We start from the raw sequence: 56,786 nt of genomic DNA, 5'->3' as shown, positions 1-56,786 counted from the left end.
GCATGAAAATGAACCGCCAAGTCGCCAAGAAGGCATGAAAATGAACCGCCAAGTCGCCAAGGACGCCAAGATTTTAATCTCTTCTTGGCGTCCTTGGCGTCCTTGGCGACTTGGCGGTTTATTTCTCCGATTTCCAAGCTGGGCGCCGCGCCGCCGGCGCTTCATCTCGGCTCGCCCGCCCCGATCGCCCCCACCACGACGGCCGCCAGCGTCCGCGCCGCGTCCCGGAGCGCGCTCTCCGAGTGCGCGCCGAACCCCAGGATGAGCCCGGGCGCGCGCGGCGCGCGGGCCGAAGCGCGCGCCGCCGTGCTGCGCGAGAGCGGCTGCGCGTCGACGCCACGCGCCGCGAGCGCCTGGACGATGGCGACGTCGTCCGCGCCCGCGGGCAGGTCGAGCGTCAGCACCGAGCCCCCCGCCGGCACCCGCGCCCGGACGGCGCTCGGCAAGAGCAGCCCGAGCTCCGCGAGCAGGAGGTCGCGCCGGCGCCGCGTCGCCTGCTTCAGCTTCCGGAGGTGGCGCGCGAAGTGGCCCTCGTCGATGAAGTCGGCGAGCGCGGCCTGCAGCAGGTAAGGCGGCGAGCGCGTCGACGCCGCGCGCACCGCGGCCACGGCGCGCACCAGCGCGGGCGGCACGATCATGAAGCCGAGCCGCAGACCCGGGAACAGCGAGCGGCTGAAGGTCCCCACGTGGAACACGCGATCCTTCACGCCCTCGAGGTCGAGGCTGAGGAGCGAGGGCAGCGGCGTGCCGTCGAACCGCAGCTCGCCCTCGTAGTCGATCTCGACGACGACGGCGCCCGCCCTGGCGGCCCAGGACAGGAGCTCGATGCGCCGCGGCAGCGTGAGCCGCGCGCCGGAGGGGAACGCGTAGGCCGGCGACACGAAGGCGGCCCGCGCGCGCGGCGCGCCCCGACGCCGATGCGCGCCGACGTGCACCCGGAGCCCGTCGTCGTCGACAGGGATCGGGATCGGCCGCGCGCCCGCCATGCGCACCGCCGCGCGGAGGGCGAGCGGCCCCGGGTCCTCGACCCAGGCGGCGTCGCCCGGGTCGAGCAGCGCGCGGCAGCACAGGTCCACCGCGGCCTGGGATCCCTCCGTGATGAACACCTGGTCGACCGTCGCGCGCACGCCGCGGGCCACCGCGATGTGGTGGAGCACGGCGCGCCGGAGCAGCGGCGCGCCCCGCGGATCGTGGTCGAGCGCGTCGGCCGCCGACATCGAGCGGACGCGGCGCGCGAGGCACCGCTCGAAGATGCGCCACGGGAGCAGATCGAGGTCCGGCAGGCCAACCCCGAACGGGCGCGAACGGGCGCGGCTCTCGAGGAGCGCGTCGAGCTTGTCGGGGGGCACCACCGCCGCGAGGCGCCGCGCGCTCTTCGACAGGCGCGGCGCGGAGGCCGCGGGCTGGGCGCGGGCGGCGCCCTGCCACCCCGCGCGCGCCGGCACGTGGGCGACGACAGGCGCCCGCCGGGGGCGGACCACGATGGTGCCGTCCGCGGCCAGCGCCTCGTACGCCGCCGCCGCCGTGTTGCGCGACACGCCGAGCTCCCGCGCGAGCTCGCGGGACGACGGGAGCAGGTGATCCGGCTGGAGGACACCGTCGAGCACGGCGCGGCGCAGCTGCTCCACGAGCTGGGCGGCCAGCGTCGCCGGCGCGCCGCGCTGCAGGTGGAGGAAGGCGTGGGCGGCCTGAGAGGTGGAGCGCGCTGGCACCATCGAAACCGGCTGTTCTGGACCTTTCCAGGGTGCCAGATCCGGGGCACGGTGTCGACGAGGAGCCAGCCATGCCCACCGCCCATGACGACCCCACGACGCCGTCAACCGCTCCCTCGCGGCGACCGCTCGAAGGCGACAAGACGGGCGAGCTCTCGTCGCGCATCGCCCGCCGCGCGGCCGAGGAGCACCCCGGCCAGCCGCTCGATCGGCTCCTCGCCGAGGAGCTCCCGGGCAACGAGCTGACCACGCTCCTGCTCCATTGCCTGCGCCGGCGCGCGCTGCGGCGGAGCTTCGCCGACGTCCTCGACCACGCGGAGCGCGCGCCCATGACGCACGCCTCGACGGCGGACGCCCGGCGGCTGCACGCCCTCGACGCGGCGGCGTACGCGGCGGCGGCGGGCTTCGAGGCGGTGGATCTCGCCCCGATCGGGCCCCTTGGCGCCACCGCGTGCGCGGGCGTCGAGCCGAACAACGTGCTCGCGACGGTCCGCTTCGCCGAGGTCGCCGCGGATCCCACGACGGGCCTCGCGCTGCACGCCGCGCGGCGCCGGCGCGGGACGCGGGGCGGCGAGCCGCTGCGGTTCTGCGCGAGCCAGCGCGTCCTGCGCATGCAGCCCACGACCCAGCCGGGCTTCACGCCGCACTTCCGCCTGTTCGCCCTCGCGACGGCGGCCCGCTCGCCGGCGCGGGGCGAGGACGACGCGTGCGAGCGGCGCGCCCTGCTGGAGCACCTCCTCGTCTGGGCCGACCTGGTCCGCGCGCTGCCGCACGCGGGCTTTCGCGCCGCGGGGCTGCGCGTCGTGCTCTCCGACACGTCGCTGGTCCGCGCGAGCCTCGGCGCGCGCGGCGTCGACGCGGACGCGATGACGCGGCGGGCGAAGGCGCACGAGCCCGGGTCGTCCGAGGCGGCCCTGCGCGAGGCCGCCGTCGATCTGCCGCGGCGCGCGGCGGATGTCGTGGAGGCCGCGCGGTCCCTCGGCCTCGGCCCCGAGCTCATCGCGCGCGCCGAGCGCTGGGTCGCCGAGGTGAGCGAGCCGCTCACCCGCGCGCGGCCGGAGGTCGAGGTCGCCTACGATCTCGCGCGGCTGCAGGGGCTCGGCTACTACGCCGGGCCGTTCATCCAGCTCATCATCCGGCGGGACGACGGCCTCGAGCTCCCGATCGGGGACGGCGGCGCCTTATCGTGGCTCGGCGCGCTGCTCTCGAACCGGCGCGAGCGGATGGTCGCGACCGGCGTCGGGAGCGAGATCCTCGTGAAGCTCTTCGATCGATCGGAGGCTCGGGCCGGCGAGGCTCGACCGGAAGGAGCGACCCCATGATCCTCGAGATGCCCGCGTTCACCCTGCGTCCCTGGGCTGCGGTCGACGTCGACGCGCTCGTGAAGAACGCGAACGACCGCCGCGTCTGGGCGAACCTCCGCGATCGCTTCCCGCACCCGTACACGCGCGAGGACGCCGAGGGCTGGATCGCGCACTGCGCGGCGAACGCGCGGCCCGGCGAGGGCCTGGCGATCGTCGTCGCCGGCGAGGCGGCCGGCGGCATCGGCCTCGAGCGCCTCGACGACGTGCACCGGCACAGCGCGGAGCTCGGCTACTGGCTCGGCGCGTCCTACTGGGGCCGCGGGCTGGCGACCGAGGCGGTGATCGCGCTGACGCGGTACGGCTTCGAGCAGCTGGGCCTCGAGCGCGTCCAGGCGGGGGTCTTCGACTGGAACGGGGCGTCCGCCCGCGTGCTCGAGAAGGCGGGCTACGCGTTCGAGGCGCGGATGCGCCGCCACGTCGTGAAGGACGGGCGGGTGGGTGACGTGCTGCTCTACGCGCGCGTCCGGGAGGGCGCGCTGGCCGGCGGGCAGCCGTGAAGCGGGGCGTCCCGGGAGGCGCCGCCGCGGGCCGCGGGCCACGTTGCCGCGTGCCGCGTGCCGCGTCGATCGACGCCTCACCCGCGCGGGCGGTCGTCGCCTTTCGCTGGCGGCGCCGGCGCCTCGGCCGCCTCGTGTCCCGCCGCCTCGGCGATCGGGAGCGTGAAGTAGAACCGGGCGCCCTGCCCGACCTCGCTCTCCACCCAGATGCGGCCGCCGTGCGCGTCGACGATCCCCTTGGCGATGTAGAGCCCCAGGCCGGTGCCCTTCTTCCCGGGCGTCTCGTCCTTCCAGAACCGCTCGAAGATGCTCGTGAGGTTCTGGGAGGGGATCCCTGGCCCCGAGTCGAGGACCGCGAAGCGGGCCATCGCCCCGTCCCGGTCCACCGAGAGGGTCACCTGGCCGCTCTGGGGCGTGAATTTCAGCGCGTTCCCGACGAGGTTCGACAGCACCTGGAGCACGCGCTCCCACTCCGCGCGGATCACGAGCCCGGGCTCCTTCAGGGACTGCTCGAACCGGACCTGCTTCGACTCGGAGAGCGGCCCGAACATCTCCATGGTCTCGTGCAGGAGGTCCTCCACCGCGCACGGCTTCGGCGTCACCGAGAACGTGGAGGCTTGCATCGTCGTCACGTCGAGCATGGTCCTGATGAGGTGCTCCATCCGCAGGGAGACGTGCTCGATCGACTCCGCTTGCTGCCGTGTCCGCTCGGAGTCGGCTCCCCTCCGCAGCAGCGCGGCCTTCAGCGCGATGGCGCCGAGCGGGTTGCGCAGATCGTGGGCCACGATGCCCATGAGCTCGTCGCGGGCCGCCAGCGCCAGGCGCGCGGCGTCGCGCGCCTCCCGCGCCTTGTGGTACGGGCCGCCGAGGAGCTTCGTGAAGTACCAGGCGATCCCCAGGCCGGCCACGACCAGCAAGCCCAGCAGGCCATCGAGCCACACCTCCAGCCGGGCTCGCTCCGCCTTCGCGTCGTCGTAGAGCTGCTTGAGGAGGGCTTGCTTGTGGTCGACGAGGCGGGCGAGGGAGCCCTCGAGATCGCGGTGAAGCGGCCTCAGCTCCTCATCGAACCGACGCACGAGCTCGCCCACTTCCTCGGTCCGCTGCCGGGCGGCGAGCAGCTCTTCCTGCGTCCGGACGAGGCGCCTGGCCGCCTGCTCGACCTCGGCCACCCGCTGGAGACCGGTCGGGCTGAGCGCATGGTCGCGGAGCGCCCTGACGTGCTCGCCGAAGCGCGCCCTGGCGATCTTCGCCTGCTCGAGGAGCTCCGGATCGCCGGAGATGAGGTAGCCCCTGCCCTCGGACACGATGAGCTCGCTGCTCCACCCGAGCCGCTCCACGAGCGTGATCTCGTGCTCTTTGGCGCGTAGCCGATCGATCTGAGCCTCGGCCACGGACGAGAAGCGCCGCACCGAGAACGCCATGCCGAGCGCCAGGAGCAGGGTGAGGATGGCGTAGCCCATCCTCGCCGTGGCCTCGAAGCTCGTCCGCGTCGGCATGACCGAAGTTCCGTCCTCTCGACGGGCGTCGGCGGATCCGTGGGGCTGAGCCACTCCGCGAAGGCTAGGCCGCGTTGCACGAAGAGCAAGGCGCCCCGGCGCCACACAGCACGGCAGGACGCGCTCCGGCGGCGAGCGGGAGCGTGGCAGGACAACGCGCGACGAGCAGGGCGGCTCGTCGTGTCAGGGCTCGACTTGTCGGGGGACGAGGAGCGCCTCGAGGCCGCCAGCGGATGACAAGCAAGCGTTCCTCGGTGTAAAGAGTGTGCGTCATGACGGAGCGAGCGGCGAACCGGGTTCGCGAGCGGCGCGAGGCGCGCGGGCTGTCCCAGGTGGCGCTCGCCGAGCGCGCCCGCCTCACGAGGCAGAGCGTGGGCGCCATCGAGGCGGGCCGCGCGACCCCGGCGGTCGACGTCGCGCTGCGCCTCGCGAGCGCCCTCGACTGCTCGGTCGAGGACCTCTTCGGGGAGCCGAGCGCGGCGGCGGATCTCGCGACCGAGACCGACGCTCCGGCGGCGCTGGGCCGCGCTGCGGTCGCGCGCATCGCGGATCGCTGGGTCTCCTACCCGCTCGAGCGGGACGCGGTGCGGATGGCGGCGGACGGCATCGTGACCGGCGAGCGGCGCGGGAGGGCCGTCGTCGAGCCTCTCCGGGCGCTCGCCGAGGTCGAGGAGAACGTCGTCGTGATGGGCTGCGCGGCCGGCCTCGGGCTGCTCGCCGACCGCCTCAACACGAGGCCCGGGCCGGGGCGGTTCCTCTGGTTCCCCCGCTCGAGCACCGCGGCCCTCCAGGCGCTGGCCCGGCAGCGGACCCACGTCGCGGGCGTGCACCTCGTCGACGCGCGCACCGGCGAGGCGAACGTCGCCGACGTCCGCCGGCTCGGGCACGCCGATCCGATCGTCCTCATCACGCTGGCGCGCTGGGAGGCGGGCCTCATCGTTCGCCGCGAGGACGCGGACCGCATCCGCGGCGCGGCCGACCTCGGCCTCCCCGGCCTGCGCCTCGCCGGCCGCGAGGCGGGCGCCGGCGCCCAGCGGCTCCTCGAGCGCGAGGTGCGCGGCCACGGGCTGCCGCTCGAGCTCGCCCGCAGGCCGCACCTGCGGGTCGCCGGCCACCTCGACGTCGCGCGCGCCGTGGCGATGGGCGCGGCGGACACCGGCGTCGCGACGCGCGACGCGGCGATGGCGTTCGGGCTCGGCTTCGTGCCCCTGGCCGAGGAGCGTTACGACCTCGCGGTCCCGCGCGAGGGGCTCGACGACGGCAGGGTGCAGCGCCTGCTCGACGTCCTCGTCTCAGGGGAGTTCCGCCGCGAGCTCTCGGCGCTCGCCTACGACGCTCGCCGGGCGGGCGAGCGGGTCGCCGAGGTGCGAGCGGCATGACCGCGCGACCCGAGCCATGGCACGACGGACCCCAGGAGTCTCCCGGATGAAGTACCCCCGACGACAGCTGTTGCGAGCCCTCCCCCTCCTGATCCTCGCGGCGTGCCTCGCCGTCCTCGGCGGCTGCGAGCGCTCGGAGCCGGCGTCCGCCCAGCGAGAGGACAAGCTCGTCGTCTTCGCCGCCGCCTCCCTCCGGGACGTGTTCACCGCGCTGGGAGAGGACTTCAAGCGCTCCTATCCGGGCGTCGAGGTCACGTTCAACTTCGCCGGCACGCAGGAGCTCCGCACGCAGCTCGAGCACGGCGCCGCGGCCGACGTGTTCGCCTCGGCGGATCAGCGCCACATGGACGAGCTCGTGAAATCCCAGCGCGCCGCGGGCCCCGTCGTCTTCGCGCGCAACGAGCCCGTCCTCGTCGTCGCGAGCGAGAGCGCCGCGACCGTCCGGGGGCTCGCCGACCTCCCCGCCGCGGCGCGCATCGTCATCGGCACGCCCGAGGTCCCGATCGGCCGTTATACGCAGCAGATCCTCGATCGCGCGTCGGCCTCCCTTGGCGCGGATTTCCGCGCGCGCGTGGAGTCCAAGGTCGCCTCGCGCGAGCCGAACGTGCGGCAGGTGCTCGCCAAGGTGCGCCTCGGTGAAGCGCAGGCGGGCGTGGTCTACCGGACGGACGCGCAGGCGGCGCAGGACGGCGTGGTCGTCGTGGCGATCCCGCCCGAGGTCAACGTCATCGCCGAGTACCCGATCGCCGTCGTGTCCGGCGCCGCGCACCCCGGGCTCGCGCGCGCGTGGGTCGACCTCGTGACCTCGGAGGCCGGCCGGACGGCGCTGTGGCGCGCCGGGTTCCTCGTGCCTTCCGGGAGCGGCGCGCCTCGGTGAGCGGGCGCCTTTGCGCGGAGCGGGTCGCCCTGGCCGCGGTCGGCGCGGTCCTCGTGGCCTTCCTGGCCGTCCCGATCCTGGCCTTGTTTGCGATGGCCACGGCGGGGGACGTCGAGCAGGGGCTCCGCCACCCCCTCGTGTGGCCCGCGCTGCGCCTGAGCCTCCTGACGACCTCCGCGAGCCTCGCCGTCGTGGTCGTCCTGGGGACGCCGCTCTCCTGGACGCTCGCGCGCTCGCGCGGGCGGCTCTCGCGCGCTGTCGAGGCGGTGGTGCAGCTGCCCATCGTCATCCCGCCCGCTGTCGCGGGCGTCGCGCTGCTGCTCGCGTTCGGCCGCCGCGGGCTCCTCGCCGGATGGCTCTACCCCGCGGGGTGGTCCGTTTCGTTCACGACGACGGCGGTCGTCGTCGCCGAGGTGTTCGTCTCGGCGCCGTTCTTCGTGCAGGCGGCGATCAGCGCGTTTCGGAGGGTCGATCCGAGGCTCCTCGTGGTCGCGCGGACCTTCGGCGCGTCGCCGCTCCGGGTGTTCTTCCGCGTGGCGCTGCCGCTCTCGGCCCCTGGGCTCGCCGCGGGGGCCGCGATGAGCTGGGCCCGCTCCCTCGGCGAGTTCGGCGCGACGCTCATGTTCGCCGGCAACCTGGAGGGGCGGACGCAGACGCTGCCGCTCGCCATCTACACGGCGCTCGAGTCCGAGCTGCGCGCCGCGCAGGCGCTGTCGATGGTCCTCGTCGTCGTGGCGTTCACGCTGCTCCTGTTCGTGCGGGCCGTGCTGCGGCGCTCCACCGAGCGCCCCGAGGCGGCGCCGTGATGGCCGCGGAGCGCCTCCGCGCCCGCGTGACCGCGCGCGTCGGGCGCCTGCGCATCGACGCCGATCTCGACACCGGCGACGGCTCGCTCGTCCTGGTGGGGCCGAACGGCGCCGGGAAGACGACCTTGCTCTCGCTCCTCCTCGGCGTCTTGCCCGTGGAGCGAGGGCGCGTGGAGGTCGGCGATGCCGTGCTCCTCGACACGGCGGCCGGGATCGACGTGCCCGTCGAGCAGCGCGGGATCGGCTATGTGCCCCAGGACTACGCGCTGTTCCCGCACCTCAGCGTCCGTGAGAACGTCGAGTTCGCGGTGAGGAGCGCTCCCTCACGGCGGAGGCGCGCGGCCGACGCCGAGGTCGTCGACGCCATGCTCGACGAGCTCGGCATCGCCGCGCACGCCCGCCGGCGGACGCAGGCGCTCTCCGGAGGCGAGAAGCAGCGCGTGGCGCTCGCGCGCGCGCTCTCCGTGGGCCCGCGGGCGCTGCTCCTCGACGAGCCGCTCGCCGCGCTCGACGTCCACTCGCGCCGCGAGGTCCGGGCGTTCCTCTCGGACTACCTGCGAACGCTCGCCCTGCCCACCGTCGTCGTCACGCACGACGCGACGGACGCGCGGCTCCTGGGAGATCGCATCGCCGTCCTCGAGGCAGGGCGCGTGACGCAGGCCGGCACCTGGGAGGAGCTCTCCGCCCGACCGGCGTCGCCCTTCGTCGAGGAGTTCGTCGCCGCGGCGCGCAGCAGCGGCGATTCGCCGCGCTCCAGGAGCGCGGATTCAGCCTGAGAATTCAGCAAGGAGCAGCGAAGACCCTCTTTCACGGCCGGATCCCCGTCGCGAGGCCATCCGCCAGTCGACCCCTGTGCGATTTTATTGAAAATGAGAATCATTCGCGTTACCGTCTCGCTCGGGAGGTCGACTTGTCAAACCCGAAGGACTGTCGTCACGAAACCCTCGCATACAACGGTGTCGCGCACGTCCAGCGGTGCCTGGACTGCGGGGGTATCTCGATTCACCTCGGCCCCGTCTCCGTGCGGCTCGACGATTCCAGCCTGGAGGCGCTGTGGGTCGTGCTCGGAGAGGCCGCCGCGGAGCTCCACGCGCGGAGGACGACCGAGGTGATGAACGTCGTGAGGCGAGGTGTCGCGTGAGGGCCCAGGCGCTCGCGCGCGCGTCCTCGACGGCTCGTCCGCTGGGCGGGCCCTGGGGGACGTTCAGCGCGCGGGTCCGGGCGCTCGCGTGCGCGGCCATGGGGCGTTTTGGCCGGTGGGTCGCCGTGGCCGGATGCGCGGCGATGTTCGGCTTCGTCGGCGCGTTCGTCGCCCTGAGCGCCGGCTGGATCGAGTGGCCTGGCTACCTGGTGGTGGTGTGCGGGTCGCTGCTCACGTACGCCGCCTGCCTCGCGGTCGGGCACGCCGCTGATCCGGTCGCGCTGCGGCGCCGGCACGGCGCCTCGCGCGCGTCAGCGCTCGACGCCGGCAGCGCTGCAGTCCTTGCAGATCCCGAGCAGCTCGTGGACGTGGCCCGTCAAGCGGAAGCCGAATCTCTCCGCGACATCGCGCTGAAGAACCTCGATCGCCTCGAACTCGAACTCCACGACCTTGCCGCAGCGTGTGCAGATCAGATGGTCGTGATGTTCACGCTCGAACGCTCGCTCGTACCGCGCGCCGTCCCCCTTCGACACGAGCGTCATCTGGAGGAGCCCCGCTTCGACCAGGAGCGGTAGGACCCGGTACACCGTGGCGGGGTGGGCATCGACGACGCCGCTCTCGCGGAGCTCCTTCAGCAGGTCGTCGACCGAGAAGTGGCCTCGCCGCAGGAGCGCAGCGCGCGCGATGGCGTCGCGGACCGACGACCCCTTCAGGCCGCGCTGCCGCACCGTGCGCCGCAGCCGCTCCAGCGCCCTTTCGAGGCCGGCCTCGTCGAGCGCGGGCGGCTGGGTCACATGACGCACGCGGGGAACTATACGAACCGTTCGCAAGATGGTCAACGCTGGCCCGGCACCTCGCGGAGCTTCGGTCAGGACTTCGCCGATAAGCCGCTCTCTTATAGCGTTTCCCGTTTCCGCGGCGGAGGCGACGGCTCCTCGACCATCCGACGCAGGCGCTCGAGCGCGCGATCCCAGCCTGCGGAGATCCCGTCGAGGAACACGCGGGCTTCCTCGATCCGCCGCGGCTCGAGCGCGTAGAGGACCTCGCGCCCGCGCCGCTCGTGCGTCACGAGGCCCGCGCCCTCGAGCACCCGGAGGTGCTTCACGATCGCCTGTCGCGTCACCTTCGCTCCGTCGGAGAGCGCGGTCGCCGACAGCGCTCCTCCGGCCCCGAGCCTGGTCACCACCGACAGCCGCGTCCCGTCGCCGAGGGCGAAGAAGACATCAGCGACCGCCGGTTCACACGCCTTCGACATACTTCGCGATGTTCTCGGCCTGAGCGGCCCATCCCCCCTCGTTCATGCGGAACGCGCGCTCGCGTCGATGCGCTGGCACACGGTCGAAGCCGGACTCCACGATGGTGAGCAGCGTGCCTTCAGCGACCCCCTCGAGGCGGAACTCGACGAGCGTCGTCGGCTCGTTGTCCAGGTCGGCCTCGGCGTCGATGCCATACGGGATCCAGCGAAAGCTGAAGTACCGCTCCGGTTCGATGCGCTCCACCGTGCAGAACACAGCGCCCTTCTCGGGGAGCTTCACCTTCGAAGGCCGGAGACCGCGGCTCTTCTGGTAGTCGATGATGGCGGCTTCATTGAGCTCCTCATCGAAGATGCCGGTGAGCGTCTTGCCGGCGGCGAACTCCCCCACCAGCTCGACGCCGAACCAGCGCCCGAACTCCCGGGCGTCGGCGATCGCTCGCCACACGCGTGACACGGGCGCGCGCAGCGTGACCCGCTTCTCGATCCTGTCCGTCGATGCCATGTGCAACCTCCTGGATGCACAATAAAGGGCCGCACCACGAAGTGCAACCAATTGATTGCACTTCGACCTTCACTTGACTTCCGGGCATCGATCCACAACCATACGGTTGTGGATTCGCTGAGCACGACGCTGGCCGCCCTGAGCGACGCCACCCGGCGCGCGATCCTCGTGCGGCTCAAGACGGGGCCTGCGTCGGTGCACGAGCTGGCGCAGCCGTTTCAGATCTCGCAACAGGCCATCTCCAAGCACCTGGCAACCCTGGAACGAGCGGGCCTGATCGAGAAGCGGCGCGACGGGCGGCAGCACGTTTGCCAGCTCAACCCCGCGCCGATGCGCGAGGTGGCGACCTGGGTCGAGCAGTACCGGCAGCACTGGGAGGACGCGTTCGACCGGCTGGACGACCTCCTGCACGAGCTGAATCCGCCGAAGAAAGGGTGATCACGTCAACATGCAATCTCCTCGAGTCCCTCATGAGCCCACGGTCCTCATCGAGCGCACGTTCGATTTTCCGCGGGACGTGGTGTTCGATGCGTGGACGAACCCCGACCTGCTCGCGCGCTGGTTCGCGCCGCGGGGGTGCACCATCCGCTTCGCGCGGATCGACATCCGGCCGGGAGGAGGCTTCCACTCGTGCATCCACAACCCGCAGTTCGGCGATTGCTGGACCATCGGTGTCTATCGCGAGGTCGCGCGGCCGGAGCGGCTCACGTTCACCATGCGCATCGCTGACGCGAACGGGAATCCCGCCTCGTCCGAGAGCCAGGGCCACGATCGGGACTGGCCGGAGGAGACGCTCGTGTCGATCACCTTCACCGAGCGAAACGGGCGGACGCTCGTGAGGCTCGAGCAGAACGTGAGCGAGGCGCTCGCTCGCCGGACCGGCGCGCACCCGAGCTGGCTCCAGATGCTGGACGCGCTCGGCGAAGAGCTGGCGAGGGGCGCGAAGAGACCCGGCCAGAACACCGTTCAGGTTGATCTTGCGGCAATTTCGGGCGCTCCGACGGAAGGCTCGACGGTGTCGCCGGACCATGATTGCTAGCAGACACGAACCGCTTGAAGACACGCGAAGCAGCGAGGCCGCCATGACGACGCCGATCCTCTACGCCCACCCCTTCTCATCCTACTCCCAGAAGGCCTTCATCGCCTTCTACGAAAAGGACGTCCCTTTCGAGCTGCGTGTGCTGGAGCCTTCCAATCCGCAGGCCGGCGCGGAGCTGGCGGCGATCTGGCCGCTCGGCAAGTTCCCCGTGCTCAGGGTCGGCGACCTCAGCCTGTGGGAGGCGACCATCGTGGTCGAGTGGCTCGACCAGGCTCATCCGGACCCTGCCCGCCTGATCCCGCCCGATCCGGCCGCCGCGCTCCAGGTGCGGAAATTCGACCGCATCTTCGACAACTACGTCATGAATACGATGCAGGTGATCGTGAACAACCGCATCCGCGAGATGCAGTCCAACCCGCGCGACGAGTACGGGGAGGTTCTGGCCCGCGCCACCCTGGACAAGGTCTACGCCTGGCTCGACGGTGAGCTCGCCGGCCGCACCTGGGCGACAGGCGAGGCCTTCACCCTCGCCGACTGCGCCGCCGCCCCGTCGCTGTTCTACGCCGACTGGGTCCACCCCTTCGACGGCCACCCGAACCTCCGCGCCTACTACCGCCGCCTGCGTGAGCGCCCGTCCGTCGATCGCGCTGTGGAGGGCGGCCGACCCTACCGCCACTACTTCCCGGGCGGCGCGCCGACCGATCGCGACTAGAATACCTATCACGTTGCTCAGGCGAGAAATGAACCGCCAAGGCGCCACAAGACGCCATAAGAATAACAAAATACCTTGGCGTCTCATGGCGCCTTGGCGTTCAAAATTCTGCGCTTTTCAGGCAGTTTCACCCCGTTTGTCCCTCTAGACGGCGCCTGGCGCTTCAGCCCGCGGAAGGGTCGTCGAGGTTCTCCACCACCCTTCGCAACGTCGCCATCAGCGCGGCGCGCTCCCGCTCGCTCACGCCCGACATCGCGCGCTCGACCACCCGCTGCATCGCGCTCATCACCGCGGGAAGGCGGGCCTTGGCCTTGGCCGTGAGCGACACCCGACGTGCGCGGCCGTCGACAGGGTCGGGCGCGCGCACGATCAGCCCGTCGCGCTCCATCCGGCCGAGGAGCGCCGCCATCGTCGGCTGCTCGACGTGGGCGCGCTCGAGGAGATCCCTTTGCAGGAGAGGACCGTTCTCCTCGAGGGCGATGATCACCGGGAGGTAGGCCATCCCGAACCCGAGAGGGCGGAGCTGCTCCTCGAAATGGCGCATGATCAACCGCGAGGCGTGGTTGATCCAGAAGGTGGGCACGGACTCGGGCGCCCACGCGGGGCCTCCCTTGACTTTCATAGCATGCGATATACATGGGTGGTGTCCCGAAGGCAACAGCAACCCGAACCCCGGAAGACCGCATGTCATCCACGACCAGCGCCTACTTCGACCGCGCCTATCGCCGCCCCCTCACCCTGTGGGGAGATATTCGGATCCCTCCTGAGATCGCCGCGCTCGTGCGCCGAGGAGCGCCGAACGGCGTGCTCGATCTCGGGTGCGGCGTCGGCCGCTTCTCGCGCTACGTCGCCCAGCAGGGGCTCCGCGTCACCGGCGTCGATTTCTCCCCGGTCGCCATCGCCAAGGCGCGCGCCCGCGTGGCCGCGGACGAGGTCCGGCCGGACTTCCTCGTCGGCGACGTGACGAAGCTGGACGCGCTCACCGGCCCCTTCGATCTGTCGTTCGACGTCGGCTGCTTCCATTGCCTCGACGCGACCCAGCAGGGCCTCTATGTATCGGAGATCTCCCGCCTCCTCGCGCCGGGCGGCACCCACCTGATCTGGGCGCTGGACGCGGCGCCGGCCGGCATCCCGCTCGACGCCGCCGCCGTGGAGACGACGTTCGCTCCTCGCTTCGAGCTGCGCGACGCCAAGGCGAGCCGCCGGCGCCTTCTCCGATCGCACTGGTACTGGCTGGTCCGTTCGGCGGAGTAGCTCGCGTCGCCCGGATACATAGCACGCTATTGATGGAAAGACTCCCGGGATCACCGTCATCACCAGCGCCCAGCGGCGTTCACGCGAGGGCGGGCGCAGCGACGCTTGACAGCCCAGGACGACCGTCCTACGAGATCGACTCTCCGCGGCTGCGACAGCGGCCATCCGGCGAGGCGACGCTGTGAGCAACCCGACGACGCGCGCTCAGATCGTTCGAGTCGACGAGCGGCTCGGGTTCCTGCGAGGCGACGCGCCATGAGCGCCGCGACGATCGTGGGGCCCGACGGCCGAGCGCGTTGCCGCTGGTCCGGCGCAGCGCCGGAGTTCATCGACTATCACGATCTCGAGTGGGGGTTTCCTGTCGGCGACGATCGCCGCCTGTTCGAGAAGCTGAGCCTCGAGGGCTTCCAGTCCGGGTTGAGCTGGCGCACCATCCTCGCCAAGCGTGAGAGCTTCCGCGCGGTGTTCCACGGCTTCGACTTCGACAAGGTCGCTCGCTTCACCGGGCGGGACGTCGAGCGGCTCCTCGGAGACGCGCGGATCATCCGCCACCGCGGCAAGATCGAGGCCGTCATCCACAACGCGCGATGCGCCAGAGAGCTCGTCGAGCGAGAGGGCTCGCTGGCGGCGTTCCTCTGGCGCTACGAGCCCCGAGCGGAGCAGCTCGCGCCCCCGCAGACCGTATCGACCTCGCCGGAGTCGGTCGCCCTCTCGAAGGACCTGAAGAAGCTCGGCTGGAAGTTCGTCGGCCCCACGACGGTGTACGCGTTCATGCAGGCGATGGGGCTGGTGAACGATCACGTCGAGGGCTGCGTCATCCGAGGAGAAGTCGAGCGGTCGCGCGAGCGATTCAAGCGTCCCCGCGCTGACGGCTCGAGCAGCGGCTAGCCCGCGCGCGCGTAGTGACTGGGAGGCTGGCCCACGTGTCGACTGAACGCCGTGCTGAAGGTGCTCGCCGAGCCGTAGCCGACGCGCGCGGCGACCTCGGCGATCCCGAGGTCGTGGCGGCGGAGCAGATCCCTCGCGACGGCCATGCGCAGGGCGAGCAGGTATTCCATCGGCGGCAGGCCGACGGTGCGGGTGAAGCGCTCGAAGAACGTCGAGCGCGAGAGCGCCGCCGTCTTCGCGAGCTCGGCCATCGTCCACGAGCGCGAGAGCTGGCCGTGCATGTGTCGTATCGCCGGCGCGAGCCGCGCATCGGCCAGCCCGCGCAGGAGCCCCGGAGGCGCGTCGTCACCTGAGGTCGACCGCAGCGCCTCGATGAGCATCACCTCCACGAGCCGTGTGAGCACGAGGTCGCGACCCGCCTTCTGCTCGTTCGACTCCTCGCCGACGAGCCGCACCAGCACCGAGAGCCGCTCGACGCCGCGCACGTGCACGAGCGCCGGCAGCAGCGACACCATGAGCGCCGCGTCCGGCGCGTCGAAGACGAAATAGCCGCCGAGCAGCCGCGCGTCGGGGCGTCCGCCGCGCGTGCCGTGGCGGACTTCGCCCGTCGGCGCGGGCGCGATCTTGGGGTCGATGCGCTCTGGCTTCACCGGATCGAAGCCCGACAGCGTGAAGCCCGGCGTCGCCGGCAGGAGCACGAAATCACCTGCCTCCAGCATGACGGCGCGCTGACCGTCGACAGCGAGACGGCAGCTGCCCTCGAGCACGGCAGAGAAGCTCGGTTGGCCGAAATCCGAGTAGCGAACCCCCCAGCGGCCGGCTCCGCTGATGACCTTCGAGAACACGGCGCGCGGCTGGAGCAGCGCGATGACTTCGGAGAGAGGGTCGCTCACGTCCGGACTCTAACAAACGAAATACGGACTGTACATCATAGATCGTCCGGCGTGCCGCGACTACTTTACCCCCATCAACGCCGCGCGCGCCGCGGCAGAGGGGTTTACATGAAGGCGACGGTTGGATTTCATGGCGAGTCTCGCGGGGAGGTGATGCGATGAAGACGGTGCTCATCACGGGTTGTTCTTCTGGCTATGGCCTCGAGACGGCGCGCCATTTCCACGCGCAGGGCTGGAACGTGGTCGCGACCATGCGCACGCCGCGCGAGGGCGTCCTGAGCCGCTCGGACCGGCTGCGCGTGGTCGCGCTCGATGTGACGAAGCCCGAGAGCATCGCGGCCGCGCTCGAGGAGAGCGGGCCCATCGACGTGCTCGTCAACAACGCGGGTATCGGGCTCATGGGCGCCTTCGAGGTCACGCCGATGACCACGGTGCGCGACGTGTTCGAGACCAACACCTTCGGCGTGATGGCGATGACGCAGGCCGTGCTGCCCCAGCTCCGCGCGCGCAGGTCGGGGGTGATCGTGAACGTGACCTCGAGCGCGACGCTGGCGCCCATGCCGCTGGTGGCCGTGTACACGGCGAGCAAGGTGGCCATCGAAGGGTTCACCGCGTCGCTCGCGTTCGAGCTCGAGGAGTTCAATGTGCGCGTGAAGCTCGTCGAGCCGGGCTATGGCCCGAGCACGAGCTTCACGAGCAACGGGGGGGCCCGCATGCAGGGGCTGATCCCCGAGGCGTACGCGCCCTTCGCACAGCGCATCTTCGCATCTCTCGGGCAACCGTCCGCGGTGACGAGGGAGTCCGACGTGGCCGAGGTCGTCTGGCGCGCCGCGAACGACGCGACGGGGAAGCTCCGTTTTCCGGCCGGCCCCGACGCGCTGGCGCTGGCTCGATCGACATAGGCACCGTCGACGGGACGCGGGGGATCGTCGCGCGCCGCGACCGGAGCGCCCTCGTCGCGCGCTCCTTCTCGCCCGCGGCGCCATCTGCTCGAGCGCTGTTCATGTGCCCATCCCCCCACCGTCATGGTCGCGGTGCGAGCCAGCGCGCAGCGTGCTGACGGTCCCGGCGCCCAGGGTCAGCAGGGCGCCGATACCGAGGCCGATGCGCGGCGCGGCCTCGAGCGGCGTGAGCGTGAAGAGCAAGGTCATGACGACGGCGCCTGCCGTCTGGCCGGCCAGCCGCGCGGTGCCCTGCATGCCGCCCGCGGCGGCGCTCCGCGCGCGCGGCGCCGCGAGGAACATGTTGCGGTTGTTCGGCACCTGGAACAGGCCAAAGCCTGCGCCGCACAGCGCCACGAACGGCACCAGCGAAAGCGCGCTGCCGTGCGCCGGCATCAGCGCGAGCGCAGCGAGCCCCAGCGCGAGACACACCGCGCCCGTCGCGCACAGCCAGGCCGTGGAGATGCGGTTGGCGAGGCGGCCCGCGACGGGCGCCACGATGGCCACGCTCAGCGGCCAGGGGGTGATCAGCAGTCCGGTGGTCAGGGCCTCTTGGCCGAAGCCGTGCCGCAGATAGAAGGGCAGCGCGACAAGCGCCGAGGCCTGTCCCGCGAAGCACGCGACCGACGCGATCACGGAGATGCGAAATGATCGGCTGCGCAGCAGGTCGAGCGGCACCAGGGGCGCCTCCTTCGGCAGCTCGCGGCGGAGCAACAGCGCCGCGCTCAGGACGGATGCGGCAAGCAAGCCTACCCCGAGCGCTGGCTTTGCCGGCAGCTGCTCCGCGCCCGCGATGAGCGCGCCGAAGGCCCCCGCGTTCAGCGCCATGCTTGTCGCGTCCAGCGCTCGCGCCGCGCCGGGGACGTCGGGGAGGCCGCGCGTGGCGAGCAGCACCGCCACGCCGAGCGGAAGATTGACGGCGAACAGCCAGGGCCAGCTTGCGCTGGAGAGCAGCACGGCGCCGACCGTGGGCGCTGCGGCAGAGGAAAGCGCCACGGCGAGCGCGTTCCAGCCGATGGCGGCTGCCAGCTGCGCCTGCGGAACCACGAAGCGCAGCAACGCCACCCCGAGCGCCATCACGGCGGCGCCCCCGAGCCCCTGCAAAAAGCGCGCAGCGACCAGCCAGTGGAGCGATGGCGCTAGGGCACACAGCAACGACGCGCCCGTGAACAGCCCGACGCCCGCCGTGAACACGGCGCGATAGCCCAGGCGCTCGCCCAGCGCGGCGCACGGCAACAGCGCCATCACCAGCCCGAGCTGGTAGGCGCTGACGACGCGCACCGACACGGCGGGCGTCACCTGGAATGCGTGCGCGAGCACGGGCAGCGCCACGTTGGCGATGCCTGCGGAGAGCACCACGAGCACCATGGCCGCGAGCACGCACGCAATCGCCTCCGTGCGCGCCGGGCCGCGCACGCTGGAAGCCGCCTGATCGGGCGCCTCGCGCGGCAGGGGCGCGCCCGCGATCGAGGTGCGCAGCGCCATCATGTTCCCACCGTCCAGACGCCGTTGCGCTCGACATAGCGGGTGACGCGCCGCGCGACCTGATCTTCCTGTTTGAGATCGCGCTCGGTGAAACGGAACAGCAGCGCCGGGCCGGAAACGCAGCGCGTGTCGTGGATGTCCCCCGGCAAGAACAGCTGCGCCTGCCCGGCGCGCAACAGCGTCTCGTCACGCTTGACCAGCTGGACGCCGGCTCCGGTCTCGACGCGAGCGTAGGTCGACATCGCGATCTCTCCGCGCTGAAGGGCGTAGATCACCCAGCTGCGACCGTGGTCGTGCGGCGGGCGGTAGAGCCCGGCCTGCTCGGTGTGGGCCTGAAGCACGAAGCCGTCCTTCGCATCCCGGTAGAGCTCCCTGGACGCGGGCGCCTCCTCGTGCAGCGCCGCGAGCCAGGGCTCGGCAGCGTGCGACTTCGCCAGCTGTTCCAGGTGATCGCGACAGCTGGCGACCAGATCGCTGCTGAGCGGTCCCCAGCTGGCGCGGGTGCGATGGATGAACAGTTCAAGGGCGTTCTCGGTCATGGGTGGCCTCCGGCTCGGCTCGAATCGACGTGATCCGCGCTTCGAGGTCCAAGCTAGGACGCCGGCACGGATTGCGGAACGTGCAACGGATGCAATCTACCTTTGCGTTTGACGCCATGGTTCGCCCCGGCCTCTGCTAGCCTGGCGGCATGGCGCTGCCCGACCTGAACCTGCTCGTGACGCTCGACGTGCTGCTCACGGAAGGCAGCGTCACCGGCGCGGCCCGACGCCTGCGCCTGAGCCCCTCGGCGATGAGCCGTGCGCTCGCGCGCCTGCGGGAGACCCTGGGAGACCCTCTGCTGGTGCGCGCTGGACGCGGCCTGGTGCCGACCCCGCGCGCGCTCGAGCTGCGCGAGCGCGTGAGCCACCTGGTGCAGGGCGTCGAGGCCGTCCTGCGCCCTGCCGAGAAGCTCGACCTGAAGCGCCTGGCGCGCACCTTCACGCTGCGCACCAGCGAGGGCTTCGTCGAGAGCTTCGGTCCAGCCCTGATCGAGCGCGCCGGCGCCCAGGCGCCAGGCGTCCGGCTGCGCTTCGTGGCCAAGCCCGACAAGGACAGCGCGCCGCTGCGCACTGGCGCCGTCGACCTCGAGACGGGCGTCGTCGACGAAGACACGAGCCCCGAGCTGCGCACCCAGGCGCTGTTCCGCGACCGCTTCATCGGCGTCGTGCGAAGCGACCACCCCCTCAGCCGCGCGAAGATCACGCCCGCGAGCTACGCCGCCGGACGCCACGTCGTGTTCTCACGGCGCGGCGTGGCCAAGGGGCGCATCGACGAGAACCTGGCGGCGCTCGGTCTTGCGCGCGAGGTGGTGACCATCGTCGGCGGGTTCGCGACTGCGATCGCCCTGGCGCGCGCGACCGATCTGATCGCCACCGTTCCGGAGCACCACACAAGGAGCCTGCGCGAAGGCCTGTTCAGCTTCGCGCTGCCCTTCGCCGCGCCGGAGATCACCGTCTCGTTGCTGTGGCACCCGAGGCTGGACGCAGACCCCGCTCACCGCTGGTTGCGCGACAGCGTGCGGGAGGTCGTGGCAGGCGGGGAAGAGACGGTGGCGCGGAACAGGCGTACTGGGCAGCGCCGCGAGCCACGGAAGAGGCGAAGGGGCTAGCGCCGCCCTTCAGCTTTGACGATGACCTAGTACTACAGCCGTACTTGGTCCGAGGTGCGGCTGTAGGCATCAAAATCGTCGAGAAATCCCTGTCCGTCCGCCCGCCTACAGCCGCAGATGGGCCGCAAGTACGGCTGTAGTACTAGGGCTTTACCCCTGTGGCCCGGCGGCCAGGCTGGCGGTGTCGATGACGAAGCGATACTTGACGTCGCTTTTGAGCATCCGCTCGTACGCCTGTTCGATCCGCTGGATCGGAATCACCTCGATGTCGGCGACGATCCCCTTCTCCGCGCAGAAATCGAGCATCTCCTGCGTCTCGGCGATGCCGCCGATCGTCGACCCGGCGATCGTCCTGCGCTTGAGCACGAGGTTGAAGACGGCGGGCGACGGGTGGGCGTCCTTCGGCACGCCCACGAGCACCAGGGCGCCGTCCCGCCTGAGCAGCCGCGTAAAGGCGTCGAGGTCGTGGCTCACCGCGACCGTGTCCAGGATCATGTCGAAGCTGTCGGCGTGAGCGTCCATCTCGCTCGCGTTGCGCGACACCACCACCTCGTCCGCGCCGAGGGCCTTGGCGTCCTGCCGCTTCGACTCCGACGTCGTGAACGCGACGGTGTGCGCGCCCATCGCGTGGGCGAGCTTGACGCCCATGTGGCCGAGCCCGCCGATGCCCACCACGCCGATCTTCTTGCCGGGCCCGGCGTTCCAGTGCCGGAGCGGCGAATAGGTGGTGATGCCGGCGCAGAGCAGCGGGGCGACGGCCGCCAGCTGATCCTCGCGATGGGTGATCTTCACCACGTACCTGTCGTTGACGACGATCCGCTGGGAGTAGCCGCCCAGCGTGTGCCCGGGGGCGTCCGGGGTCGGAGAGTTGTAGGTGAGCGTCATGCCCCTCTCGCAGTACTGCTCGAGGTGTTCGGCGCAGGACGCGCAGCGACCGCAGCTGTCGACGATGCAACCGACGCCGACCAGCTCGCCCTTCTTGAAGCGAGATACCTGGGCACCCACAGCGGACACCCGCCCCACGATCTCGTGCCCAGGAACGCACGGATAGAGCGTGCCCGCCCATTCACCTCGGACGGTGTGCAGGTCCGAGTGGCAGACGCCGCAGTAGGCGATGTCGATCTGCACATCGTGGTCGCCCGGGGCGCGACGAAAGATGTCGAGCGCCTCGAGCGGCTTGTCGGCGGCATGGGCACCAAAGGCTTTCACGGTCATCTTTTACTCCTGGAAGAGCTTGAGCTTCTGGAAGAGGAGGGTCGGCCCTGCTCGCTCGTTGGCTGCCGGGCCACGTGCGGCACTATAATGCGCCCGGCGTTGACGGTGAACCAGTGCGCCAAACGGGCCGAAGTCCCAACAAATCCGCCAATTTACGAGCCGGCGTGCACAGCAGCAGCATGCCTGTCGATCGACGCACCGGGGGCCCTGGGGCGCGGTGGGCCATGAAACCGGGCGGTTTCGCGGGGTTTTAACCCGTTCGGTGTTTCAGGCGACGCAGTACCAGGTCTGCTGGAGTACCTGCTCCCCTCCCCTCGGGCGTTCCACCCGGTCGACGAGGGCCGCCCCCCTCGTCCGAGCTGGATGGGATCGCATCGGGTCGAAGGGGGCCGCATCGGGTCGGAGGGGGCCTCGTCCCGGTCCGATTCTGTGACGGCCGCGGGAAACGCCCCGTAATTCTGAGCATGAGCCCTTCTCGTCCTCCGGCCGCCCCGGTCCAGCACGGCGCCTGGACATCCATGCACGCACCCGCCGTTCACGTCCTCCCGGGCATGCTCCGGTTCCTCGGCGTCACCGATACGACTCGACCTCAAGAAGCTGACGCTGGTTGCGGACACGCTCGACGGCGCGGTGCCGAGCGGCCGCATCGGGAGCGGACTGGAAGCGCGCAGACGAGTGAGCGACGCAGGCCCGCGGCGCTCTCTACGCGGACACTGTTCACGCGCGCATCGTGCTGGCCGAGCGCCGAACGCACGTGGAAACGAGACCTCGGCGGCGTCTCGTCCTCGAGCTCGAGGAGCGGCTCGCGAGGCGCCGGGCCGCGTCTCCTTGCGACGCCTGAATGCCCCTCATACGCGGTCGCTGGCGATGCGCCCGTCGACGATCTCGATCACGCGTTCGCACTGCTCCGCGATGCGCGGATCGTGCGTGACGACGAGGAACGTCGTGCCGAGCTCGCGGTTGAAGCGGCGCATCAACGCGAAGACCTCGGCCGACGACTCGGTGTCGAGGTTCCCTGTCGGCTCGTCGGCGAGGACGAGCGGCGGTCGGCGCGACAGCGCGCGCGCGATGGCCACGCGTTGCTGCTGGCCGCCCGAGAGGGCGGTCGCCCTGAAGTTCATCCGATCGGCGAGCCCCACCGCTCTAAGCAGCTCGGCCGCGCGCGCCTTCATGGTCGACGAAGGGAATCCCTCGTCGCCCCAGGCGGGCAGCATCACGTTCTCGAGCGCGGTGAACATCGGCAAGAGGTGATGGAACTGGAACACGAAGCCGAGCGTCCGCGCGCGAAGCCGGGTGAGGCTCGCCTCGTCGAGCCCCGTCGTGTCCTTGCCGTCGACCACCACGCGCCCGCGCGTCGGCCGGTCGAGCAGGCCGATGATGTTGAGCAGAGTGCTCTTGCCGGAGCCGGACGGACCGATCAGCGCGGCGAACTCGCCCCTCTCGAGCCGGAGATCGACTCCGTCGAGCGCGCGCGAGACGACGGCCTGGCCGTATTCCTTCACCACGCCTTCGACGACGAGCAGCGGATCAGCCATTGCGGATCGCCAACGCCGGATCGAGCCTCGAGGCGCGCCGGGCGGGGAGCACGGCGGCGAGGAGCCCCACGCCGACCGCGAGGGCGGTCGCGAGCACGAAGAGCTCGAGATCGAGCTGCACGGGAAACTTCGGGGCGCCGTCGGGCCCGCGCACGAGGCCCTCGAAGAGCTTCGACAGGAGCGCCCCGAGCGCCGATCCGACGAACGACCCGAGGAGCCCGAGGACCGCGCCCTGGATCAGGAAGATGCGCAGGACGCGGCCCCGCGGCGTGCCGACCGCGCGGAGGATGCCTATCTCGCGCGACTTCTGGACGACCGACACGATGAGCACACTCGCGATTCCCAGCGCGACCGCGAGGACGACGAAGAACTGGATCATGCTCTTCGAGCTGCTTTGCGCCGAGAGGCCGGTGAGCAGCTCGGCGTTGATCTTCATCCAGCTGTCCGCCTTCAGCCCCGTCCTCCCGCGCAGCTCGCCCGCGACGGCCTCGGCGGCGAACACGTCGGCGACCTTGAGCTCGATCGAGGTCGCGCCGCCGGGGAGCGCATAGAGCGTCTGCGCCCTGCGGAGCGACGTGATCACCCAGGTCTTGTCGACCGCCTCGTTGCCGAGCGAGAAGACGCCCGTGATCGCGACGACATCGTCGATCCCTTCGGTGGTCGTGATCCGGATCTTGTCGCCGACCCCGACGCCGAGCTCGTTCGCGAGCACGACACCGATGACCGCGTCGCCCCCGGCGACGTCGAACCGGCCCGCGCGCATGCGCTTCCGGACGTCGATGATCGCGAGGAAGCGCTCCGGATCGACGCCGCGCACGACGATGGCGTTCTTCGCCTCGGCGCGGACGGCAAAGCCGGCGCCCACGATCGCCGCCGACGCGGCGACGACGCCGGCGGTGCGCTCCGCGTCGGCCATGACGAGCGGCCACTGGTCGATGGAGCGAAGGCGCTGCGGCGCGGGCTGCACGGAGCGCGCGACGGCGAGATCGTTCGAGGGGTCGACGAGCGGGCGCGCCGCTTCGCGCTGCACCTGCAACGTGATGTGCGGCTGCGAGCCGAGCGTCTTGTCGATGAGCGACACCTGAAGGCCGTTGATCAGCGCGGAGAGGAAGACAATGACGCTCACGCCCACCGACACCGCCGCGAGGATCAGCGCGGTCTGCCCCTTCGCGTCGCGCAGGTAACGGAGCGCCACGAACCATTCGAACGGCATCTCAATCGAGCTCCGTGCGCACGCGCTGGCCCGGCGCATGGACCCGTCCGTCGGGCAACACAACGACGCTCCCCTCGCCGAGGCCCTCGACGACCTCGACGGCGCCCTCTCCGCGGATGCCCAGCTTCACGTCCTTGCGCACGAGGCGATCGCCCTCGACGGCGAACAGCCAAGGCGCCGACGTCGCCGCGTCGCGCACGGCGTCGCTCGGAACGACGAGCGCACTCTCGCGCCGAGCGACCGAGAGATCGATGGATACGGTCATGTCGGGCAAGAGAAAGGCTGGCGCGCTCGGCACCGCGAGGCGCACCTCGACACTGCCTCTCTGCGGATCGATGGAAGGCGCGATATAGCTCACCTCGGCGTCGAACAGCTGTTGCGGATATGCGTCCGCGGAAGCGCGCGCCTTCTGCCCCAGCGCGATCCACGCGAGGTTCCGCTCATCGGGCTGGAAGACGAGCTGCGGGCTCCCGTCCGCGGCGAGCACCATCAACGTTCGCGCCGGCTGCACGACGTCGCCGGGCTCCACGGAGCGCGTGAGCACGACGCCGTCCTGATGCGCCACGATCCGCGTCTGCGCGAGGCGAACGGTCGCGCCGACGTGCTGCGCCTGCGCCTGGAGGAGCGCGGTCAGCGCGACGCGGGAGTCCGCGCCCATCGGCGTCGACGCGATACGTTGCGCCTCCGCCGCGACCTTTTGCGCGCGCGCGAGCTCGACGCTGTGCTGGGCGTTGTCGAGCTCGGCTTGAGCGACCGCGCCCGACGCCGAGAGCTCTCGCACCCGCGCGAGCTCGACCTCGGCACGCTCGAGGTTCGTCTCCGCTTGACGGAGCGCCTCCGTCGCGACGATCGCGCCGACGCGGCGGAGCTGCTCGACGCGCGCGCTCGCCTGGTCGACGGCGGCCTTCGCCTGCGACACCGCCGCGCGCGCCTCGGCGTCGTCGATCTGCACGAGGAGATCGCCCGCCTTCACGCGTTGCCCCTCGATCGCGCCGACCGCGACGACGAGGCCCGGGACCTGCGCCGCGACCTGAACGCGCGTCGGCACCCTCACCCGTCCGCTCGCGACGACGCGCTGCTCGAGCTCCTTTCGAGCGGCCACGGCGACCTTCACCTTGGGTCCACGCGCGCGCACCGCCACCACGATCGTGGAGGCCGCGAGCAACGCGATCAGGAGCCAGAGCCCAGGGCGCCGTAAGAGCGTCCTCATTTGCCGAACCGTTTACCACCAAACCGACGCGGCCTGTGAGGCCCGTCATGCGGAACGTTGGCGCAGGAGAAAAGACGGAGCCCCCGCCGGAGGCCCGCTTGCCCATCGCTCGAGGTTCCGGCCCGGGAGGGCGGAGCGTGGGTCAAGGGCGGCGCAGCCGGCTCGCGTCGCGAGCGCACCCTTGACCCGCGCGAGCACTCCCGGATGCTGACTGCGCGCTGGGCCGACTTCACCGATTTTCTTCACCGCCTTTCCGCGCAAGTACGAGCTCACCAACACGAATAGCCTCCTTGCCGCAAAAGCGGCCACCCGGCGCGCACCGTCCGCGTCGATTGCTGCCAAACCGGAAGTGCTGCCCGAGTAGAGTGCGCCAGTGAGCAACGTGCCCAGCGCCGCCGACGAGGTCGAGCGGTACCTCCGCACCGGCGAGACCGACCCACACCACGCGGCGTGGCCCGGCGAGTTCATGGAGCGTGCGAACCGCGCTCACGAGGAGCTCCGAGGCGCGCTCGTTCGCGAGGTGCGGCGGCGAGCCGAAGGACTCGCGCACGAATCCCTGCCGCACGCCGACACCGTCGCCATCACGCGCGGCAAGGTCGAGCCGATGGTGCGGGGGCTGTTCCCGCGGGTCGAGCAGGACGCGGTGCTCGCGACGCTCGGGACGTCGGTCGTGTTCGTCACGAGCGCGAACATCGAGCCGCTCTTGCTGAAGCATGGATACGACAGCTCGGCGTGGACGCTCGCCAACCTGTACCTCGCGAGCCTCGGTGTGGATCTGCTCGGCGAGGACGCGCCGCGCCTCGTTGGCTTGAGCGAGGGGACGACCTGCTATGTCTCGGTCGAGTACTTCGCGGACGACGATCCGTTCGCCGACTTCATCGTTCACGAGGCGGCCCACATCTTCCACAACTGCAAGCGCGCGACCGTCGGTCTTCGCGAGACGCGGACGAAGGAGTGGCTCCTCGACATCGAGTACCGCAAGCGAGAGACGTTCGCGTACTCGTGCGAGGCCTACGCGTGCATCCTCTCGCGCGCCAAGGGCCCGGCCGAGCGCCGTGCGCTCGCCGCGGAGTACGGTGCGACGGCGCGGCTCTCTGAAGAGCGGGTGGACCCGAGCGAGGTCGCAGACATCGTCGCGGAGGCGGCGAGCGCACGGAACGGCTGGAAGATCATCCTCTCGCGGTGCGCTCCGACGAGCCGTCCGCGGTCGGCTCTCCAGCTGCTACGAGCGTCGTGGGCCGTTGCGGATACTGCCCGGCGTCGGTGATCGAGTCGGGTCCGGTATCCATGCATGTCGGCCCGTTGGCCAGCACCCCTTCTACGGCATCGTCACCCCACCGCCGTCACCTTCACGGGGAACCACCACACGCACGCGCTATCGTGACATCACGACACTCTGGGCGCAGGGCGCCGACATCGAACTCCCGGCAGATCGGAGGGTCGGGCAGGTTCGCCACGCGGCGAACGGCAGCTGGAGGCCTCGGTCTGCTGGAGGACCTGCCCCCCTCCCATCGGGCATCCCCGTGGTCGAGGGGGTCGCCCCTCGTCCGAGCTGGCATCGCACCGGGTCGGAGGGGGGCCGCATCGGGTCGGAGGGGGCCTCGGCCCGGTCCGATTCTGTGACGGCCGCGGGAAACGCCCCGTAATTCTGAGCATGAGCCTTTCTCGTCCTCCGGCCGCCCCTGTCCAGCACGGCGCCTGGACATCCATGCACACAACCGCCGTTCACGTCCTCCCTGGCATGCTCCGGTTCCTCGGCGTCGCCGAGGACGACCTCGACGACCTGTGTCAGGACGTCCTGCTGGGCGCCTACCGCAGCTTCCCCCGGTACGACCCGATGCGGTCCAGCAGCGCGCGCGCCGCGGCCCTGGTGGACTCGCCAGACGCCCCGGGATCCGCCGCAGCGCCCGCGCTGGCCGCCGCCGTCGCCGCAGACAGCGCGCCGGGTGATACGCCGCCTCGCCCGCGCAGCACACCCACGGGCATGCCCGATCCAGCTCGACCGGAGCGCCTCGGCGAGCACTGGAGGGCGGAGGCGTCGTGGCTCTTCGGGATCGCCTGGCGGCAGGTCCGCCATCACCTGGAGCGCGCCTACCGGCGCCGCGAGGTGCCGGTGGGGCTCGCGGACGCCGCCTGCTTCCAGCAGGCAGACATCGCGGCGAGCAGCGAGCATCACATCGCCGTGCAGGAGCGGCTCGCGCTCGCGATCCGCCTCCTGTCGGAGCTCGCGCCCGAGCGCCGCGCCGTTCTCGTCCTGGCCGACGCATACGACGTCCCGATGCGCGAGATCGCGCGCGCCCTTTCGCTCAACGAGCACACCGCCGCGAGCCGGCTGCGCCTCGCGCGCCGGGACTACCGCGCCGCCGAAAAGCGGCTGCGCCCCGAAGAGAGGCGGGCGCTCCGGTCCAGCGTCCTCGTGCTCCCGCTGTTCTCCGCGACCTCGTTGCGTTCGCTCCGCGAGACGATCCTGCCTGCGAGCGACCCGGCCGCGCCGAGCGCCGGAGCGCGGGTCGATGGGACACGGTGGCGAGCACGCTTCGTGCGCCTCGCGCGCCCGGTCGCCCGAGGCCTTCGACCGGCGCTCGGGTGGGGTGCGGCAGGCGTCGCCGGCGGCGTGCTTCTGGCCGCCTGGCTCGCTCGAGCGCCGGTGCACTGGGCGCGCCACCTCGGCCCGACCGCGATACCGTTCGTCGTCGCGCGGAGCACACATCCGGCCCCGACGCCGGAGCCGCGACCCCGGGGCGTTGTCGGTGAAGCGCCGCGCCCCGACGACGCAACGCGCTCCGCCGACGCCCAGAGCCCCCGAGACACCCAGAGCCCCCGAGACACCCAGAGCCCCCGAGCGCCCGCGGCACGGACGACCGATGGGCCAGGCCAGCGCAAGCCGGCCGGATCGAGGCACGCCCCGGCGCCCCCAGACCAGAGCCAGGATCGGCTCGACGAGGAGCTCGCGCTGCTTGATGCGGCCAGGCAGGCGCTGTTGCACGGCGAGCGCGCCGCCGCCCTGGAGCACATCAATGCGCATGCTCAGCGGTTTCCTCACGGCCGGCTGACGTTGCTTCGCGAGCGGCTGCGGTCGAGCGCAGGAGCGCTGCCGGTCACCACGACCGGCGGCACGACCGGGCACGATCGGCCGTGAGCGCAGAGCCGCCGCGACGCGCGCGCCCCCCGTCGCACGGCCGGCGACGGGGAAAGCAGGCATGGCGCGCAACGCTCGCCTCGCTGGTCGCGGTCGCCATCGCGCAGCTCGCGGCCACGCCGGCCCGGGCCGATCCCGGACCGCGCCGGGCCCGCGTGCGGCTCGAGCTCACGCTCGGCCCAGGCGCCGAGCGCTGCCCCGACGAGCAGTTCCTGCGCGCGGAGATCGCCCGGCGCATGAGCTTCGACCCCTTCGACGCGGAGGCTCCGCTCGCGATGGCGGCGTCGATAGAACAAGAGCAGGGCGAGCTCATTGCATCGATGTACCTTCGCGATCGCCGCGGCAGGTTGCGCTGGACCGACGGCTACAGGACCCGCGGCGACTGCAAGACGCTGGTTTCGATGGTAGCCCTGTCCATCGCCGTGCAGCTCGACGACCCGGGCGAGCGCCCGCCGCCGCAGGCAGCGCCGGCCCCGCAGGAAGAGCCCGCGACGCCGGCCGAGGCGCCATGCTCCCCCGAGCGCCCGTGCGCGGGGCAGCCGGCGCTGCCGCCGAGCGAGGCGCCACCCGCCCGCCGGCCGGGCAAGGCGGCGCCGGCGCGCGAGCTGCGATCCGTGCAGGCGCCGCCCTCGATCAGTGCGGGGCAAGCTGCGGCGGAGCGCTTCCGGTGGAGCGTTGGCGCCGGCGCCACGATGGCGCTGGGGCTGACGCCCGGCGTTGCGGTTGGGCCGACGTTGGCGGTCACGGGACGCTGGCCGGCATGGTCGGTCGCGCTGGAAGCCCGCGGGCTCTCATCGCTGTCGACCAACGTGGACGACGTGCGTGTGGCGACATCGGCGCTCACCGCGAGCGCTGCCCTGTGCCTTCACCGGCAGTTTCTCTTCGCGTGCGGGGTCGGAGAGCTCGGCGTGCTCCGTGTCGTGCCCGAAGCTCCAAGGATCGCGAGAATGCTGCTGAATCTTCGTGCCGGAATTGGCCTGCGAGCCGGCGTCAGGTGGCCGCTGTCAGAGGGCCTCTCTGGGTACGGAACTGCCGAGGCGGTTCAGCGCACGATCGACGCGTCACTCCTCCGTCGTGGAGGCATCGCCAAATCAGAACGCGCAATCTGGAGCGCTCCCGCGCTCGGTGCGGCATTCGGGATCGGTCTCGAACTGAACCTATGAGGAGGTCCGGCGGCAGAGATATCCGCCCTCCCCCAAGGTGACAAAAAAAAATGAGTAACGTTTCACGACCGAGGGAATGCTCAGCGCGCGCCAGGCCCGCGGTACGACAGCCGCCTTGCGCTCAGGGCCATCATTCCCATAGGGTACGACGCATGCGCGTTCCGAGCTTTGCCCTCGCAGGCGTCCTATTGACCGCGAGCTGCACCCAAGCCCCCATCGTCATTGAGGGCCCCTGTTCGGACGAAGAGCGCGTCCACTATCCTGAGTGGTGCGAGAAGTACGGCGGCGACGGCGGTCAGGGCGGCGGTGGTGGTGGTGACGGCGGCGGTCAGGGCGGCTCTGGCGGACAGGGCGGCGCTGGCGGTGAGGCCCACAGCGCGCTGTGCTCCGGCCAGTGCGTCTCCCCCGCCCCGCTCGGCTGGTCCGGCCCGGCGCTCCTCTGGTTCGGTCCGCCGGAGGCCACCCCCGAATGCCCCGCCGACGCGCCGACGATCGGGTACGAGGGCTTCGCCGATCTCCAGCAGGTGCCGAAGACGTGCCCGACCTGCGCGTGCGACCCGCCCGAGGTCTCGTGTTCGCTCCCCACTGCGTGGGCCGCATCGTCGTCCTCGTGCCCCGGCGACGAGCCCGACGCTGTCGCGACGCCGTTCGCCGCGCCCGACGCATGGGACGGCGCCTGCACCGCCGACGGCGCGATCCCCGCCGATCAGGACTGCAACGGCGAGCCCTGCGTGCAGTCGCTGACGATCGCGGCGCCCTCGGTCACGGCCGGCGCTTGCACGCCGCGCATCGAAGCCCCGCAGCCCATCCCGCAGAACGCGCTCTGGTGGGCGACGCGCGCGACGGCCTGCGTCGCCGGGGCGCACACCGCGTGCGCCGACGCGACGACGTGCGCGCCGGCAGCGCCGCCTGCGTTCCTGACCTGCATCTATCACGAGGGCGACGCCGCCTGTCCTGAGGGCTACCCCCAGAGGCATGTCTTCTATAAAGACGTGCTCGACGGCCGCGATTGCACCCCCTGTAGCTGCGGCGAGCCGACCGGCGCCTCGTGCACGATCATGGCGTCCGTGTACCGCGACGCGGCATGCACGGACCTGGTCGCGTCGACCCTCGTCGACTCGAGCGTCCCGTTTTGCGGGGTGACGCCGCCCGGCCTCGGCCTGGGGAGCAAGTCGGCCGCGGTCGTGGAGGTGGAGCCGGGCGCATGCGCACCGCAGGGCGGCGAGCCCGTCGGCGAGCTCCAGCCGGCCGAGCCGTCCACGTTCTGCTGCATCGCCTGAGCTCGCCGGAGCCACCGCCGCCCGGCCGAGCCGACGCTTGGCGCAACGACCGCCTACCGGCGCCCCCAAACCGGCGGCGTCGTCTCCGAAGGCCGCTAACGGCGATGGTGGATGGCCTTCCCCTGAGCGTCCGCCGTCCGTGTGGCGGAGTTCGGGCATGTCAGCGCGCCGGAGTCACGGCTCAGTGAGTTTGATCTCTGGGAACCCGAGCCACTCCGCATCGAGCCACGAGAGCCGGCCCACACCCTCATATTTGACGAGCATCGACGGGATCAAATAGAGCGCGCTGTGCAGCGCCTGGAAAGCATCGATGCCGACTCCGTGGGTCTTATGGGCGTCCCCCGCTCCAGCGACCTCCACGTCAGCTTCCCAGCACATAGCGTGTGGTCTGTACTCGGGTGACCACAGTCGCACTCGGATGCTTTCGTGCGTCCCGTTCGGAAGTGTCAGATCGAGGGTACGTTCCGCAATCACGTCCGGCATGCCCCACCAGCTAGCGCCCTCTTCGGCGATGTCAAGCGCCCTACCTCAACAGGAGCTCAGGCACCTCCTCTGCCCGTTTTGTCGCGCCTGTTCGCAGATGCTCTTCAGGAGCAGGGGCGCGCGCTCTTCACAGTAGAGCTCCCATCGCGTCGAAAGCGCGAGGCATGCAGTCGGGCAACTGGAACGGCACTTCGCGTGGCCCACGGCTCGCCCTTCGCTGCTCTCCGCAAGGCAGAGACGCGTGTCATACCGCGTCAAGAATATATCCATCGCTGATCCACACATGAGCCTCCAGATGTCAGCCCCCTCGTCTACCGCGTCTTCGCACCTTCCTCGTGCTGCGAGCGGTTCGCCAGCCTCCAGGGTTTCATCGTCCCACACGGCTTCCGAGTCAGGCGTCTGGTCGACCGTACACGAAGGGATGGAACAGCAAATGAGAGCTGCTGTGATGGTGGTAGTGATCGTTCGCATGCCGTGCCCGTTGCGATCGGTGTGCCGAGCTCATGTGTGCTTCCCTGATGCGTGCCGCATCTCTTCCGAACTAGAAAACAAAGGCTTTAGGACATGAACAGGTCACGTCGGGAACCGTCCTCTTGGTTCCATACGCGGCTCCCACCGGCCTCTTTCCACGTCGACCGCCCTTCCTCTCTCTGCTCCTCTGCGTGGGCAACGACGTCCGGTGTCCGGGAGGGAACCCGTCCGACGTGTAGGCCGAGCCGGAGCAGCCCCGCGGCCGAGGTGTCGAGAGATGGTCGGCGAGCTCGGGTCCGTCGCCGGCGTCGATGCGTGCGCCGGGTCCATCGCCAGCGGGCGGTACATGGCGGCGCGGCTCGGTCGCCCCGGAGCGGCCGCAGCGTCGAGGTGGACGCCGGCGAGCTCGTGGCCATCGCCATGCCATCCACCTGGTGGAGCTCGGCCACGTCGCCGCGAGCTCCTCGAGCGCGCGCTCGGCGCCGCGGCCCCCGTCGACCGCGGAGCGGCCGCGGGCGTCGAGGAGGACGCCCGCGATCGCGCGAGCGCTCTGGCGTCGTACATGGCGCCGAGCAGACAGCGACCGGCCGCGGCGTTGAGGAGGACGCCGACGAGCTCGGCGGCGGCGCGCGTCGGCGAGCTCGGTGCGTCCCCCGTCCACGTGGTCGAACTCGGCCACGTCGCCCCCGAGGGTGAGGGTGGAGCGGCCGGTGTCGGCGGCACGGGCGCGCCACGGGGCGCTCCTCGGTCAGGGGATCATCTCCTCCAGGTAGAAGCGCCGCGCGAGTTCGGGGCCGTCGCCGTCCACCGTCCACCTGGTGGAGCTCGGCCACGTCGAGGCGCTGGACGCCGGCGAGCTCGCGATCGCGCTAGCGCACCTGGAGCCCGCGCAGATAGCGGGGCCGCGGTGTCGAGGAGCACCGCGGCGGGGTCCGTACCTTCCGGCGGACCGGGGGGGCGGTCTATGAGAGGATGGGCTGCCTGAGGAAACGAGCGTGGCCTCGCGGGTGCGGCGCGGTGGCCGTCACCTTTGGCTCGCATCCCCGGGATTGGGCGTGGGTCGGCGTGCCCTGCTCGTGCTCGTTGGCATGGTCGCCGCGCTCGTCCTCCGCTTCCGGCGCCGTCGCTGAAGGCTGCCAACGGCGACGCTGGATGGGAGCGGACGCGCCTCGGAGCGCAGTTTCCGCGCGGACGGCGAGCCGGCCGGGATTACGACGGCCGAGCGCCGGCCGATGTCTAGGAGGTCGCGGGCGCGGGGGTCGCGGGCGCGGGGGTCACGGGCACCGGCGCCGCCGCCGGCTTGCCGTTGGCCTGTCCGGACTCGGTGGCCTTACGGGCCTTCTCGCGCCGCGCCGCCGCGCGCCGGCGCCGCTCGTAAGCGCTCGTCACCTCGCGGGCGATCTCGGGGTGGCGCCGGAAGACGTGGGCCGCGGTCTTCCGGATGGAGCCGACGCGCTGGACCATGAGGTGCAGCAGCTGGTTGCGGATCGTGGTCGCGGCGGGCGAGGCGCCCGCTTCGGGGGCCGCCTCCAGCGCCCGCTGTTGCAGATCCTCCGCGAGCTTCCTGGCCTCGGCGATGAGGCGCACGTCGAACGCCTCGTCCGCCTCGACCAGGCGGTCCTTGAGCGGCTCCGCGAGCCCCGCGTAATCGCGGAGCGCCTGGGAGAGGGCGCTCGAGCGCTGGCCGTCCTGCGCGTGGAACTCCTTGATGCGCGCGAGCTGCGCGTCGGCGGGCTCGTCGACGTCGTCGTCGAGCAGGAACTCGAGCGCCGACTCGAGCTCATCGACGACGAACCGGGCGCGCTCGCCGAGATCGGCCACGGCCGGATCGACGATGAGGAGCAGCCGCGTCTGCGCCTCCTGCACCGCGTGCACGATGGAGAGCAGCTCCTCGCCGCTCGATGCGGGCAGGCGGCTCTTGACCCGCTTGAGGCCCGGGCGATCGCCGTCGGGCTCCCAGTACTTCTTCACGAACGCCGCGGCGGCGACCGCCTCGCGCACGGCGATGTCGTACGGAATGTTCAGCGGGTTGTCGGTCCGCTCCGACCCGGCGGCGACCTTGACCCAGCGTTCGAAGTCCTGTCCTTGCTTTGCCATGATGATTGCCTGACCCCTCCTCCTGCGATCCGCGCCCCTCGGGGCACGACGCAAAGCGGCAAGGATGAGCTCGGTCGCGGGGACGTCCAGCGCGGAGCAGGATCTGGACACGGGTGGGGGGAGCCGGGAGGCGAGGCGGCGAGGTGGGATGTCCAGATGAGCGAGGGGGATGTCCAGATGACCCTACCCCCTGTCCAGATGAGCGGGCGGGATGTCCAGATGACCCCACCCCCTGTCCAGATGGGCGGGCGGGATGTCCAGATGACCCCACCCCCTGTCCAGATGGGCGGGGGGATGTCCAGATGGGCGGTGAGGACGTGTACGAGCGGAGCCCTGCTAACACTTCTGAGCGGGAGCCGCGGTAGCACTTCCTTGAGCCACGGGCCCCTGCTCCGCGAGGACTGGAAATAGGAGGCGGATCGAGGCGTCGCCGCCGAACGCCACATCGCCGAGACCGAGCGCGACCTAGCCAACCTCGAGGCCGCAGACGCAGAGGTGAAGGGGATGCTCGGCGCGCTGCGCGACTTCGCGAACGTCTGGCGCCTGATGACGCCCGAGAACCGAGGGCGTCTGCTACGCGCGCTCGTCGCGGCGGTGCGCGTGGAGGAGGCCATCGGCGTCGTCGAGGTCGAATTCGTGAACTTCGGCGCCGACGTGCGCTCGCAGGACGCTGCATGACGACGACCGATTCACGGACGCCGAAGCACTGCCACGTACTCACGGAGACGCTGTTACGCCGCCGTAGCTCGCGCGTGCTCCTCACCGGGCAGCCGTGGCCCCCGAAGCCCGAGCCCATCCGGCACCTCGCGAAGGTCGCCCGGATGCAGGCCCTCGCGCACCACCTACAGGGCGCGCTCGATCCGGGCTTCGTCACCGACCGCACGGCCATCGCGCGCAAGCTGGGGCTTACGCGTGCCCGAGTGGTCCAGCCTTCTCCTCCTCGCCCCCGACCCGCAGGCACGCGTGCTCGGGCTCGAGGCGGTCGACGGCACCGAGCGGGATGGCCGAGCGAACGCTGCGGGCCGCGGCCCACGCGGGTACGTGAGCCGAGCAGCGGGCGTCGTTCAGGAGTTTCGACGATCCTGCCAGATCGACGCTTGTTTTGGCCGGGCGAGCCTGACATGATCGCGCTCGCATGTTCAGGTCCGCAGACCATGTCTGAGCCGTGGGTTTCGGTCGAAGAGTTGTCCCGCCATCTCGGTGCGGGGAAGGACAGAATCTACCGATGGATCGAACCGCGCGCTGTTCCAGCCCATCGCGTCGGCAGGCTCTCGAAGTTCAAGACCGACGAGAGCGACGAGTGGGTTCGTCGAGGCGGCGCCGGTGACCGCAACCCATCGAAGAGGGCGGACGATGACGCCCGTTGACCGCTGCCCGTACCTCCCCTCGTGCCTTTCGGTCTCATCCAAGGCGGGTCTGCGCGGTTCTACCGACCAGCGAAGGAGGGTGCGACAGTGACCCATTACATTGGGCGCTTCGATGAGATCCTGCTCGTCGAGGACAACTCGACGGCCGCCGAGCGGCGCCGTCTCGCCGGCGTAGGCAGCGAGGATACCGGCCAAACAATCACTGTGCGAGTCCACCGCCTGAACGGCGCGAGCAAGCTTGTAGTCGCCCGCAGGACTTACGAGGCGGGAAGCATGCGCTCGAAGCGAAGCGCAAAAATTGAGCTCGCCTCGAAGCTCGTCGATCGCGCTGCGGACGGAGGCCAGCCGGTGGTGGTCGCTGGGACGTCCTACGGCTCGGCCTCCGCGTTCTTGGAGATGCTCGGCGAGCGGGATCTCCCGTTCGTCGTTCAAATCCGCCCGAGCACCGTCGTGCAGCTGAACGAGCGCGGGCGTCCCACCGTTGCAGCCGCGGATGTGCTCGAACGCGGAAGGTGGAGGGACATCTCGACAGTGATGCCTGATGGTGCTGAGCTCGAGTGCAGCGCTGCAAAGCTCGCGACTGTGGCCCTTCCGGCCGGCACGGGGTGGCTCTTCGCAGCACAGGTCGGCGGCATCCAAGGCGTCCACCGAGGCACCATTATTGGTCTTGCATCGTTTGATGCAGGCCTCGCTGATCTCGTCCAGCTTGTCGCGCACGCTCGGTGGATACGTCGCGCCTCTAGGAACGAGAAGCGTAGAGAGGCTGCAAGAACTGGGGCAGAGCCGTCGGGGGCCGCATCTGCAATCACGGCGCGCGCAAATATCGCACTTGCGCGGCAGCAGGACGCTCGCGCGCAGGCTGAGCTGCCTCAGATCCAAACGTCCACGAAAGGACTGCTGCGACAGGCTGCATCCATCCTCAATGTCATTGAGCTCTTCTCGGGGGCCGGAGGGATGGGGCTTGGATTCTTGCTCGGCGGCGGCCCACAAGGACGCTATCGGATCATCTACTCCGGCGAAGCAAACCCGATCTTCGTCCAGACGCTCCGCGCCAACCACAAGTCATTCGAGCGCGCGGCGCGCCTCCGGCCCGCTTCGAGAACGCCCGAATCGAGCGAAGCGGCAGACCTTCGCGAGAAGGCGGTTCTTGAGCGCGCCGAGGCCGTGGCTCGCGAAGCGGGAGGCGCTACTTTCCTGATCGGCGGTCCGCCGTGCCAGGGCTTCTCGATGGCCAATCGAAACTCCTGGTCCGCGAGCAATCCACACAACGAGTTAGTCGACGTCTTCATCAAGTACATCCTGCGGCTCCGGCCTCTCGGCTTCCTGATGGAGAATGTTCAAGGAATTCTTTGGACGCCGAACGCCGGCACGTCGGTCTCCGTCGTCGATGTGATCGAGCGGCGATTGAAGGCGGCCGGCTACGTGCTCTTCCCGAAGCTGCTCGACGCCGTCTGGTACGGCGTGCCCCAGAACCGCACACGCTTTTTCCTTATGGGGCTGCATCGCGATCTCGGCTACTCGGCAGACGACTTCGGGCCGTGGGGCCCTTTCCCGAAGCCTTCTCACGGGAACCCGTCGCGCCCTTTTGTCACTGTCCGAAACGCGATCGCCGACCTTCCGCGGATCGGGAACGGAGAGTCGGAGGAGCGCGCGTCGTACGACGAGCCTTCGGATGAAGTTCTTCAAGAGAACGAATTCCTTCGGTACGCACGGGCAGGCGCGGAGCACGGCGTCGCCTTCGATCACGTCACCTCGAGGCACGCTGACTATGTCATCGAGCGCTATCGCAGCATCCCTGCGGGCGGGAACTGGGAAAGCATCCGCGACCAGATGACGAACTACGCCGACGTCTCGCGGACGCACAGCAACATCTACCGCAGGCTCCGGTGGGACGAGCCATCGATCACGATCGGCCACTACCGAAAGAGTATGCTGGTTCATCCGAGCCAACATCGAGGCCTCTCGCTGAGAGAGGCCTCACGTCTGCAGTCATTCCCTGACTGGTTCCGGTTCGCCGGAACCGCAAGCGGCAAACCAGGAGGGCTGGTTCACAAGCAGCAGCAACTGGCGAATGCAGTGTGCCCGCTCGTCACAAAAGCCATCGCTGAATTTATGCTGAATCTGTGAGCGACAAAAATGAGCTCCGAGGGCCGGTACATCCTCTGGAACTACATGCTCGCGGAGCACTGCCTCCTTGCGCACTCCTGCGAGGGCATTGTTCTGCTCACGGTCGCTCCACGAACGCTCGCAGCAGCACTCGAGGAAGCAGGCGAGGGAGGACGCTCCCCCGAGGAAGCAGAAGCCGACTTCACAGCAGCGGTCGCTGGCATGTATCGGCACCGCGTCCTGAGCAGCGCGAAGAAGCTCCGCGCCCTGAAGTCGACGTCACCCAACGACGTGCCGTTCGGGATCGGCTTTCTCGCGCTCTCCGTGCTCGCCGCGTTCCACATGCGCACGGACGACGAGCACACAGGCCGCGCCTTCTACCCGCGGCTCGCCGAGATGCTCGGATGCGATCTGGCTAGGTCGTATCCGGTCGGCTTCGAGGGAGACGCGTTCATCGATCTTTGGGACGAGCTGGCTGCCTGGCTGAAAGTGCACTACGGGCGCGAACTTGCCGCTCCGGACGCCGTTGGCGTGCGACGCTACGTCGCATACCCGTTTGCGCACGTACCACTTCGGCAAGTTGACATCGAGCGGCTGCCGCAGTTCTTCGATGCCTACGGTTACGAGCCCGGCGCGCGCGCGCCGCTCGATCGCCTCACGTACGACCTCTACGAAGCGTCCGGGCCGTGGCGTCACCTCACGGAATCGGGCCAGAACGCATTGAAGGATCGTCACCGCCGGCCGTTCGTCGTCCGCCAGGTAGCTCACGAGCTTGAGCGTTGGGACGGATGCCGGGTGGATTCATCCGGCGCACGAACGGCAACGATCGAACTCTGGATGGACATTCGCCGGCGCCGCGCGCAGCTTCATCTCCTCGCCCGAAGGCCCTCCGGGTTTCCAGAGCTGATCGAAGACAGAGAACTCGTGTTTGCCTCCAGCCAAGACGGCTGGTACGAGCCTGTTCAACTCGGGCGTGATGATGGGCAGCTCCTCGAGAACGGCGTCCGCATCGGAACCCGCAGCAACAACGGGGGGCGCTACTACCTCCAGCTACGCCGCGCACGCGTTCTGCCGCTCACGCCATCCGAGGAGTACACCGGTTTTGTCTCGGATCGAGTCCTTCGGGCCGACACAGACTGCGCGGTCCTCTGCGCTGAGCCTCTCGTTGACGACGTTGCTCGCTATCTGCAGGCATTGAGCCACGAACGGGTTCGTCCTCGCCGAGACGACACCATCCCAACCGGCTGGTGCCTGTTCACCGACGTTCGCGCGACGAACGAATGTTCCCCGCCTCCGGGCCTGGAGCGCCTCGGAGTTGAAACGAGCCTTGCACTGATCCCGGAGGGCGGGCTGCGGCTGGGGCGACGATGGAGCTGGCTGGAGTCCGCTCCTGCACGGCTGACCGTGCTCGGCTCGCATCGTGGCCTCGTCGCAAAGGTCGACGGACAGGAGGTGCGCCTCGACGACGGAGGACGGGTTCACACGGACCTGCTCGGAGCTGCGGGCCAGCACGTCATCGAGATTGGAAATCGGCTGCGGCAGCGGGTAACGGTCCTGAAAGGTGCCGTTCACACTGATTGCCGATCGTGGTTAGGGCCGGACATCGATCAGCCGATTCCCGTGGCTGTTCCAGCGGGCCACTGGGTTCTTCTCGGAGCTGGGCCAGGCGAAAGCGAGAGCATCTTCGCGCCCTCCGAGGGTGCTCTGGTTCGGCCAAGCTTCCAGGTGCGTTGGGCGGTCCGCGTTGCATCAGGCCCAGGGGCGAAAGCTCTTCACATCCACGATCACATACTCAGCCGGCCTGCTCCGCGACCGGGCGCCCCTGCACGCGGCAAGAAGAGTGGCGCAAGCTGGGCCGACACCGTGTACCAGGCGGGCATACGGCGGCCGGATTTCCTCTGCCAACATGGGTGCAGAGACGAGCGCCTCAGCGCCGAATGGCGCCAGCTGATGGAAGCAGCGAGATCAAGCAAGCGGGCCGGACGGAGGCGGAGATGAAGACGTGGGATCTCCTCCTCGAATGGATGACCCACCTCGGCTCCGGCGCATGGGGAGCATTCCGCGAGGCTGTTGAGGAGCTCACGGGCGACCAAGACCCCCTCGACGCGCAGTCCCGTGTCCGCACCCTGCGCATTGCCTTCTCCGACCTGAGTCACGTCGACTTCTTCGTCGAGGGGTCCCGACGCTGGCGGATGCTGCGTCCGGCTCTGGTCGGCCTCTCACAAAACCGAGAGCACCTGTTTGTGGGCGGGCGGACGCGGTCGATCATGGATCGGCTCTGTGGAGCCGGTTCATCCAATGTCATGGTCACGACAGCCGAGCCTATTGCAGGGCTCACACGCGTGCACGTGACGGGTGCGCGGGAAGCGGTTGCCGGACTCGCCGAGAGCCTCGGAATCGAATATGTCGCCAATGCGGCAGCGATCCTCTCGACACGGCTGCCGCCGATCAGGGCTATGGTTGACGCTGGCCAGCCCGCGCAGGAGCCAATCAACTGGTCCGTGCGCTCGTGGTCGTTCCAGGACGAAAAGTGGGTGAACGAGCGGCTCGATCGCACGGTTCGTGAGTACAGCAATCGACAGGGCGTCAGGCGCTACCTGGTACACGCTGGGAAGACCGGCATGAGAGAGATCGAGAAGCGTGCGTCGATATATTGCGCGGCATACGTGAGGGGTGCACGAATCGTGAATTATTCGCACGACGAGGGGCGCCTGCGTGTCCCAACATGGGCTCCGCTGCCCGCGATCTATGCGCGCGCCGCGTGTCTCGCGGGCGGCCGCCCGAGCGCTGCCAGCGAAGGCGAGATTCTCTTCGAGAGCGTTGATCCTCGTATTGCCTCAATGCTGCTCGTCGGCTTGGGGCAGGGTGTTCCGATGCCAGAGGCAAAGCGATGAACGATCCGTTCCTCACCTTCAACGAGTTGCGCAGCGCGTATCTGCGCTACTTAGACAGTCCTTTCCGGCTTCGGTACCCCGCTCTGATGGAGGAACGGCGGGACCTTCTGGATCAGGACCGCCAGCTCTACAGGAACCCGCTCTTTGAGCCCATTGTCCCCTACGAGTCCTCGGGCATGACGGTTCGGGCGGCTTGCAGGCACCTCGGCGCGCCGCAGGAGGTCGCGGAGTACGTCGAGAGCGGCGGCCTGTTCCCTGCGGGGCGCGAACTCTTTCAGCACCAGCTCGATGCCTGGAAGGCGTCGAGAGCTGGCGAAGCCGTCGTGGTCACAACGGGCACCGGCTCCGGCAAGACCGAGTGCTACCTGCTTCCGGTCTTCGCGGCGCTTGTCGAAGAGTCGGCCACCTGGGGTGCGCCCGCGGCTCCCTCTGCGCGAGCGCTCTGGTGGAACTTCCGCAAACAGCAGCGTATCCCGCAACGCGCCCACGACACTGGCCGCGCAAAAGCACTCCGCGCCCTCTTCTTGTATCCGCTCAACGCGCTCATCGAAGACCAGCTCGGCAGAATCCGCCGGGCTTGCGACAGCCCCGATGGGCGCACGTGGCTGTCGATGAAGCGTAGCGGCAATCGCTACTGGTTCGGCCGGTACACCGGTTCGACGCCGGTTTCGGGGCCGCAGACGAATCCTTCCAAGCGACAGGAGCTTAAGCGCCGCCTGAAGGAGATGGAGAGCGAGTGGGGCCGCGCGCAGCTATCGGCGGCCCGATCGGCCAACGATGACGTCCTCTCTTATTTTCAGGATCCCCAAGGTTCGGAAATGTGGTCCCGGTGGGATATGCAGGAAGATCCGCCGGACATCCTCATCACGAACTACAGCATGCTGAACATCATGCTGATGCGCAGCATCGAAGGCACGATCTTCGACCAGACGCGCACGTGGCTGGCGAGCGATCGCACCCGGAACCACTTCCATCTGATCGTCGACGAGCTTCACACATACCGAGGAACGCCGGGAACGGAGGTTGGCTACCTCCTCCGCGCGTTGCTGCACCGGCTGGGGTTGACGCCGGACTCTCCGCAGCTACGCATCATCGCGACAAGTGCGTCGATGGAGGCGAATGATCCGGACAGCCTCGAGTACCTGGAGCAATTCTTCGGCCGCGATCGGAAGTCGTTCCGAATCATCGATGGGAACAGAGCGACGTTCCCCATCGGCGGGACCGCTCCGGGTCCAAGCTCCTTTTGTTTGTTCGCGCGCCGTCTGGAAGCGGGCGACCTCAATCAGGCCGTCGCAGGCCTGGCGTTGGATGCCGGCGTGAATTCGGCCGGCACGACCGCCGAACAGAAGCTGGGCGATGTCCTCGCTCAAACGGGCATCCTCGAGCGCGTGCGGCAGGAGGGTGCGAGCGCGCCGTTCACCTTGAGCCGGCTCGCAGCTGCGCTCTTCGGCGCGGTTCCCGATGCGCCCGAAGCCGCGCGTGCGGTTGTTCGCGCTCTGGTGGCAGCACGGCAGCCGCGCGGTGGAGCGAATGTGGCTCCGCTGCCGCTTCGTGTGCACTACTTCTTCCACAATGCCGGACGGCTTTGGGTTTGCGTCAACCCAGCGTGCACAGGGCGGAAGCGCACGACCCTTCGCGGTGCTCCAACGCCACCCGTAGGACGCTTCTACGTAGAGCCCCGCCCTCGCTGTGACAGTTGCAACGCCCGAGTTCTGGAGCTCCTCTACTGCCAGCCGTGCGGCGAGGTGTTCATCGGCGGATACCGGGACGAGGACGACAACACCAACAACGCGTGGTTTCTGTCGCCCGACTTCCCAGACTTGAATCATGTACCGGACCGTTCGGCTTCGCTTGATCGAACTCATGGAGAGTACCTTGTCTTTTGGCCTGCGGGCACCACGCCGCTCGTGCGGAGCACCCACGCAGGTCCGTCGTGGCGATGGCAGCAGGATGGTCAAGCCGGCTACCAGTGGTGCCCTGCATCGCTCGACATCATCGAGGGCCGCCTCTCGATCAATCCAGGCCGGCGCAGCGCTGGTTCGAACGACGTGGCCGGCTATGCATTTACGGCCCCTGTGGATGACGCGGAAGCGTTCCCCGCGAAATGTCCCCACTGCGCCGCCGATTGGGGCCGTCGCCTCGGCGTGAAATCTCCAATCCGTGATCTCGGCTCCGGCTTTCAGCGCATCATGCAGATCCTTGGGGACGCCGTCGTTCGAGAAATGCCGCCGGGGCCAGCGCGAAAGCTCGTGCTGTTCTCCGACTCGCGCCTTGATGCCGCCAAACTCTCGACCGGCATCAAGCTGGCGCACTACCGAGATACACTCCGACAGATTGCGTTTACGTTACTAGGAGAGGCAGGGGCCGCTTCGCTTCGGCAGCATCAGCAGCAACTCACTGTTCACGCCCAAGCCGTCGAGCTCCACAATCTCCTGAGGAAGAGGGAGGACGAAGGCCTATCCGAACCAGAGAACCAGCGCCGCAAGGAACTCATGACCGCGCTCCCAGGCGACGTCGTCGGCGACCTCTCGAGGCACGCTGCAACGGGCGGCCCCCAGCCGGGCATGCTGCGAGCCCCCGTTCCGCCAGGCCCGTTAATGTTCATGACGTTCAGGCAGGTCCTCGACCTGGTGAGGCAGCGGCTCCTCGCGCTGGGCATGAATCCCGGCGGCCCGCTGCCATCCGTATCGCGCTACCAGCCGCAGCGACAGGGACCGAAGGTCGTGTGGACGGAGCTGATCGACTGGTCCGCTTCGCCGCCTGCGTACAAGGCCGGGCTGCAGCCGCTCGAACAGAACCTTCAGGCGAGGATCGAGAATTCGTTTCGCGCCAGCGTGATTTCGAGCGTCTTTTTCGCCTCCGCTGCAAGAGACTTCGAATCGCTGGGGCTTGGCTACTTGTGGACGGGCAACGCACCGCCGGCAACGCCCACCGAACAAGCCGCTGCGAGCGTAGTGCGCATGCTCGCGCAGAAGTGGCGCTGGACGGGAGGCGATGCACAAGGCCGCGGGCAGCCGCCAGAATACGTCAGTACGTTCTTGGAACAGGTTGCGCCGCCGCTGGGGATGACCGCTAACGATCTCCAAAGGGACGTCGTGCGCGTCCTTGGTGCATGCCTCGGGCAGTGGCTCGTCGATCCTGATTCCTTCACCGTCGTGAGCCCGCGGCCCGACGCGTCCGGGAATATTGATGTGTACGTGTGCACACGCTGCGGGTGCTCGCATCTCCACGCATCTGCCGGTTACTGCACGGCGTGCCGCGGGCAGCTGCCGCCCAACCCGGCGTCGCATTCAACGAGGGGCCTGCCGAGCGACTATTACGAGTACCTCGCGCGCTGCGCGGATGCCCCGTTCCGATTGAACTGCGAGGAGCTGACGGGCCAGACGAACCGAATCGATCGCCGCCTCAGGCAGCGGCGATTCCAGGAAGTGTTCATGGCCGATGAAGTTGAGATCGCGACCGGCGTCGACCTCCTAAGCGTAACGACCACTATGGAAGCGGGCGTGGATATCGGCGCTCTCCAAGCGATCGCGCTCGCAAACATGCCGCCGGTGCGGTTCAACTACCAGCAGCGAGTTGGGCGGGCGGGACGCCGAGGCCTTGGAATGTCCGCCGCACTCACTCTATGCCGCGGCCGCAGTCACGACGACTATTACTTCGAGCGCCCGTGGCTCATCACAGCCGAGCCGCCACCGCCACCTTACGTGGACGTCACACGGCCGGAGATTGCGAAGCGCGTTGTAAACAAGGAGGTGCTGCGAAGAGCGTTTGAGCCGCTGCAGCTCCCGTACAGCGGCGACAATGTGCACGGGGAGTTCGGCTCCGTCTCCGACTGGTCTGGCTACCGAGGTGCGGTCGCTGCGTGGGTAAGCGTCAACGCCCAGATTATTCAAGATGTCTGTCGCGCTGTCGTGCGGCGGACCGCGCTCGATACGGCTACGGATATCGCAGCAATGGTTCAGCATGTGACCAACGATCTGCTGCGCGCGATCGACGCCGTGGCGCAGAACAGCATGGGCCACCATGCGCTCAGCGAGCGCCTTGCCTCCCATGGCGTACTCCCGATGTTCGGCTTCCCAACGCGCGTTCGCTACCTCTTCCACGGAGGTCCTCCGTCTGCAGACGGCGGCTGGCCTCCTGAACGCGGAATAGTCGACCGGCAGCTCGACATCGCAATCAGCCAGTTCGCCCCCGGCGCCCAAACCGTGAAAGACGATGAGCTTCTTACGTCGGTGGGGGTCGTTGACTACTTCCCGGCGGGCGGGAGCGTTCAAACGTCGCCTGATCCGCTCGGAAACCCGGTACAGGTCGGCATTTGCCGGAGGTGCCAGGCTCTCGTGGAGACACCGGCTCCGATCGGCGGCTGCCCGTTCTGCGCTGCGCCGCGCACAAGGAACGACTACCGGACCGTCGATCTCTCTGAACCTCCGGGCTTCATGACCTGGTGGGCCGCGGAAGCCGAATACAATGGAGCGTTCGAGTTTACTCCGCGTGCATTGCGCGCGCGTATGGGGCGCGCCCCGGGCAGCCCCACCCACCGTCTAAACTTCGAGGTGGACCGCGGTCCCGCGAGGATCCATCGGGTCAACGACAACGGCGGGGACGACTTCGTTTTCCAGAAGGTCGTCGTGGGCGACATCTGGGTCGTCGACCAAGCGTTTCAGCGCGCGCTGCAGGACCTTCCGACAGATCGGCAGCGTGCAGTCCGAGGCCCGCAGTATGACACCACGGCCGCGCCACTTACGCGAGCGCTTGCCTCAATCGCGAATACAGACGTTCTCGTCGCCGGAATCAAGAGGGCTCCCGTCGGTGTGACGCTCAATCCCGCCAATCCTGAAGCGCGAGCCGCGTGGTACTCGTTCGGATTCCTTGCCCGGCGGGCTGCCGCGGTGGTCCTCGACGTGGCCGAGTCGGAGCTCGACGTCGGCATCCAGCCTCTGATGGACATGCGAACGCCGTTCGCACCGCCTTCGGCGCGAATCTTCGTCTCCGACAGCCTTGAGAACGGCGCTGGATACAGTACGCATCTTGGAACGCCCGCAGAGTTCGAGAAGCTGCTGCATTTCATGCTCGGAAACGGCGGCCCTCAATCTCGCACCTTCTATGACCCAATCGTCAGCTCCCCGCACGAGGACGAGTGCTCAAACTCGTGCCATCGATGCCTCCGCGAGTACGGGAACATGCCGTACCATCCTCTGCTCGATTGGCGGCTTGCGCTCGACATGGTGCGGCTCGCGCTGGATCCAGCGGCGCCGATCGATTTGGCGCAGCCTTATTGGGCCACGCTGGTCCAGCGCACCGCGGCGCTGTACTTCCAGGGCCTGGCCTACACGCAGGTCACGCTCGCGGGCTTGCCCGCGGGCCATGACCCAGGCAGGGGAGAAGTGCTCATCCTGATCCACCCGCTGTGGGATCAAGATCCATCGAACTTCTGTGCGGAGGTTTCGAGCGCGGTCGCCCAGGCAGAGGCGCGCGGCTGGACGTGGAAGCTCCGCACGGTGTTCCGCGCCGTAAGGTTCCCGTATGAGTAGCGAGGCATCGATGTTGGTACCGACCCCTCCGACCATCAAAAGGATCGAGCGCATCTCGCCGACGCTCTACGAGGCAGCGATGAAATGCACATCACGGGCGGCCTGGCTTGCCGGCGGCGATGGCAAGCTCGTGCCGCCTCACCCCCGCGCGCTTCTTGGGACAGGCGTCCATGCGGTCCTCGAGCGAGCGCGAGCGGGCGGGGTTGCCGGGACGACAGAAGATGAATGGCGATCCGGCGCCGAGCGCTTCTTCGACGAGAAGATGCGACAGCTCTTCGCTGCCACACACCCGCTTCTGCATGCGAAGTTCGACGGACCAGACCGCCTGCCGTTCTACAACCTGTTTAGAGCGCGAGCCGCGCAGATGGCAGCAGACGCTGCCGCGTCATTGAGCGGGCGAGCAGGACATGCCATAGCGCGAAGTTCAGGCGGCGGCCTGGCGGTCGAGGCGGCCCTTGTCAGCAAGGACGGGCGAGTAGCAGGGCGCGCCGACGTCCTAGACTCCGCGAACGCAACCGTGATCGACTACAAGACCGGGGCTGCTGGCGATTCCGATCCGGTCACGGAGAGCGAGCTTCGGCAGCTTCGCCTGTATGCCTACCTAGCAAACCAGAACGGCATCGCGATCGCACGCGGCGTGATCGAAAGAGCGGATCGCAGTCGGGCCGAGGTTCCGATCTCGGCTCAAGATGCCGCTGAGGAGGGGCGACGTGCGCTGGTCGTGCTCGATGGGTACAACCAGCACGCCGGGAAGCCGTTCGAGAGCGGAGCGTCGCCGTCTCCGGATGCCTGCCGCTTCTGCCCCTGCATCCCATTCTGCGAGGCCTTCTGGAGGACAGCTGAGCCTCAATGGATCGGCCAGTGTGGAACCCATGTCGAGGGCGTCGTCGAATCGGTAGAGGGTGGCGAGCTCGTATCCATCAACCTGAACGCTACACGGGGGACGGGTGCAAATGGTCCTGCGGTGGTCACCAGGCTGAGCCGCGAATGGCTCACGTTCTCCGGCGCGATCCCGCAGCCGCAGCAAACGGTGCGGGTAACCGACGCGGCGTACGTTGAGGAGTCGACTGCACCGGCCGTGTTTCGAGCTGACCGAGTCACGACGGCCGTGTGGACCGTTCGCTCTCAAGCGCCGTAGTGGGAGATGTCGATCATGGCCGACAATATGACCCCCGAACAGCGCAGACGAACGATGTCTCGCATTCGCAAGACGGACACGAAGCCCGAGCTGATCATTCGACGCCTCTCATTCGCGCGCGGCCTTCGATATAGGAAGTACGTTCGACACCTACCTGGCAAGCCCGATCTCGTCTTCGCCAAAGCACGGGTCGTCGTATTCGTGGATGGAGACTTCTGGCATGGATGGCGCTTCGATGAGTGGGAGGCGAAGCTGACTTCTCCCTACTGGAAGGAGAAGATCCGTCGCAACCGGGCACGGGACAGGGAACACGACGCCACGCTTGAAGCAAACGGCTGGACGGTTCTCCGCATTTGGGAGCACGAGGTCGAAGCCGACGCAGACGCCTGCGTTGACTGGATCGAGCGGGCTGTGCGCGCGCAAGTAGTGCGGCAGCGCACTCGCGAGACGCGAGCAAGCAGGTGATCGCGGGTGCGGATACCCATGGACCTCCGGACCGCGATCGCGCTTTGGCCAGTCAAACGTCAGCGGCCCCGTCCCGCCCGAAGGTCCTCCGCGGTTAAACGCTCTCGGCTGCCCCCTCCCCGGAGGTCAGAACAGAGAGCCCTCCGTGCCAACGTAAGTGAGACATCGGACCCCCAACAATTTATTGTAGGAGGGCGAGCCCGGATCATAGAATGAAAGACGGTAGCAATGAACGCCAGTTCACCGCGCCGACGGAGGTATCGGCCAAGACACACCGTCGCCGCTTCACGGCCGAGTACAAGCTGCGGATCCTGGGCGATGCGGCGGCGTGTAAAACTTCCGGTCGCACCGGCGAGCTCGCTGCGCTCTTGCGGCGCGAGCCCCCCGAGATTGTCTCCGCAGCGGGGAGACAATTGGAGGCGCGCTACGGGTGCGGCTTCGGCGAGAAGAGCCTGCGGCACATGATTCGGTTCGCGCGCGCGTTCCCCAGCGCAGAGATTGTCTCCGCACTGCGGACACAGTTGTCGTGGAGCCACTTCAAGCAGCTCATCTACATGGAGGACGATCTGAAGCGCACCTTCTACGCCGAGATGTGCCGGGTGGAAGGGTGGTCGACGCGCGTCCTCGCCGAGCGTATCGACGGCATGCTCTTCGAGCGTACAGCGCTCTCCAAGAAGCCGGAGGCGCTGATCCGCAAGGAACTGGCCGCGCTACACGAGAGAGGCGAGCTCTCACCTGCGCTCGTGTTCCGCGCCCCGTACATGCTCGACTTCCTCGAGCTTGCGGACACGTACAGCGAGAAGGACCTCGAATCGGCGATCCTCCGCGAGATCGAGCGCTTCCTCCTCGAGCTGGGGGCGGGCTTCGCCTTCGTCGAGCGGCAGAAGCGCATCACGCTCGACGGCGACGACTACTACCTCGACCTCCTGTTCTTCCACCGGCGCATGCAGCGGCTCGTCGCCTTCGAGCTGAAGATCGGCGACTTCAAGCCAGCCGACTCCGGCCAGATGGAGCTGTACCTGCGCTGGCTCGACCGCCACGAGCGCCAGCCGACCTGTGGGAGGGGCGCTGCGCCGTGACGGGGCTTGCCGTGCCCGCGCTCCTGCGCGCGAGCCACATCAAGCCGTGGGCTGACTGCGAGACGGATGCCGAGCGGCTCGATGTCTACAACGGAATCCTGCTCGCGCCGCACCTTGATGCCGCGTTCGACCGCGGCTTCATCACCTCACCGTGGCGGACGACGGGGCGATCGTCGTGAGCCACGCGCTCGACGCCGAAGCGTGCACGACGCTGGGGCTCGACCGGCCGCTTCGCGTGCGCGGGCTGGCGGATGGCCATCGCACGTATCTGCCGTGGCACCGTGACCGGGTGTTCAACAGGAAAGGAAGGGAGCGGGGTGACGCTGGCGAGCTCTTCAATTCGCCCTCGTTTGGCCGGTGGCGAGTTGGTGAAAGGTCAGCGGCTCGGTCCCGCCCGAAGGCCCTCCGCTGTTGAACGCGCTCGGCTGCTCTCTCTCCAGGCGACAGACCAGAGGGCGCGAACACCGCCCAGAACGCCCTCGGTACGCCTTCCTTCGCGCCCGCAGCGCGCTGTGCGCGAACGCTGTTCACGCGCGCGTTGTGCTCGCCGAGCGCCGAACGCACGCGGAAATGAGACCTCGGCGGCGTCTCGTCCGAGAGCTCCAGGAGCGGCTCGCGAGGCGCCGGGCTGCGTCTCGGTGCGACGCCTGGTTGACCGTCACGCGCGGTCGTTGGCGATGCTACCGTCGACGATCTCGATGACGCGGTCGCACTGCTCCGCGATGCGCGGATCGTGGGTGACGACGAGGAACGTCGTGCCGAGCTCGCGGTTGAATCGGCGCATCAACGCGAAGACCTCGACCGACGACTCGGTGTCGAGGTTCCCTGTCGGCTCGTCGGCGAGGACGAGCGGCGGTCGGCGCGACAGCGCGCGCGCGATGGCCACGCGTTGCTGCTGGCCGCCCGAGAGCGCGGTCGCCCTGAAGTTCATCCGGTCGGCGAGCCCCATCGCTCCGAGCAGCTCGGCCGCGCGCTCCTTCATGGTCGACGAAGGGAAGCCTTCGTCGCCCCAGGCGGGCGGCATCCCGTTCTCGAGCGCGGTGAACATGCGAGATGCCGTGTGCGCTGCACGGGCGCGCTCCGAGCCCGCGCCGGCTCAGTGACCCCGATGAGGTCGGAGTGGCTCGCTCAGCTCCTCGGCTCGCTCGGCGTCGTCCGTAGCCTCAGCAGACCTCACGTCAGCAATGACGACGCCATCGTGGGAGCGATGACCTCGCCATCAAGGTGCTCGGGGATCAGGTGGGAGAAGTCGTCGTCCGTGGTGAGCAGCGTCGCGCCGGCAGCCTTGGCGCAGGCCGCGATCCACAGATCGTTCTTTCCCATGTTGCGGGCGCCGTCGGGATGGCGCTGCGAGACCAGATCGAGCTGCACGTACGCCTCGAGGACGGCTGGATGATTGATGTCCACGACAACCAGGCTGTCGAGCGCATTCGAGAGCGCCTTCAGCTTGGCGTCGCCCCAGGCATTGCGCAGCGCGAGCGCGCGCACCTCGCCGAGGCTGACCACGGACACGAGCGGACGTTGCGCAGCGGACCGCAGGCCGAAGCGCTCGTCGATGTACCGACCCAGCGCGTTACCGCGCACCAGCGGGAGAATCACGCTCGTGTCGAGCAGGTAGATCCGCTGGCTCACCGGATCGCCTCGAGCGCGCCGAGCAGCTCCTCGTCGGTCTCGTCTCCCGGCCACGTGCCGAAGAACGCCGACACGCCAGTGGCCTCGTCCTGCGGCACCCAGGAGGCCACGGGCTTCCTGGCGGTGGCTTTCGGGGTGCTCTCGAACACGGTGTCACCAGCGCGCGCGGGGCCGAGATACTCGACGTCGATGACCAGGAGCTTGCCGGACGGACGGAACTGGGCCATGCCCGCAACCACCACCCGCGAGCCGAACAGGGTCTTGAGCTGCTCGTTGTCGCGGGCGTCGAGCCGGGCAGCCACGGCAGTGCCATCAGCCAGCGTGAGCACGACGTCGGACTTCGTCGCGGAGATCGTGTCGAGCGTGCCGGTCACACGCACGGCCTTGGGATCCGGGGTCTCGTCGCGAAGGAGCTCGATCTTGCCCACCTCGTCGCGTCGCACGACGAGGGGGGCGTCGAGCCCAGCAATGCCTTCGAGCTGTATGCCATGGAAGCCGTCACGCGCAGCCCGAGCGAACCGGACGCAGGTGTCGAGCAGCGCGCGGTCGGCGAGCACGCGATCTCGGTCGCCCTTCACGACGCTCGCGAGCACCCCCGCGAAGAGGTCCACGGCCGAGCTGCTCGCCTCGATCAGCCGCTGCGCCTCGACGAACAGCGAGACTTGATGCGCGCCTCCAAAGCGCTCGGGCGCCACGTCGGCCAGCGTCGGAGCCTCGAGCGCCACGACGGCGGAACCAGCGGTCAGCCCCGTGATTTCCACGCGACAAGCCACATCGAGCCACGCGGGTCGCGGCCCCTTGCGCGTGCTCTCGCCCTCGACGACGAAGCGCGTCGCCTGGCGGGCCCCCTCGAGCAACGCGCCGACCGCCTCGAGAAGCACGTCTGCCGGAACGCGAAGCTCGCCGCGCGTCCCTCCCAGCAGCGTCATGGTGTGCTTCTTCATCGCGGCCTCCCTCTCTATCTTCCGGTGTGCGGGCGCGACCGGCAAGGAGAGGAGGAGCTGTGAACCCCAGAGCGGGGAGCCGTTCACCGTGAACTCAAGAGCACCGCTCGGTCTCGGCTCTGCGTGGGCCGAACCTTGTGGCTCGTCACGCGCCACGTCTTGCTCTGAGCGCTCTCCTGGGTTCCGCGTGCGCGCTGCGTGAGCTGCGGAAAAAACAAAGAGGCCTTGCCAGATTTTCTGGCAAGGCCCCTTGTCGGCGTGGCGCCCTGACCGGGTCGCCTCGGCAAAATAGCTCCAGCTGCTGGACTCGAACCAGCGACCCGGCGGTTAACAGCCGCCTGCTCTACCAACTGAGCTAAGCTGGAATGCGTTGGAGACGGGCGCGAGGATAGTCGGCGAGGCCTTCCCGTCAAGCGAATCCGCACCGCCGCTGAAGTTTACGTGACGCCCCGGTGTGCTCGGCCGCTCCGCGCGAGATTGCCCGCCCGGCGTGCTTCTGCGACAACGCCGCCGTGCAGCGCGCCGCCGTGCCCTTCCCGCCGCCGCCGGACGCTCCGGCGCCCTCGGATCCCCCGCACTCCGCCCCGGATCCCTCGCAAACCGCCGCGGACCCTACGCAGGCCGCCCCGGCGCCTGCCGCTTCCTCTCCCTCCCCTTCCGCCCCGACCGCCCCCTCCCCCGCCACCGCCCGCTCCGCCGGCCGCGGCGGCCTCGCCATCGCCGGCGCCAAGGTCTCGTTCATCCTCTTCGGCTTCGTCCAGCAGCTCATCCTCCCGCGGCTGCTCGGCACCGACGGCTACGGCGCGGTCTCCGTCGTCCTCGCCGGCGTCGGCGTCGTCAACAACGTCATCGTCGCGACCGGCATCCAGGGCGTCTCGCGCGCCGTCTCCAGCGTCGCGGAAGAGGACGTCGCCGCCGCCTTCCGCCGCACGCTCGCCCTGCACGCCGTCCTCGCCGTCGTCGTCTCCGCCGGCTTCGCGCTCCTCGCCGGCGCCATCGCCGACTTCTCGGAGGCCCCGCACGTCGCCGGCCCGCTGCGCCTCGCCGCCGCCGTGGTCCTCCTCTACGGCCTCTACGCCCCGCTCGTCGGCGCGCTCAACGGCCAGCGGCGCTTCGTCACGCAGGCCGCCTTCGACGTCGGCTACGGCGCGCTCCGCACCGCGAGCATCGCCGGCTTCGCCTTCCTCTTCCTCCGCGCCGGCCAGAGCGGCGTCCTCGGCGCGATCGCGGGCTTCGTCGCCGCGGCCTCCGTCATCGTCCCCCTCGCGCTCACCAGGACGGGCCTCGGCCGCCGCGGCAGCGCCGGCCCCTCGATCCGCCAGCACGCCGCCTTCCTCCTGCCGCTCGCCGTCTCGCAGACGTTCCTGAACCTCCTGCTCCAGACCGACTTCTTCCTCCTCCGCCGCTTCCTCGGGCAGGCCACGAGCGGGCTCGCGCTCGGCGCGAACGCCGCGGACGACCTCATCGGCGTCTACCGCGGCGCGCAGCTCTTCGCGTTCCTGCCGTACCAGCTGCTCCTCTCGGTCACGTTCATCCTCTTCCCGATGCTCGCGCGCGCGCACGCCGAGCACGACCGCGCCGCGGTCCGCCGCTACGCCATGACCGGCGTCCGCCTCTCGTTCCTGCTCACCGGGCTCCTCTGCGCCCCCATCTCGGGCCTCGCCCCGCACGTCCTGCGCTTCGCCTTCCCGGTCGAGATCTGGAGCCGCGGCGGCGACACGCTCCGCGTCCTCTCCCTCGGCATGGGTGCGTTCGCCGTCCTCGGCGTCGCCTCGGCGGCGCTCACCAGCCTGCACCGGGAGCGCGCGGCCGCCGCCCTCACCGCCGCCACCGTCCTCCTCGTCGCCACCGGCTGCTCGATCGCCGTCCCGCGCGCCGCGTTCGGCCCCGAGATGCTCGTGCGCTCCGCCGTCGCCACCTCGCTCGCGCTCGCCACCGCCGCGGTGGCCGGCGGCGTCCTGCTCCACCGCGCTGCCGGCGGCTTCGTCCCCGCCCGGACGGCGCTCCGCGTCGGCGCCGCGCTGCTCGTCGCGATCGCCGCGGGCACGCAGCTCCCGTGGCTCGGCAAGATCGCCGTGCTCGGTGAGGCGATCCTCGTCGCCCTCGTGTACCTCGCGGTGCTCGTCGCCACGCGCGAGGTCGGCCGCGAGGATCTCGCCGCCCTCAAGCAGGCGTTCGGGCGCGGCGCACGACGCGCCTAGCCGCGCGCGCCCGCCCGCGTCCGTCCCGACGCGCGCCCTGCGCGCCCGCCTACAGCCGCCTCGACGCCCTCTTGACCGTCAGCCGGCGATCTCGCATACGGCCTCTCCCCCCAGCCCGGCCAGCGCCGCGCCCGCTCGAAGGCCGAGCGGGGCCCCGCGGCGCGCCGGGCACGCACAGGCAGGCGAAGACGTGGCCCCTCAATTCATCTTCACGATGCAGGATGTCCGGAAGGTGCACCCCCCGAACAAGGAGGTGCTGAAGGGCCTGTGGCTCTCCTTCTACCCGGGCGCGAAGATCGGCGTCCTCGGCTCGAACGGCGCCGGCAAGAGCACCCTGCTGCGCATCATGGCGGGCGTCGACAAGGAGTACCTCGGCGAAGCGAAGCCCGCCGACGGCATCCGCATCGGCTACCTCGCCCAGGAGCCGCAGCTCGAGGCCGGCAAGACCGTGCAGGAGCACGTCGAGATGGCCGTCCACGAGGTCCGCTCCCTCGTCCAGCGCTTCGAGGAGATCGGCGCGAAGCTCGGCGAGTCGCCCCCCGACATGGAGGCGCTCCTCGAGGAGTACGCCGCCCTCCAGGACAAGATCGAGGCCGCGAACGGCTGGGAGATCGACCGCGTCGTCGAGCGCGCCATGGACGCCCTCCGGCTGCCGCCGCCCGACGCCGACGTCACCAAGCTCTCCGGCGGCGAGCGCCGGCGCGTCGCCCTCTGCCGGCTCCTCCTCGAGAAGCCGGACATCCTGCTGCTCGACGAGCCGACCAACCACCTCGACGCCGAGAGCGTCGCCTGGCTCGAGCGCTTCCTCCACGACTACCCCGGCACCGTCGTCGCGGTCACCCACGACCGGTACTTCCTCGACAACGTCGCCGGCTGGATCCTCGAGCTCGACCGCGGCGCCGGCATCCCGTACGAGGGCAACTACACCGGCTGGCTCGAGCAGAAGAAGAAGCGCCTCGAGCTGGAGCAGAAGCAGGAGAGCGCGCGCAAGCGCACCCTGGAGCGCGAGCTCGAGTGGGTCCGCCTGGCCCCGCGCGCCCGCCAGGCCAAGAGCAAGGCCCGCCTCGCCGCCTACGAGACGCTGCTCGCCGAGGACAAGTCGAAGAAGGTCGAGGAGAACGAGATCCACATCCCCGCCGGCCAGCGGCTCGGGAACGTGGTCGTCGAGGCCGAGCACCTCCGCAAGGGCTTCGGCGATCGCGTCCTCATCGACGACCTCAGCTTCTCGCTCCCGCGCGGCGGCATCGTCGGCATCATCGGGCCGAACGGCGCCGGCAAGACCACGCTCTTCCGCATGATCATGGGCCTCGAGAAGCCCGACGGCGGCGCGCTCAAGCTCGGCGAGACCGTGGAGCTCGCGTACGTCGACCAGTCGCGCGACGCGCTCAACCCGAACAACAACGTCTGGCAGGAGATCTCCGGCGGCGAGGATCGCCTCCTCGTCGGCAAGCGCGAGGTCAACTCGCGCGCGTACGTCGCGAGCTTCAACTTCGCCGGCAGCGACCAGCAGAAGAAGGTCCGCGATCTCTCCGGCGGCGAGCGCAACCGCCTCCACCTCGCCAAGCTGCTCCGCCGCGGCGGCAACGTCCTCCTGCTCGACGAGCCCACCAACGACCTCGACGTCGACACGCTCCGCTCGCTCGAGGACGCGCTGCTCAACTTCGCCGGCTGCGCCGTGGTCATCAGCCACGATCGCTGGTTCCTCGACCGGATCGCGACCCACATCCTCGCCTTCGAGGGCGACAGCAAGGTCGTCTGGTTCGAGGGCAACTACGCCGACTACGAGGCCGACCTGAAGCGCCGTCTCGGCGCCGACGCGGCCGAGCCCCGCAAGCTCCGCTACCGCAAGCTCACCGCGGGCTGACCCGGCCTGCCTCGCACGCCGCCCTGCACGGCGCCCCCGCGGCGTTCCACCCTGGAGCACGATTCCGGTCGGGTGCGACGCGCACGCACCGGTATTTTCCTCGCACAGGATCACCCCACCCACGTAAGCGTCCGACCGCTCTTCAGCTAAGCTGCGCCCGATGCACGGCACGAGGAGAAAGGGCTCCCCGCCGAGCGCCCGCAGGGACTGGGGGCGCCTCGCCGTGCGCTTTTTGTGCGTCGTGTTCGCCGTGATCGGCGCGATCCCGCTCGCGCTCGGCCTCCTCGTGCGCACCGAGACGGTGCGGGCCTGGGCGGCGCGCGAGACGGCGGCGCTGCTCGAGCGCGAGCTCGGCATCACGGCCCGCTACGACGTGCGCGTCCAGGCCTGGCCCCTCATGGTCGGCCTGAACCGGCTCGTCGTCGACTCCTCGGACGGCGGCGCGCCGTTCCTCGAGCTCGAGCGCGTGGCCATCCGCCCGCGCCTGTTCTCGCTGCTCGCGGGGCACATCGACGCCGGGGACGTCGAGATCATCGGCCCCCGCGTCCGCGCGGTGGTGAAGGACGGGGAGCTCCGGAACCTCACCCTCCCGAGCACCGGCGGGGGCGGCGGGGGGGGCCTCGGCCGCGCGCCGCTCTCCTCGGTGGCCATCACCGACGCGCGGCTCGACCTGACGATCGACAACGTCCGCGTCCAGGCCACCGAGGTCGACGTCGACGTCTCCGCCGAGCCGTCGGACGCGTTCGAGATCGCGATGCGCTCCGGCCTCGTCTCGGTCGTCCGCACGCACCCCGCGCCCGGCCGCGAGGCCGAGGAGGACAGCGTCGACGAGGACGTCGTCTGCCGCTTCGACACGCGCGTCCGCGTCGAGCCGGGCCGCGCGCTCGTCCGCCGGCTGATCCTGGAGGGCGCCGCCGACTTCGACCCGGATCCCGGCACCGCGCCGTCCTGCGCGCTCCAGGACGGCGACTGGCGCCGCGTGGAGCTCGAGCTCGGCGCCCTCCGCGCCGTCGGCCTCGGCGACGGCATGCCCCACCGGATCGAGGGCCGCGTGCGGGCGCGCCTCCCCGTGCCGATCGTGCACCGCTTCCTGAGCCTGCCGCCCGCGTCCGGCTCGGTCTCGCTCGACGTCGACGCGGAGTACGACGCGGCGTCCGCGCCGCTCGGCCTGGCGCTCCCCCGCGTCAAGGGCACGCTCCTGCTCGACCGGCCGGGCCTCGACGGCAGGGTCTTCGTCACGCGCCTCGCGGGCAGGGTCTCGACGACCCCGGACGCCGTGCAGCTCTCCGACGCCGACGTCGCCTGGGCCGACGGCACGCTGAAGATCTCGAGCGCGGAGATCAAGCCGTTCGAGAAGGGCGTGCCGCTCCAGGCCGGGCCGATCGACCTCGCCAACATCGAGCTGCCCGGCCTGCTCCGCGACCTCGCGGTCCACCCGCAGGCGCACGTCGCGTGGACGCTGCGCGAGGGGAGGTTCGATCGCTTCGGCGGCACGCTGTCCCCGCTCTCCCTCGAGGGCCCGCTCGCCGTGCAGACGCACGGCTTCGAGATCTTCGATCACCCGACGAAGGACCCTGCCCGCAGGCGCCTGATGGGCGTCAAGGAGGGCACGGTCCGCGGCTCCTTCCAGGTGCGGCCGAACGCCGTCGTGCTCTCGGGCTTCTCGGTCGACACGCCGAGCTCGCACCTCAGGACCACCGTCTCGCTCGGCTTCAACGATCAGCTCGGGGTCGAGGTCCACCCGGGCTCGCGCGTGGACCTCGCCGAGGTCTCCCCGCTCGCGGCGCTCGAGCTCGCCGGCGTCGCCACGCTGAAGGCCGCGATGCACGGCTCGTACGCGCGCCCGTTGCTCACAGGCGAGGTCGGCATC

At 69.7% G+C, this 56,786-nt stretch carries 49 protein-coding genes and 1 tRNA gene (1 of these 50 cut by a window edge); 31 read left to right on the top strand and 19 right to left on the bottom strand.

Annotated elements, in window-relative coordinates; all coding sequences use genetic code 11:
* Positions 1-161 precede the first annotated feature (161 nt).
* Positions 162-1,715, bottom strand: a complete 1,554-nt coding sequence (gene pdxR / locus POL72_RS33360) for a MocR-like pyridoxine biosynthesis transcription factor PdxR (RefSeq protein WP_272100793.1) — start codon at positions 1,713-1,715, stop codon at positions 162-164.
* 68 nt (positions 1,716-1,783) lie between these two features.
* Here pdxR and POL72_RS33355 point away from each other — a divergent pair, with 68 nt between their 5' ends.
* Both POL72_RS33355 and POL72_RS33350 read left to right on the top strand, forming a co-directional pair.
* Positions 1,784-3,034: a class-II aminoacyl-tRNA synthetase family protein gene (locus tag POL72_RS33355; RefSeq protein WP_272100792.1), complete on the top strand. Its 1,251-nt coding sequence runs from the start codon at positions 1,784-1,786 to the stop codon at positions 3,032-3,034.
* Positions 3,031-3,573, top strand: a complete 543-nt coding sequence (locus POL72_RS33350) for a GNAT family N-acetyltransferase (RefSeq protein WP_272100790.1) — start codon at positions 3,031-3,033, stop codon at positions 3,571-3,573. The genes POL72_RS33355 and POL72_RS33350 overlap by 4 nt, the downstream gene beginning before the upstream one ends.
* Positions 3,574-3,650: 77 nt before the next feature.
* Here the strand turns inward: POL72_RS33350 and POL72_RS33345 are convergent, their stop codons facing one another.
* A complete protein-coding gene (locus tag POL72_RS33345; RefSeq protein WP_272100788.1) occupies positions 3,651-5,069 on the bottom strand; it encodes a sensor histidine kinase in 1,419 nt (472 codons plus the stop codon).
* 272 nt (positions 5,070-5,341) lie between these two features.
* Between POL72_RS33345 and POL72_RS33340 the strand changes: the two genes are divergently transcribed.
* The 5 genes from POL72_RS33340 (at position 5,342) to POL72_RS33320 (ending at position 9,272) form a co-directional block, all read left to right on the top strand.
* On the top strand, positions 5,342-6,448 hold the full coding sequence (locus tag POL72_RS33340; RefSeq protein WP_272100786.1) for an XRE family transcriptional regulator: 1,107 nt from the start codon (positions 5,342-5,344) through the stop codon (positions 6,446-6,448).
* 46 nt (positions 6,449-6,494) lie between these two features.
* Complete coding sequence (gene modA, locus POL72_RS33335; RefSeq protein ID WP_272100784.1) at positions 6,495-7,325, top strand: molybdate ABC transporter substrate-binding protein; 831 nt, start codon at positions 6,495-6,497, stop codon at positions 7,323-7,325.
* Positions 7,322-8,131, top strand: a complete 810-nt coding sequence (locus POL72_RS33330) for an ABC transporter permease (RefSeq protein ID WP_272100782.1) — start codon at positions 7,322-7,324, stop codon at positions 8,129-8,131. The genes modA and POL72_RS33330 overlap by 4 nt, the downstream gene beginning before the upstream one ends.
* A complete protein-coding gene (locus POL72_RS33325) occupies positions 8,131-8,907 on the top strand; it encodes an ABC transporter ATP-binding protein (RefSeq protein WP_272100780.1) in 777 nt (258 codons plus the stop codon). The genes POL72_RS33330 and POL72_RS33325 overlap by 1 nt, the downstream gene beginning before the upstream one ends.
* A gap of 134 nt (positions 8,908-9,041) precedes the next feature.
* A complete protein-coding gene (locus tag POL72_RS33320; RefSeq protein WP_272100778.1) occupies positions 9,042-9,272 on the top strand; it encodes a hypothetical protein in 231 nt (76 codons plus the stop codon).
* A 311-nt stretch (positions 9,273-9,583) separates the two neighbouring features.
* Here POL72_RS33320 and POL72_RS33315 read toward each other — a convergent pair whose 3' ends face one another.
* The 3 genes from POL72_RS33315 to POL72_RS33305 all read right to left on the bottom strand — a co-directional run bounded on the left by POL72_RS33315 (position 9,584) and on the right by POL72_RS33305 (position 11,029).
* Positions 9,584-10,075: a Fur family transcriptional regulator gene (locus POL72_RS33315; protein ID WP_272100776.1), complete on the bottom strand. Its 492-nt coding sequence runs from the start codon at positions 10,073-10,075 to the stop codon at positions 9,584-9,586.
* 92 nt (positions 10,076-10,167) lie between these two features.
* The gene (locus POL72_RS33310; protein WP_272100774.1) at positions 10,168-10,527 is read right to left on the bottom strand and encodes an ArsR/SmtB family transcription factor; all 360 of its coding nucleotides are present in this window, start codon (positions 10,525-10,527) and stop codon (positions 10,168-10,170) included.
* Positions 10,511-11,029, bottom strand: coding sequence for an SRPBCC family protein (locus POL72_RS33305; RefSeq protein WP_272100772.1), 519 nt, complete (start codon positions 11,027-11,029; stop codon positions 10,511-10,513). Before POL72_RS33305 ends, POL72_RS33310 begins: the two co-directional genes overlap by 17 nt.
* Positions 11,030-11,137: 108 nt before the next feature.
* Between POL72_RS33305 and POL72_RS33300 the strand changes: the two genes are divergently transcribed.
* Genes POL72_RS33300 through POL72_RS33290 form a run of 3 tightly spaced genes read left to right on the top strand, consistent with a single transcriptional unit; the run spans position 11,138 to position 12,780 of the window.
* The gene (locus tag POL72_RS33300; protein WP_272100770.1) at positions 11,138-11,467 is read left to right on the top strand and encodes an ArsR/SmtB family transcription factor; all 330 of its coding nucleotides are present in this window, start codon (positions 11,138-11,140) and stop codon (positions 11,465-11,467) included.
* 10 nt (positions 11,468-11,477) lie between these two features.
* Complete coding sequence (locus POL72_RS33295) at positions 11,478-12,068, top strand: SRPBCC family protein (RefSeq protein WP_272100768.1); 591 nt, start codon at positions 11,478-11,480, stop codon at positions 12,066-12,068.
* A gap of 43 nt (positions 12,069-12,111) precedes the next feature.
* Positions 12,112-12,780: a glutathione S-transferase family protein gene (locus POL72_RS33290; RefSeq protein WP_272100766.1), complete on the top strand. Its 669-nt coding sequence runs from the start codon at positions 12,112-12,114 to the stop codon at positions 12,778-12,780.
* Between the two features lie 163 nt (positions 12,781-12,943).
* Here POL72_RS33290 and POL72_RS33285 read toward each other — a convergent pair whose 3' ends face one another.
* The gene (locus tag POL72_RS33285) at positions 12,944-13,402 is read right to left on the bottom strand and encodes a MarR family winged helix-turn-helix transcriptional regulator (protein ID WP_272100764.1); all 459 of its coding nucleotides are present in this window, start codon (positions 13,400-13,402) and stop codon (positions 12,944-12,946) included.
* 62 nt (positions 13,403-13,464) lie between these two features.
* Here POL72_RS33285 and POL72_RS33280 point away from each other — a divergent pair, with 62 nt between their 5' ends.
* A complete protein-coding gene (locus tag POL72_RS33280) occupies positions 13,465-14,034 on the top strand; it encodes a class I SAM-dependent methyltransferase (RefSeq protein WP_272100762.1) in 570 nt (189 codons plus the stop codon).
* Positions 14,035-14,289: 255 nt separating this feature from the next.
* On the top strand, positions 14,290-14,922 hold the full coding sequence (locus tag POL72_RS33275) for a DNA-3-methyladenine glycosylase I (RefSeq protein ID WP_272100760.1): 633 nt from the start codon (positions 14,290-14,292) through the stop codon (positions 14,920-14,922).
* Here POL72_RS33275 and POL72_RS51385 read toward each other — a convergent pair.
* Positions 14,919-15,815 carry an AraC family transcriptional regulator gene (locus POL72_RS51385; protein ID WP_272100758.1) on the bottom strand — a complete coding sequence of 299 codons (897 nt, stop codon included), beginning with the start codon at positions 15,813-15,815 and terminating at the stop codon, positions 14,919-14,921. The genes POL72_RS33275 and POL72_RS51385 overlap by 4 nt on opposite strands.
* 158 nt (positions 15,816-15,973) lie before the next feature.
* Between POL72_RS51385 and POL72_RS33265 the strand changes: the two genes are divergently transcribed.
* Positions 15,974-16,717, top strand: a complete 744-nt coding sequence (locus tag POL72_RS33265; protein WP_272100756.1) for an SDR family oxidoreductase — start codon at positions 15,974-15,976, stop codon at positions 16,715-16,717.
* 99 nt (positions 16,718-16,816) lie between these two features.
* On the opposite strand, the gene POL72_RS33260 is transcribed toward POL72_RS33265, so the two are convergent.
* Together POL72_RS33260 and POL72_RS33255 are read right to left on the bottom strand one after the other, a co-directional pair.
* Positions 16,817-18,244, bottom strand: a complete 1,428-nt coding sequence (locus POL72_RS33260; protein ID WP_272100754.1) for an MFS transporter — start codon at positions 18,242-18,244, stop codon at positions 16,817-16,819.
* A complete protein-coding gene (locus POL72_RS33255; RefSeq protein WP_272100752.1) occupies positions 18,241-18,780 on the bottom strand; it encodes a cupin domain-containing protein in 540 nt (179 codons plus the stop codon). The genes POL72_RS33260 and POL72_RS33255 overlap by 4 nt, the downstream gene beginning before the upstream one ends.
* 149 nt (positions 18,781-18,929) lie before the next feature.
* Here POL72_RS33255 and POL72_RS33250 point away from each other — a divergent pair, with 149 nt between their 5' ends.
* Positions 18,930-19,889, top strand: a complete 960-nt coding sequence (locus POL72_RS33250) for a LysR family transcriptional regulator (protein ID WP_272100751.1) — start codon at positions 18,930-18,932, stop codon at positions 19,887-19,889.
* Between the two features lie 150 nt (positions 19,890-20,039).
* Here POL72_RS33250 and POL72_RS33245 read toward each other — a convergent pair whose 3' ends face one another.
* From POL72_RS33245 to POL72_RS33230, 4 genes are all read right to left on the bottom strand, one after another.
* Positions 20,040-21,104: an NAD(P)-dependent alcohol dehydrogenase gene (locus POL72_RS33245; RefSeq protein ID WP_272100749.1), complete on the bottom strand. Its 1,065-nt coding sequence runs from the start codon at positions 21,102-21,104 to the stop codon at positions 20,040-20,042.
* An 848-nt stretch (positions 21,105-21,952) separates the two neighbouring features.
* On the bottom strand, positions 21,953-22,639 hold the full coding sequence (locus tag POL72_RS33240; RefSeq protein WP_272100748.1) for an ABC transporter ATP-binding protein: 687 nt from the start codon (positions 22,637-22,639) through the stop codon (positions 21,953-21,955).
* Entirely contained in the window at positions 22,632-23,852 is a 1,221-nt protein-coding gene (locus POL72_RS33235; protein WP_272100746.1) for an ABC transporter permease, read from the bottom strand. Before POL72_RS33235 ends, POL72_RS33240 begins: the two co-directional genes overlap by 8 nt.
* Before the next feature lies 1 nt (position 23,853).
* The gene (locus POL72_RS33230) at positions 23,854-25,062 is read right to left on the bottom strand and encodes an efflux RND transporter periplasmic adaptor subunit (protein ID WP_272100744.1); all 1,209 of its coding nucleotides are present in this window, start codon (positions 25,060-25,062) and stop codon (positions 23,854-23,856) included.
* A 373-nt stretch (positions 25,063-25,435) separates the two neighbouring features.
* Between POL72_RS33230 and POL72_RS33225 the strand changes: the two genes are divergently transcribed.
* From POL72_RS33225 to POL72_RS33210, 4 genes are all read left to right on the top strand, one after another.
* A complete protein-coding gene (locus POL72_RS33225) occupies positions 25,436-26,329 on the top strand; it encodes a hypothetical protein (RefSeq protein WP_272100743.1) in 894 nt (297 codons plus the stop codon).
* 441 nt (positions 26,330-26,770) lie between these two features.
* Positions 26,771-28,201, top strand: a complete 1,431-nt coding sequence (locus POL72_RS33220; protein ID WP_272100741.1) for a sigma factor-like helix-turn-helix DNA-binding protein — start codon at positions 26,771-26,773, stop codon at positions 28,199-28,201.
* A gap of 275 nt (positions 28,202-28,476) precedes the next feature.
* Positions 28,477-29,364: a hypothetical protein gene (locus tag POL72_RS33215; protein ID WP_272100739.1), complete on the top strand. Its 888-nt coding sequence runs from the start codon at positions 28,477-28,479 to the stop codon at positions 29,362-29,364.
* 152 nt (positions 29,365-29,516) lie between these two features.
* Positions 29,517-30,644, top strand: a complete 1,128-nt coding sequence (locus tag POL72_RS33210; protein WP_272100737.1) for a hypothetical protein — start codon at positions 29,517-29,519, stop codon at positions 30,642-30,644.
* Positions 30,645-30,818: 174 nt separating this feature from the next.
* Here POL72_RS33210 and POL72_RS51930 read toward each other — a convergent pair whose 3' ends face one another.
* Positions 30,819-31,127 carry a DUF6968 family protein gene (locus POL72_RS51930; RefSeq protein WP_373372270.1) on the bottom strand — a complete coding sequence of 103 codons (309 nt, stop codon included), beginning with the start codon at positions 31,125-31,127 and terminating at the stop codon, positions 30,819-30,821.
* 1,707 nt (positions 31,128-32,834) lie between these two features.
* Positions 32,835-33,695 (bottom strand): hypothetical protein, encoded by an 861-nt coding sequence (locus POL72_RS33200; RefSeq protein WP_272100733.1) that lies wholly within the window; start codon positions 33,693-33,695, stop codon positions 32,835-32,837.
* A gap of 504 nt (positions 33,696-34,199) precedes the next feature.
* On the opposite strand from POL72_RS33200, the gene POL72_RS33195 reads away from it, so the two are divergent.
* The 10 genes from POL72_RS33195 (at position 34,200) to POL72_RS33150 (ending at position 48,454) form a co-directional block, all read left to right on the top strand.
* Positions 34,200-34,373: a hypothetical protein gene (locus tag POL72_RS33195; protein ID WP_272100731.1), complete on the top strand. Its 174-nt coding sequence runs from the start codon at positions 34,200-34,202 to the stop codon at positions 34,371-34,373.
* Positions 34,370-35,062 carry an excisionase family DNA-binding protein gene (locus POL72_RS51010; protein ID WP_307730647.1) on the top strand — a complete coding sequence of 231 codons (693 nt, stop codon included), beginning with the start codon at positions 34,370-34,372 and terminating at the stop codon, positions 35,060-35,062. Before POL72_RS33195 ends, POL72_RS51010 begins: the two co-directional genes overlap by 4 nt.
* Before the next feature lie 87 nt (positions 35,063-35,149).
* Positions 35,150-37,189 (top strand): DNA cytosine methyltransferase, encoded by a 2,040-nt coding sequence (locus POL72_RS33185; RefSeq protein WP_272100728.1) that lies wholly within the window; start codon positions 35,150-35,152, stop codon positions 37,187-37,189.
* Positions 37,190-37,198: 9 nt separating this feature from the next.
* A complete protein-coding gene (locus POL72_RS33180; RefSeq protein ID WP_272100726.1) occupies positions 37,199-39,166 on the top strand; it encodes a hypothetical protein in 1,968 nt (655 codons plus the stop codon).
* Complete coding sequence (locus POL72_RS33175; RefSeq protein ID WP_272100724.1) at positions 39,163-40,062, top strand: hypothetical protein; 900 nt, start codon at positions 39,163-39,165, stop codon at positions 40,060-40,062. The genes POL72_RS33180 and POL72_RS33175 overlap by 4 nt, the downstream gene beginning before the upstream one ends.
* Positions 40,059-45,593: a DEAD/DEAH box helicase gene (locus POL72_RS33170; RefSeq protein WP_272100722.1), complete on the top strand. Its 5,535-nt coding sequence runs from the start codon at positions 40,059-40,061 to the stop codon at positions 45,591-45,593. The genes POL72_RS33175 and POL72_RS33170 overlap by 4 nt, the downstream gene beginning before the upstream one ends.
* The gene (locus tag POL72_RS33165; protein ID WP_272100720.1) at positions 45,586-46,731 is read left to right on the top strand and encodes a PD-(D/E)XK nuclease family protein; all 1,146 of its coding nucleotides are present in this window, start codon (positions 45,586-45,588) and stop codon (positions 46,729-46,731) included. Before POL72_RS33170 ends, POL72_RS33165 begins: the two co-directional genes overlap by 8 nt.
* Before the next feature lie 15 nt (positions 46,732-46,746).
* Entirely contained in the window at positions 46,747-47,196 is a 450-nt protein-coding gene (locus POL72_RS33160) for a very short patch repair endonuclease (RefSeq protein WP_272100717.1), read from the top strand.
* Between the two features lie 368 nt (positions 47,197-47,564).
* Positions 47,565-48,275 (top strand): PDDEXK nuclease domain-containing protein, encoded by a 711-nt coding sequence (locus tag POL72_RS33155; protein WP_272101790.1) that lies wholly within the window; start codon positions 47,565-47,567, stop codon positions 48,273-48,275.
* Complete coding sequence (locus tag POL72_RS33150) at positions 48,272-48,454, top strand: HNH endonuclease signature motif containing protein (RefSeq protein WP_272100715.1); 183 nt, start codon at positions 48,272-48,274, stop codon at positions 48,452-48,454. The genes POL72_RS33155 and POL72_RS33150 overlap by 4 nt, the downstream gene beginning before the upstream one ends.
* A 479-nt stretch (positions 48,455-48,933) precedes the next feature.
* Here POL72_RS33150 and POL72_RS33145 read toward each other — a convergent pair whose 3' ends face one another.
* From POL72_RS33145 to POL72_RS33130, 4 genes are all read right to left on the bottom strand, one after another.
* Positions 48,934-49,323 (bottom strand): ABC transporter ATP-binding protein, encoded by a 390-nt coding sequence (locus tag POL72_RS33145; protein ID WP_276597537.1) that lies wholly within the window; start codon positions 49,321-49,323, stop codon positions 48,934-48,936.
* Positions 49,324-49,448: 125 nt separating this feature from the next.
* A complete protein-coding gene (locus tag POL72_RS33140) occupies positions 49,449-49,907 on the bottom strand; it encodes a PIN domain-containing protein (RefSeq protein ID WP_272100713.1) in 459 nt (152 codons plus the stop codon).
* Positions 49,904-50,851 (bottom strand): hypothetical protein, encoded by a 948-nt coding sequence (locus tag POL72_RS33135; protein ID WP_272100711.1) that lies wholly within the window; start codon positions 50,849-50,851, stop codon positions 49,904-49,906. The genes POL72_RS33140 and POL72_RS33135 overlap by 4 nt, the downstream gene beginning before the upstream one ends.
* A gap of 292 nt (positions 50,852-51,143) precedes the next feature.
* A tRNA-Asn gene (locus POL72_RS33130) sits at positions 51,144-51,216 on the bottom strand.
* An 87-nt stretch (positions 51,217-51,303) separates the two neighbouring features.
* Here POL72_RS33130 and POL72_RS33125 point away from each other — a divergent pair.
* The 3 genes from POL72_RS33125 to POL72_RS33115 all read left to right on the top strand — a co-directional run.
* Positions 51,304-53,052 (top strand): lipopolysaccharide biosynthesis protein, encoded by a 1,749-nt coding sequence (locus tag POL72_RS33125; RefSeq protein ID WP_272100709.1) that lies wholly within the window; start codon positions 51,304-51,306, stop codon positions 53,050-53,052.
* 190 nt (positions 53,053-53,242) lie between these two features.
* Positions 53,243-54,916 carry an energy-dependent translational throttle protein EttA gene (gene ettA, locus POL72_RS33120; protein ID WP_272100707.1) on the top strand — a complete coding sequence of 558 codons (1,674 nt, stop codon included), beginning with the start codon at positions 53,243-53,245 and terminating at the stop codon, positions 54,914-54,916.
* Positions 54,917-55,076: 160 nt separating this feature from the next.
* Positions 55,077-56,786: the 5' portion of a translocation/assembly module TamB domain-containing protein gene (locus tag POL72_RS33115; protein ID WP_272100705.1), read on the top strand. 2,778 nt of this gene lie beyond the right edge of the window; only the first 1,710 of its 4,488 coding nucleotides appear in the window; the start codon lies at positions 55,077-55,079; the stop codon falls past the right edge of the window.

Origin of the sequence: Sorangium aterium (assembly GCF_028368935.1) — a bacterium.
Lineage (GTDB): Bacteria > Myxococcota_A > Polyangia > Polyangiales > Polyangiaceae > Sorangium > Sorangium atrum.
This window is presented reverse-complemented; position numbering and strand designations above follow the sequence as displayed.

Excerpts from the sequence above, each read along its gene's own strand:
- POL72_RS33355 (WP_272100792.1), top strand. The coding sequence starts at position 1,784 with ATGCCCACCGCCCATGACGACCCCACGACGCCGTCAACCGCTCCCTCG.
- POL72_RS33180 (WP_272100726.1), top strand. The coding sequence starts at position 37,199 with ATGAGCTCCGAGGGCCGGTACATCCTCTGGAACTACATGCTCGCGGAG.
- POL72_RS33325 (WP_272100780.1), top strand. The coding sequence starts at position 8,131 with ATGGCCGCGGAGCGCCTCCGCGCCCGCGTGACCGCGCGCGTCGGGCGC.
- POL72_RS33350 (WP_272100790.1), top strand. The coding sequence starts at position 3,031 with ATGATCCTCGAGATGCCCGCGTTCACCCTGCGTCCCTGGGCTGCGGTC.
- POL72_RS51010 (WP_307730647.1), top strand. The coding sequence starts at position 34,370 with ATGACGACGACCGATTCACGGACGCCGAAGCACTGCCACGTACTCACG.
- POL72_RS33280 (WP_272100762.1), top strand. The coding sequence starts at position 13,465 with ATGTCATCCACGACCAGCGCCTACTTCGACCGCGCCTATCGCCGCCCC.
- POL72_RS33275 (WP_272100760.1), top strand. The coding sequence starts at position 14,290 with ATGAGCGCCGCGACGATCGTGGGGCCCGACGGCCGAGCGCGTTGCCGC.
- POL72_RS33265 (WP_272100756.1), top strand. The coding sequence starts at position 15,974 with ATGAAGACGGTGCTCATCACGGGTTGTTCTTCTGGCTATGGCCTCGAG.
- POL72_RS33200 (WP_272100733.1), bottom strand. The coding sequence starts at position 33,695 with ATGGCAAAGCAAGGACAGGACTTCGAACGCTGGGTCAAGGTCGCCGCC.
- POL72_RS33210 (WP_272100737.1), top strand. The coding sequence starts at position 29,517 with ATGCGCGTTCCGAGCTTTGCCCTCGCAGGCGTCCTATTGACCGCGAGC.
- pdxR (WP_272100793.1), bottom strand. The coding sequence starts at position 1,715 with ATGGTGCCAGCGCGCTCCACCTCTCAGGCCGCCCACGCCTTCCTCCAC.
- POL72_RS33250 (WP_272100751.1), top strand. The coding sequence starts at position 18,930 with ATGGCGCTGCCCGACCTGAACCTGCTCGTGACGCTCGACGTGCTGCTC.
- POL72_RS33215 (WP_272100739.1), top strand. The coding sequence starts at position 28,477 with ATGGCGGCGTCGATAGAACAAGAGCAGGGCGAGCTCATTGCATCGATG.
- POL72_RS33255 (WP_272100752.1), bottom strand. The coding sequence starts at position 18,780 with ATGACCGAGAACGCCCTTGAACTGTTCATCCATCGCACCCGCGCCAGC.
- POL72_RS33245 (WP_272100749.1), bottom strand. The coding sequence starts at position 21,104 with ATGACCGTGAAAGCCTTTGGTGCCCATGCCGCCGACAAGCCGCTCGAG.
- POL72_RS33165 (WP_272100720.1), top strand. The coding sequence starts at position 45,586 with ATGAGTAGCGAGGCATCGATGTTGGTACCGACCCCTCCGACCATCAAA.
- POL72_RS51930 (WP_373372270.1), bottom strand. The coding sequence starts at position 31,127 with ATGCCGGACGTGATTGCGGAACGTACCCTCGATCTGACACTTCCGAAC.
- POL72_RS33285 (WP_272100764.1), bottom strand. The coding sequence starts at position 13,402 with ATGAAAGTCAAGGGAGGCCCCGCGTGGGCGCCCGAGTCCGTGCCCACC.
- POL72_RS33145 (WP_276597537.1), bottom strand. The coding sequence starts at position 49,323 with ATGTTCACCGCGCTCGAGAACGGGATGCCGCCCGCCTGGGGCGACGAA.
- POL72_RS33175 (WP_272100724.1), top strand. The coding sequence starts at position 39,163 with ATGAAGACGTGGGATCTCCTCCTCGAATGGATGACCCACCTCGGCTCC.
- POL72_RS33295 (WP_272100768.1), top strand. The coding sequence starts at position 11,478 with ATGCAATCTCCTCGAGTCCCTCATGAGCCCACGGTCCTCATCGAGCGC.
- POL72_RS33170 (WP_272100722.1), top strand. The coding sequence starts at position 40,059 with ATGAACGATCCGTTCCTCACCTTCAACGAGTTGCGCAGCGCGTATCTG.
- POL72_RS33305 (WP_272100772.1), bottom strand. The coding sequence starts at position 11,029 with ATGGCATCGACGGACAGGATCGAGAAGCGGGTCACGCTGCGCGCGCCC.
- POL72_RS33345 (WP_272100788.1), bottom strand. The coding sequence starts at position 5,069 with ATGCCGACGCGGACGAGCTTCGAGGCCACGGCGAGGATGGGCTACGCC.
- POL72_RS33235 (WP_272100746.1), bottom strand. The coding sequence starts at position 23,852 with ATGCCGTTCGAATGGTTCGTGGCGCTCCGTTACCTGCGCGACGCGAAG.
- POL72_RS33220 (WP_272100741.1), top strand. The coding sequence starts at position 26,771 with ATGCACACAACCGCCGTTCACGTCCTCCCTGGCATGCTCCGGTTCCTC.
- POL72_RS33260 (WP_272100754.1), bottom strand. The coding sequence starts at position 18,244 with ATGATGGCGCTGCGCACCTCGATCGCGGGCGCGCCCCTGCCGCGCGAG.
- POL72_RS33160 (WP_272100717.1), top strand. The coding sequence starts at position 46,747 with ATGGCCGACAATATGACCCCCGAACAGCGCAGACGAACGATGTCTCGC.
- POL72_RS33195 (WP_272100731.1), top strand. The coding sequence starts at position 34,200 with ATGCTCGGCGCGCTGCGCGACTTCGCGAACGTCTGGCGCCTGATGACG.
- POL72_RS33135 (WP_272100711.1), bottom strand. The coding sequence starts at position 50,851 with ATGAAGAAGCACACCATGACGCTGCTGGGAGGGACGCGCGGCGAGCTT.
- POL72_RS33340 (WP_272100786.1), top strand. The coding sequence starts at position 5,342 with ATGACGGAGCGAGCGGCGAACCGGGTTCGCGAGCGGCGCGAGGCGCGC.
- POL72_RS33310 (WP_272100774.1), bottom strand. The coding sequence starts at position 10,527 with ATGTCGAAGGCGTGTGAACCGGCGGTCGCTGATGTCTTCTTCGCCCTC.
- POL72_RS33240 (WP_272100748.1), bottom strand. The coding sequence starts at position 22,639 with ATGGCTGATCCGCTGCTCGTCGTCGAAGGCGTGGTGAAGGAATACGGC.
- POL72_RS33230 (WP_272100744.1), bottom strand. The coding sequence starts at position 25,062 with ATGAGGACGCTCTTACGGCGCCCTGGGCTCTGGCTCCTGATCGCGTTG.
- modA (WP_272100784.1), top strand. The coding sequence starts at position 6,495 with ATGAAGTACCCCCGACGACAGCTGTTGCGAGCCCTCCCCCTCCTGATC.
- POL72_RS33290 (WP_272100766.1), top strand. The coding sequence starts at position 12,112 with ATGACGACGCCGATCCTCTACGCCCACCCCTTCTCATCCTACTCCCAG.